This window comes from Comamonas aquatilis (assembly GCF_965139575.1).
In the GTDB taxonomy this organism is placed as follows: domain Bacteria; phylum Pseudomonadota; class Gammaproteobacteria; order Burkholderiales; family Burkholderiaceae_C; genus Comamonas; species Comamonas aquatilis.
Genome location: NZ_CBCSIW010000004.1, coordinates 169,660 through 226,828 on the forward strand (window position 1 = coordinate 169,660; position 57,169 = coordinate 226,828).

General features: G+C 61.3%; 48 protein-coding genes and 1 tRNA gene (2 of these 49 running past the window's edge). 28 read left to right on the forward strand and 21 right to left on the reverse strand.

What is annotated here, in order from left to right:
* Positions 1-391, forward strand: partial view of a recombination mediator RecR gene (recR, locus tag ACNAZA_RS07670; protein WP_415795907.1) — the 3' portion only. 200 nt of this gene lie to the left of the window's left edge; 391 of the gene's 591 nt are visible here — the last part of the coding sequence; its start codon lies beyond the left edge, outside the window; its stop codon occupies positions 389-391.
* A gap of 171 nt (positions 392-562) precedes the next feature.
* Here the strand turns inward: recR and ACNAZA_RS07675 are convergent, their stop codons facing one another.
* Both ACNAZA_RS07675 and gloB read right to left on the reverse strand, forming a co-directional pair.
* Complete coding sequence (locus ACNAZA_RS07675) at positions 563-2,059, reverse strand: transglycosylase SLT domain-containing protein (protein ID WP_415795908.1); 1,497 nt, start codon at positions 2,057-2,059, stop codon at positions 563-565.
* Positions 2,059-2,847, reverse strand: coding sequence for a hydroxyacylglutathione hydrolase (gene gloB, locus ACNAZA_RS07680; protein WP_415795910.1), 789 nt, complete (start codon positions 2,845-2,847; stop codon positions 2,059-2,061). The genes ACNAZA_RS07675 and gloB overlap by 1 nt, the downstream gene beginning before the upstream one ends.
* A 19-nt stretch (positions 2,848-2,866) precedes the next feature.
* Between gloB and ACNAZA_RS07685 the strand changes: the two genes are divergently transcribed.
* Positions 2,867-3,667 carry a class I SAM-dependent methyltransferase gene (locus tag ACNAZA_RS07685; protein WP_415795911.1) on the forward strand — a complete coding sequence of 267 codons (801 nt, stop codon included), beginning with the start codon at positions 2,867-2,869 and terminating at the stop codon, positions 3,665-3,667.
* 45 nt (positions 3,668-3,712) lie between these two features.
* Complete coding sequence (rnhA, locus tag ACNAZA_RS07690; RefSeq protein ID WP_120969193.1) at positions 3,713-4,162, forward strand: ribonuclease HI; 450 nt, start codon at positions 3,713-3,715, stop codon at positions 4,160-4,162.
* A gap of 46 nt (positions 4,163-4,208) precedes the next feature.
* On the opposite strand, the gene ACNAZA_RS07695 is transcribed toward rnhA, so the two are convergent.
* From ACNAZA_RS07695 to ACNAZA_RS07715, 5 genes are all read right to left on the reverse strand, one after another.
* Positions 4,209-4,535 (reverse strand): thioredoxin family protein, encoded by a 327-nt coding sequence (locus ACNAZA_RS07695; protein ID WP_415795912.1) that lies wholly within the window; start codon positions 4,533-4,535, stop codon positions 4,209-4,211.
* 90 nt (positions 4,536-4,625) lie between these two features.
* Entirely contained in the window at positions 4,626-6,017 is a 1,392-nt protein-coding gene (moeA, locus tag ACNAZA_RS07700; protein ID WP_415795913.1) for a molybdopterin molybdotransferase MoeA, read from the reverse strand.
* A gap of 172 nt (positions 6,018-6,189) precedes the next feature.
* Positions 6,190-7,335, reverse strand: coding sequence for a GTP 3',8-cyclase MoaA (moaA, locus tag ACNAZA_RS07705; RefSeq protein ID WP_415795914.1), 1,146 nt, complete (start codon positions 7,333-7,335; stop codon positions 6,190-6,192).
* A 144-nt stretch (positions 7,336-7,479) separates the two neighbouring features.
* Positions 7,480-8,055, reverse strand: coding sequence for a DUF2889 domain-containing protein (locus tag ACNAZA_RS07710; protein WP_415795915.1), 576 nt, complete (start codon positions 8,053-8,055; stop codon positions 7,480-7,482).
* Between the two features lie 229 nt (positions 8,056-8,284).
* A complete protein-coding gene (locus ACNAZA_RS07715; RefSeq protein WP_415795917.1) occupies positions 8,285-9,082 on the reverse strand; it encodes a Crp/Fnr family transcriptional regulator in 798 nt (265 codons plus the stop codon).
* A gap of 132 nt (positions 9,083-9,214) precedes the next feature.
* Here ACNAZA_RS07715 and ACNAZA_RS07720 point away from each other — a divergent pair, with 132 nt between their 5' ends.
* The 4 genes from ACNAZA_RS07720 to ACNAZA_RS07735 all read left to right on the forward strand — a co-directional run bounded on the left by ACNAZA_RS07720 (position 9,215) and on the right by ACNAZA_RS07735 (position 14,688).
* Positions 9,215-9,739: an Mpo1 family 2-hydroxy fatty acid dioxygenase gene (locus ACNAZA_RS07720; RefSeq protein ID WP_415795918.1), complete on the forward strand. Its 525-nt coding sequence runs from the start codon at positions 9,215-9,217 to the stop codon at positions 9,737-9,739.
* Between the two features lie 208 nt (positions 9,740-9,947).
* Positions 9,948-10,475 carry an inorganic diphosphatase gene (gene ppa, locus ACNAZA_RS07725; protein WP_120969173.1) on the forward strand — a complete coding sequence of 176 codons (528 nt, stop codon included), beginning with the start codon at positions 9,948-9,950 and terminating at the stop codon, positions 10,473-10,475.
* 202 nt (positions 10,476-10,677) lie between these two features.
* Positions 10,678-12,447, forward strand: coding sequence for a methyl-accepting chemotaxis protein (locus tag ACNAZA_RS07730; RefSeq protein ID WP_415795920.1), 1,770 nt, complete (start codon positions 10,678-10,680; stop codon positions 12,445-12,447).
* A 477-nt stretch (positions 12,448-12,924) separates the two neighbouring features.
* Positions 12,925-14,688 (forward strand): methyl-accepting chemotaxis protein, encoded by a 1,764-nt coding sequence (locus tag ACNAZA_RS07735; RefSeq protein ID WP_415795921.1) that lies wholly within the window; start codon positions 12,925-12,927, stop codon positions 14,686-14,688.
* Positions 14,689-14,714: 26 nt separating this feature from the next.
* Here the strand turns inward: ACNAZA_RS07735 and ACNAZA_RS07740 are convergent, their stop codons facing one another.
* A complete protein-coding gene (locus tag ACNAZA_RS07740) occupies positions 14,715-16,169 on the reverse strand; it encodes a GNAT family N-acetyltransferase (RefSeq protein WP_415795922.1) in 1,455 nt (484 codons plus the stop codon).
* Between the two features lie 85 nt (positions 16,170-16,254).
* Here ACNAZA_RS07740 and ACNAZA_RS07745 point away from each other — a divergent pair, with 85 nt between their 5' ends.
* A complete protein-coding gene (locus tag ACNAZA_RS07745; RefSeq protein WP_415795923.1) occupies positions 16,255-17,898 on the forward strand; it encodes an NAD+ synthase in 1,644 nt (547 codons plus the stop codon).
* 50 nt (positions 17,899-17,948) lie between these two features.
* The gene (locus tag ACNAZA_RS07750; protein WP_120969157.1) at positions 17,949-18,287 is read left to right on the forward strand and encodes a P-II family nitrogen regulator; all 339 of its coding nucleotides are present in this window, start codon (positions 17,949-17,951) and stop codon (positions 18,285-18,287) included.
* 121 nt (positions 18,288-18,408) lie between these two features.
* Here the strand turns inward: ACNAZA_RS07750 and ACNAZA_RS07755 are convergent, their stop codons facing one another.
* The 6 genes from ACNAZA_RS07755 to ACNAZA_RS07780 all read right to left on the reverse strand — a co-directional run bounded on the left by ACNAZA_RS07755 (position 18,409) and on the right by ACNAZA_RS07780 (position 21,972).
* Positions 18,409-19,002, reverse strand: a complete 594-nt coding sequence (locus ACNAZA_RS07755; protein ID WP_415795924.1) for an LOG family protein — start codon at positions 19,000-19,002, stop codon at positions 18,409-18,411.
* The gene (locus ACNAZA_RS07760; protein ID WP_415795925.1) at positions 18,999-19,391 is read right to left on the reverse strand and encodes a diacylglycerol kinase; all 393 of its coding nucleotides are present in this window, start codon (positions 19,389-19,391) and stop codon (positions 18,999-19,001) included. The genes ACNAZA_RS07755 and ACNAZA_RS07760 overlap by 4 nt, the downstream gene beginning before the upstream one ends.
* A gap of 25 nt (positions 19,392-19,416) precedes the next feature.
* On the reverse strand, positions 19,417-19,962 hold the full coding sequence (locus ACNAZA_RS07765) for an RDD family protein (RefSeq protein WP_415795926.1): 546 nt from the start codon (positions 19,960-19,962) through the stop codon (positions 19,417-19,419).
* A gap of 105 nt (positions 19,963-20,067) precedes the next feature.
* Complete coding sequence (locus ACNAZA_RS07770; protein ID WP_415795927.1) at positions 20,068-20,925, reverse strand: DUF3106 domain-containing protein; 858 nt, start codon at positions 20,923-20,925, stop codon at positions 20,068-20,070.
* 25 nt (positions 20,926-20,950) lie between these two features.
* Complete coding sequence (locus ACNAZA_RS07775) at positions 20,951-21,406, reverse strand: DUF3619 family protein (RefSeq protein ID WP_415795929.1); 456 nt, start codon at positions 21,404-21,406, stop codon at positions 20,951-20,953.
* Complete coding sequence (locus ACNAZA_RS07780) at positions 21,403-21,972, reverse strand: RNA polymerase sigma factor (protein ID WP_415795931.1); 570 nt, start codon at positions 21,970-21,972, stop codon at positions 21,403-21,405. The genes ACNAZA_RS07775 and ACNAZA_RS07780 overlap by 4 nt, the downstream gene beginning before the upstream one ends.
* A gap of 269 nt (positions 21,973-22,241) precedes the next feature.
* On the opposite strand from ACNAZA_RS07780, the gene ACNAZA_RS07785 reads away from it, so the two are divergent.
* From ACNAZA_RS07785 to pbpG, 7 genes are all read left to right on the forward strand, one after another.
* The gene (locus ACNAZA_RS07785) at positions 22,242-24,020 is read left to right on the forward strand and encodes an acetolactate synthase 3 catalytic subunit (protein WP_415795932.1); all 1,779 of its coding nucleotides are present in this window, start codon (positions 22,242-22,244) and stop codon (positions 24,018-24,020) included.
* A gap of 159 nt (positions 24,021-24,179) precedes the next feature.
* The gene (ilvN, locus tag ACNAZA_RS07790; protein WP_120969133.1) at positions 24,180-24,671 is read left to right on the forward strand and encodes an acetolactate synthase small subunit; all 492 of its coding nucleotides are present in this window, start codon (positions 24,180-24,182) and stop codon (positions 24,669-24,671) included.
* 61 nt (positions 24,672-24,732) lie between these two features.
* Positions 24,733-25,749 carry a ketol-acid reductoisomerase gene (ilvC, locus tag ACNAZA_RS07795; protein WP_415795933.1) on the forward strand — a complete coding sequence of 339 codons (1,017 nt, stop codon included), beginning with the start codon at positions 24,733-24,735 and terminating at the stop codon, positions 25,747-25,749.
* Positions 25,750-25,946: 197 nt separating this feature from the next.
* Positions 25,947-26,816, forward strand: a complete 870-nt coding sequence (gene pssA / locus ACNAZA_RS07800) for a CDP-diacylglycerol--serine O-phosphatidyltransferase (protein ID WP_120969127.1) — start codon at positions 25,947-25,949, stop codon at positions 26,814-26,816.
* A 226-nt stretch (positions 26,817-27,042) separates the two neighbouring features.
* Positions 27,043-28,713 (forward strand): 2-isopropylmalate synthase, encoded by a 1,671-nt coding sequence (leuA, locus tag ACNAZA_RS07805; protein WP_415795934.1) that lies wholly within the window; start codon positions 27,043-27,045, stop codon positions 28,711-28,713.
* A 106-nt stretch (positions 28,714-28,819) separates the two neighbouring features.
* Positions 28,820-30,358 (forward strand): 2-isopropylmalate synthase, encoded by a 1,539-nt coding sequence (locus ACNAZA_RS07810; RefSeq protein WP_415795936.1) that lies wholly within the window; start codon positions 28,820-28,822, stop codon positions 30,356-30,358.
* Between the two features lie 112 nt (positions 30,359-30,470).
* Positions 30,471-31,718 (forward strand): D-alanyl-D-alanine endopeptidase, encoded by a 1,248-nt coding sequence (gene pbpG, locus ACNAZA_RS07815; RefSeq protein WP_415795937.1) that lies wholly within the window; start codon positions 30,471-30,473, stop codon positions 31,716-31,718.
* Positions 31,719-31,913: 195 nt separating this feature from the next.
* On the opposite strand, the gene ACNAZA_RS07820 is transcribed toward pbpG, so the two are convergent.
* Entirely contained in the window at positions 31,914-32,609 is a 696-nt protein-coding gene (locus ACNAZA_RS07820; RefSeq protein WP_415795938.1) for an RNA polymerase sigma factor, read from the reverse strand.
* A 190-nt stretch (positions 32,610-32,799) separates the two neighbouring features.
* On the opposite strand from ACNAZA_RS07820, the gene ACNAZA_RS07825 reads away from it, so the two are divergent.
* The gene (locus ACNAZA_RS07825) at positions 32,800-33,369 is read left to right on the forward strand and encodes a ferritin-like domain-containing protein (RefSeq protein WP_415795939.1); all 570 of its coding nucleotides are present in this window, start codon (positions 32,800-32,802) and stop codon (positions 33,367-33,369) included.
* On the forward strand, positions 33,366-33,764 hold the full coding sequence (locus ACNAZA_RS07830) for a c-type cytochrome (protein WP_415795941.1): 399 nt from the start codon (positions 33,366-33,368) through the stop codon (positions 33,762-33,764). The genes ACNAZA_RS07825 and ACNAZA_RS07830 overlap by 4 nt, the downstream gene beginning before the upstream one ends.
* A 140-nt stretch (positions 33,765-33,904) precedes the next feature.
* Here ACNAZA_RS07830 and ACNAZA_RS07835 read toward each other — a convergent pair whose 3' ends face one another.
* The 3 genes from ACNAZA_RS07835 to aat all read right to left on the reverse strand — a co-directional run bounded on the left by ACNAZA_RS07835 (position 33,905) and on the right by aat (position 36,369).
* A complete protein-coding gene (locus ACNAZA_RS07835) occupies positions 33,905-34,726 on the reverse strand; it encodes an IclR family transcriptional regulator (RefSeq protein WP_415795942.1) in 822 nt (273 codons plus the stop codon).
* A gap of 125 nt (positions 34,727-34,851) precedes the next feature.
* Entirely contained in the window at positions 34,852-35,592 is a 741-nt protein-coding gene (locus ACNAZA_RS07840) for an arginyltransferase (RefSeq protein ID WP_415795943.1), read from the reverse strand.
* A 30-nt stretch (positions 35,593-35,622) separates the two neighbouring features.
* Positions 35,623-36,369: a leucyl/phenylalanyl-tRNA--protein transferase gene (gene aat, locus ACNAZA_RS07845; RefSeq protein WP_415795944.1), complete on the reverse strand. Its 747-nt coding sequence runs from the start codon at positions 36,367-36,369 to the stop codon at positions 35,623-35,625.
* 202 nt (positions 36,370-36,571) lie between these two features.
* On the opposite strand from aat, the gene ACNAZA_RS07850 reads away from it, so the two are divergent.
* The gene (locus ACNAZA_RS07850; RefSeq protein WP_415795945.1) at positions 36,572-36,892 is read left to right on the forward strand and encodes a hypothetical protein; all 321 of its coding nucleotides are present in this window, start codon (positions 36,572-36,574) and stop codon (positions 36,890-36,892) included.
* Between the two features lie 60 nt (positions 36,893-36,952).
* Here the strand turns inward: ACNAZA_RS07850 and ACNAZA_RS07855 are convergent.
* A tRNA-Asn gene (locus ACNAZA_RS07855) sits at positions 36,953-37,028 on the reverse strand.
* Between the two features lie 215 nt (positions 37,029-37,243).
* On the opposite strand from ACNAZA_RS07855, the gene def reads away from it, so the two are divergent.
* Together def and ACNAZA_RS07865 are read left to right on the forward strand one after the other, a co-directional pair.
* Positions 37,244-37,783, forward strand: a complete 540-nt coding sequence (def, locus tag ACNAZA_RS07860; protein WP_415795946.1) for a peptide deformylase — start codon at positions 37,244-37,246, stop codon at positions 37,781-37,783.
* A gap of 451 nt (positions 37,784-38,234) precedes the next feature.
* Positions 38,235-39,722, forward strand: coding sequence for a nucleobase:cation symporter-2 family protein (locus ACNAZA_RS07865; RefSeq protein WP_415795947.1), 1,488 nt, complete (start codon positions 38,235-38,237; stop codon positions 39,720-39,722).
* A 137-nt stretch (positions 39,723-39,859) separates the two neighbouring features.
* On the opposite strand, the gene ACNAZA_RS07870 is transcribed toward ACNAZA_RS07865, so the two are convergent.
* Positions 39,860-42,496 (reverse strand): [protein-PII] uridylyltransferase, encoded by a 2,637-nt coding sequence (locus ACNAZA_RS07870; RefSeq protein ID WP_415795948.1) that lies wholly within the window; start codon positions 42,494-42,496, stop codon positions 39,860-39,862.
* A 174-nt stretch (positions 42,497-42,670) separates the two neighbouring features.
* Entirely contained in the window at positions 42,671-43,483 is an 813-nt protein-coding gene (map, locus tag ACNAZA_RS07875) for a type I methionyl aminopeptidase (RefSeq protein WP_415795950.1), read from the reverse strand.
* A 174-nt stretch (positions 43,484-43,657) separates the two neighbouring features.
* Between map and purL the strand changes: the two genes are divergently transcribed.
* From purL to ACNAZA_RS07910, 7 genes are all read left to right on the forward strand, one after another.
* Positions 43,658-47,698: a phosphoribosylformylglycinamidine synthase gene (gene purL / locus ACNAZA_RS07880; RefSeq protein ID WP_415795951.1), complete on the forward strand. Its 4,041-nt coding sequence runs from the start codon at positions 43,658-43,660 to the stop codon at positions 47,696-47,698.
* Positions 47,699-48,060: 362 nt separating this feature from the next.
* The gene (locus ACNAZA_RS07885) at positions 48,061-49,461 is read left to right on the forward strand and encodes an SWIM zinc finger family protein (protein ID WP_462936552.1); all 1,401 of its coding nucleotides are present in this window, start codon (positions 48,061-48,063) and stop codon (positions 49,459-49,461) included.
* The gene (locus ACNAZA_RS07890; RefSeq protein WP_415795953.1) at positions 49,458-51,221 is read left to right on the forward strand and encodes a DUF5691 domain-containing protein; all 1,764 of its coding nucleotides are present in this window, start codon (positions 49,458-49,460) and stop codon (positions 51,219-51,221) included. The genes ACNAZA_RS07885 and ACNAZA_RS07890 overlap by 4 nt, the downstream gene beginning before the upstream one ends.
* Before the next feature lie 34 nt (positions 51,222-51,255).
* A complete protein-coding gene (locus ACNAZA_RS07895) occupies positions 51,256-52,338 on the forward strand; it encodes an ATP-binding protein (RefSeq protein WP_415795955.1) in 1,083 nt (360 codons plus the stop codon).
* Between the two features lie 181 nt (positions 52,339-52,519).
* On the forward strand, positions 52,520-55,093 hold the full coding sequence (locus ACNAZA_RS07900) for a DUF5682 family protein (RefSeq protein ID WP_415795956.1): 2,574 nt from the start codon (positions 52,520-52,522) through the stop codon (positions 55,091-55,093).
* A gap of 32 nt (positions 55,094-55,125) precedes the next feature.
* The gene (locus ACNAZA_RS07905; protein WP_415796096.1) at positions 55,126-56,316 is read left to right on the forward strand and encodes a VWA domain-containing protein; all 1,191 of its coding nucleotides are present in this window, start codon (positions 55,126-55,128) and stop codon (positions 56,314-56,316) included.
* Between the two features lie 135 nt (positions 56,317-56,451).
* Positions 56,452-57,169: the 5' portion of a DUF808 domain-containing protein gene (locus tag ACNAZA_RS07910; protein WP_415795958.1), read on the forward strand. It continues 296 nt past the right edge of the window; 718 of the gene's 1,014 nt are visible here — the first part of the coding sequence; its start codon is at positions 56,452-56,454; its stop codon lies off the right edge, out of view.

Below are 57,169 nucleotides of genomic sequence, written 5' to 3' on the forward strand. Positions count from 1 at the left end.
GATCTGCTCGATTTGCGACGACGCGGGCCGCGATTCTGCGCGGCTGTGCGTGGTGGAAGCGCCGGCCGATATGGCAGCCATGGAGCGCACCGGCGCCTACCAGGGCTATTACTACGTGCTGATGGGGCGCTTGTCGCCGCTCGATGGCGTGGGCCCCAAGGACATCGGCATGGGCCAGCTGCTGCAGCGCGCCTGCGACGGCCAGGTGCAGGAAGTGATTTTGGCCACCAGCTTCACGGCCGAGGGCGAGGCCACGGCACATGCCATCAGCGAGGCGCTCAAGTCGCGCGGCATCTTGGTGACGCGGCTGGCGCGGGGCGTGCCCATTGGCAGCGAGCTGGAATATGTGGATCTGGGAACCATTGCGCATGCCCTGGTGGACAGGCGCTAGTCGCTATTTTTTCAAGAGCTTGTAGCGCTGATTGAGGAAGGATCTCAGCATGAATTCGGCCTGAATTGATTCGAAAGCAAGCGCTTGTTGCTCTCTTTTTGCGTTCCGCCAAAACAAAAATCCCGTCTGGCGATAGCTGCCAGACGGGATTTTTCATTTTTTCAGATCGTGTTAACGGCGCTTTTTGGAAGGCGTGCCGCCACGGGCCTTGGGCTCGCTCTTGCCGCCGCGTGGCTGCGCCGCCACCGTTTTGCTGCTGGCACTGGAGCGGGTGGTGGTGCTGGCGCGAGCCGTGCGCGTCGCCCGCACGGGCAGATAGGCCACCAGCGACTGGCCGGCATGCAGCGAGGCAGTGGACTTGAGGTCGTTCCAGTCCGCAAGATTGGAGACGCTGACGCCGTAGCGGTTGGCCATGCTGATCAGCGTGTCGCGCTTGCGGGCCTTCACGGTGGAGCGCACGGTGACGATTTCAGGGGCGAAGGAAATCTGGCCGTTGTCGGCCACATGGCCGGCCACGTCGGCATGGACATGGGCGCCGCGGGGCACCATCAGGGCCGAGCCGGCCTTGATCAGCATGCGCGGTGGGATGTTGTTCATGGCGCGCAGATCGGATTCGCCCAGGCCCACGCGCTGGGCCGCTTCGGCCACGGTGATGGTGGAGGGCACGGTCCACACCGTCCAGCTGGCAAACTGGCCGTCGTTATAGGCTTGCAGATTGCGGCGGAAGATCTTGGCGTTGTCCCAGGGCAGCAAGACCTTGGGCGTGGCCGCCACAAAAATCACCGGCTTGTGAAAGCTGGGGTTCAGGGCCTTGAAGTCCTTGACGCTGACATTGGCCAGCTTGGCCACCAGTTCCACGTCGATGTCATGCGTGATGTCCACGGCCTGGAAGTAGGGGTGGTTTTCGATCACGGGCAGATCGGCGTTGTACTTTTCCGGGTTGGCCACAATGTTCTTGACCGCCTGCAGCTTGGGTACGTACATGCGGGTCTCGGCCGGCATCTGCAAATCGGTGTACTTGGTGGGCAGACCCAGCTTTTCGTTGCGCTTGATGGCGCGGCTCACGCTGCCTTCGCCCCAGTTGTAGGCGGCCAGGGCCAGATGCCAGTCGCCAAACATGTTGTAGAGCTTTTGCAGATAGTCCAGCGCGGCGCGGGTGGAGGCCAGCACGTCGCGGCGGTCATCGCGGAAGATGTTTTGCTTGAGATCGAAGTAACTGCCCGTGGCGGGCATGAATTGCCACATGCCGGCGGCCTTGGCGCTGGAGACGGCCTGGGGGTTGAACGCGCTCTCGATATAGGGCAGCAGCGCCAGCTCGGTAGGCATGCCGCGGCGCTCCAGCTCCTCGACGATGTGGAACAGGTATTTGCTCGAGCGCTCCGTCATGCGCTGGATGTAGTCGGGGCGGCTGGCATACCACTGCTCACGGTCGGCCACCAGCTCGTGCTCCAGATCGGGCATGGCAAAGCCTTGGCGTATGCGTACCCAGAGGTCGCCCGTGGCTTCCAGCGACGCCACGTCCGAGCTGGACACCTTGCCCCGGCTCAGCGGTGACAACGGGCCGTCAGGGTACTGGGAGGAAGTGCTTGAATTGTCGTAACTGGTGGTGGATGCGCAACCGGTGAGTACAAGCACTCCGGTCAGCAGCAAGGTATGTAGCAGCTTCATCAAAAAACGTTTTTCCATTGGCGCAAGGCGGCCAGCACGCTGGCGGGCTCTTGCGGATTGACTTGGGAGTCGAACTGCACGGCCGCCGCGATGACATCGGGCTGGCGGCTGCGCATGAAAGGGTTGATGGCCTGCTCGGTCTTCAAAGTGGAAGGCAGCGTGGGCTGGTGGGCGGCACGCAAATCCTGACAATGCTGCAGGTACTGAGCCAGATCGGCATTGTTTGGTTCCACGGCCTGCGCAAATCGCAGGTTGGAAATTGTGTACTCGTGTGCACAACACACCTGGGTGTTGCCGGGCAAGGTGGCCAGTGCATCCAGCGAGGTCTGCATTTGCGCTGGCGTGCCTTCAAACAGGCGGCCGCAGCCGCCGGAGAACAGAGTGTCGCCGCAAAACAGCACCGGTTGGTGGTTGGCGCCTTGCGCATGGGGGCTGAAAAACGCAATATGACCGCTGGTGTGGCCGGGCACGTCAATCACCTGCCAGGGTCCGCCCAGCGCATCGACCTGGTCGCCGCCTTGCACGCGGGTCACGAACTGTGGCTCGGGCAACTGCTCGTAGGCAGGCCCCCAGACTGGAGCGCCGGTGGCAGCGCGCAGTGCGGCGACGCCGCCCACATGGTCGGCATGGTGGTGGGTGACTAGAATGCCTTGCAGCTTCAATCCCAGTCTTTGCAGCACGGCCAGCGCCGGCTCGGCTTCACCGGGGTCTACCACGATGGCGTGTTTGCCATCGTGGAGCATCCAGATGTAGTTGTCGGAAAAGGCGGGGATGGGCAAAAGGTTCATGGGCTGCAAAATTATAGAGATGCATCACTGGACAGATACTGCCTTGGGGCACTACCTCCTGGATTGGGAGCAGCAGCGCTGTGACGAAGCGGTGGCCGACATCTTCGGCTATCACGCCGTTCAGCTGGGCATGCCTGCCTTGCAGGGCTTGCGGGCCAACCGCATGCCCCAGCGCTGGCTGGCGCTGGACAAGGTCGGGGAGTCTGCGGCGGCGCAAGCAGCCAATGTAGCGCAAGCGACCGACGAGTCTGCATCAAAACATGTCCCGCCGGCTTTGGTCGCGGATGCGACAGCGCTGCCGTTTTCCGAGGCCAGCCTGGATCTGGTGCTGATGCCGCACACGCTTGAGACTTCGCACGATCCGCATGCCGCCTTGCGCGAGGCCGCCCGTGTGCTGGTGCCCGAGGGGCGGCTGGTGGTATGCGGTCTCAATACCCTGAGCCTTCTGGGGTTGCAGCGGCGCGTGGAGCGCAGCGCGGCGCATTTGCCCGATTTGAGTCTGGGCCTGGGTTACTGGCGCTTGCGCGATTGGTTGCAATTACTGGGCTTCGAGATCGAAGCCGTGCAATTTGGCTGTTATTGTCCAGCCACACAAAACGCGCGCTGGCTGGCGCGCTGGCAATTCATGGAAAAACTGGGTCATCGCTGCTGGCCGGCCTTTGGCGGGGTGTATTGCATTGTGGCCGTCAAGCGGGTGCAGGGCATGCGCTTGATCAGCCCCTCATGGCGCAGCAAGAGTGCGCCCTCGGGCGTGCAGATGCCCGTGGCCAACAAACGGCCCGGCGATGCAGCCTGGTGCAGCGATGAGTTCCCTCCATAAAAAGACGCGAAGACCAGCCCGTGTTCGCGACTCCAAGGAAAGAAATTGAATCAAGTAGTGATCTATACCGACGGTGCCTGCAAAGGCAATCCCGGCCCTGGCGGCTGGGGCGTGGTATTGCAGGCCGGTACGGCCGTAAAAGAATTGTTCGGCGGAGAGCTCGATACCACCAACAACCGCATGGAGCTGCAGGCGGTGATCGAGGCGTTGAAAGCGTTGAAGCGCCCCTGCGATGTGGTGCTCTACCTGGACAGCCAGTACGTGCGCAAAGGCATTACCGAGTGGATTCATGGCTGGAAGGCCAAGGGCTGGCGCACGGCCAGCAAGGAGCCGGTGAAAAACGCCGAGCAGTGGCAGCAGCTGGATGCCCTGGTCAGCGGTGCCGGTCACCGTATTGACTGGCGCTGGGTCAAGGGGCATGCGGGCGACCCCGGCAATGAGCGCGCCGATGCGCTGGCCAACAAGGGCGTGGACAAGGCGCTGGGTCGTCTTTAAACGCTCCAAGCAAGCGCCAAGCCTTCAAGAGCCGGCGCTTGCTCCCTTAGCTGCCGATCTGCTTCAACGCGTCGGTGATGGCCTGCACATCGGCGGGGCGCACCAGGCGCGCCACTTCCTGACCGTCACGCAGAAAAACCAGGGTCGGCCAGAGCTTGACCTTGTAGCTGCGGCCCAGTGGGCGGCCCGGGCCGTCTTCCACCTTGATATGCGGCAGCTCGGGCAAGGGTGCCAACGCGGCTTCAATCAGGGCTTGGGCTCTTTGGCAGTGCCCGCACCACGGCGTACCAAACTCCAGCAGCGTTGCACCTTGCAGCGCGTCCATGGCTTGTCGGCTGGGTTCTGTGGCCTGGTGGGTGGCTTGGTACGGCATGTCAGCGGGTCCTGTCTCGATGGAAGATTGGTTCTTGGCAAATGCGATGACGCCTCACCGCGTTTTCGGTCACTGCGATGCAGCCGGGTTTCAGATCAGGCCGTCCAGCAGGAGTATGGACACGGCTTCGCCCGGCTGCACGTCTGAGCGTTCATGCTCGAGCACCATCAGGCAGTTGGCTGCCACCATGGAGCTGAGCACACCCGAGCCTTGGGCTCCGGTGCTGCGCACGGTGGCCTGGCCCTGGGCGTTGAGCGCCACCACGCCGCGCAGATATTCGGTGCGGCCCGGGCGCTTGCGAAGTTTCTCGGCGCTGAGCGCTTGCACCACGGGCACGTCGCCATCGCTGCAGCCCATGAGGCTGAGCAGGGCCGGACGCACAAACATCAGAAAGCTGACCATGGCCGCCACAGGATTGCCGGGCAGGCCCAGCAGCACGGCCGGGCGTTTGGCGGCAAAGCTGTTGCTCTTGTTTTGAGAGCTATCAGCGATTTCCTTGATTGGGCTGAAGGCCGATTTCTCTCCAAAAGACTCTGCCAGCGAGGCATGAGAAGTCGGGCGCAGCAGGCCTACGGCCAGCGGGCGACCGGGGCGCATGTCCACGCGCCAGAACTGCACCGGCCCCAGGCGCTGCAGCATGGCGCGGGTGTGGTCGGCCTCGCCTGCGCTGATGCCGCCGCTGGTCAGCACCACATCGGCCAGGGCCGCTGCTTCGCGCAGCTTTTCTTCCAGTGCCATGGGTTCGTCGGGCACCACGCCCAGGTCCAGCACCTGGACGCCCAGGCGGCGCAGCAGTCCTTGCAGGCTGAAGCGGTTGCTGTCGTAGATCGCGCCTTCGCGCGGTGCCGCGCCGGGGTTGAGGATTTCATCGCCGGTGGAAAAATAGGCCACGCGCAGGCGTCGGCGCACGCCGACCTGGGCCAGGCCCAGGCTGGCCAGCAGGCCCAGGGCCGCGGGCTTGAGGCGCTGGCCCGCTGCCAGCGCTACCGCGCCGCGCTGCAGGTCTTCGCCGCACAGGCGCAGATTGGCGCCGGCGCATACGCTGGCCGCATCAAAGCGGATGTGATCGTCATCGCGGGCATCCGCTGCGACGCTGGCCAGTTCATGGGCAATGACGGTATCCAGCCCGGCGGGCATGACGGCGCCGGTCATGATCTTCACGCATTCGCCGGGCTTTACCGGGTTGGTCCACGGTGCGCCTGCCAGCGCCGTGCCCACCACGCGCAGCTGCACAGTCTGTGCTTGCAGGGCCGAGCTGTGGAAGGCATAGCCGTCCATGGCGCTGTTGTTATGCGGCGGCACGTTGACCGGGCACAGCACATCGGCGGCCAGCACCCGGTCCAGGGCTTCGATCAGGGGCAGGGTTTCGACCTCGGCCACGGCGCCCAGGGGCTCGAGCAGGGAGGCCAGCTGTTGCAGCACCTGCTCCGTGGTGAGGCTTTGGGACAAAGAGGAGGCGGCAGGTTGAAAGATGGCAGTCATGGCTCAAAAAATCAAAGCGGCCTGCCGCGAAGTGGCGGCAGGGGCTGCAGTGCCGATCCTACGCTGCTTGAGCAGTGACCCAGGTCAATTCGGGAACAAGCAAGAGCAGGCAGCAAGTCCGGGCGGCGCCGGGATCCAGGGCGGTGGCATCTGTCGGCACCATCCCCAGCCATCAGCCGCCGATATAACTCATCTCGATGCGGCGGCCGCCGGCGGCGGGGGCCGGGGCGTCGGCGGGCATTTCGCTGCGCAGCTGGGAGTAGCGGTCGTCGCGCTGCTGCCAGATGGGGGCGATGGCCGCAGCCAGTTCCTCGTCGCTGGCGCTGCTGCGCAACAGAGTGCGCAAGTCCCAGCCTTGGCTGGCAAACAGGCACAGGTAGAGCTTGCCCTCGGTGGAGAGGCGGGCGCGGTTGCAGTCCCCACAAAACGCATGGGTCACGCTGCTGATGAAGCCGACCTCGCCCAGAGCCGGATCATTCAGGCCCTGGGCATTGGCATAGCCCCAGCGCTCGGCGGTTTCTCCGCGCACGCTGGGCGCCAGCGGCACCAGGGGCAGCTCGGCCTGCAGGCGCTCCAGCACCTGGGCCGAGGGCAGGACTTCATCCATGCACCAGCCGTTGGTGGCGCCCACGTCCATGTATTCGATAAAGCGCAGCGTCACGCCCGTGCCGCGAAAGTGGCGGGCCATGGGCAGAATCTGGTCGTCATTGCTGCCGCGCTTGACCACCATATTCACTTTGATGTTGGACAGGCCCACGGCCTGTGCCGTCTCTATACCGTGCAGCACGTCGGAGACGGGAAAGTCCACATCATTCATGCGGCGAAACACCTCGTCGTCCAGGCCGTCCAGGCTGACGGTGACGCGGTTCAGACCCGCATCCTTCAAGGCCTGGGCCTTGCGTGCCAGCAGCGTGGCATTGGTGGTCAGCGTCAGCTCCAGCGGCTGGCCGTCAAAGGTGCGCAGCTTGGCCAGCTGGGCAATCAGGGTTTCGAGGTTTTTGCGTAGCAGCGGCTCGCCGCCGGTCAGGCGAATCTTGCGCACCCCGTGCGCGGCAAACACGCGGGCCAGGCGGGTGATTTCCTCAAAGCTCAGCAGCGAGCTGTGAGGCAGGTAGGCATAGTCTTTGTCGAAAACTTCCTTGGGCATGCAGTATCTGCAGCGGAAGTTGCAGCGGTCGGTCACGCTGATGCGCAAGTCATGCAGCGGCCGCCCCCAATGGTCTTGCAGCAGGCCGGTGGGCGCTGTCAGGACGGAGGGGGCGAAGGCCGTGCGCGTTGCAGCACGTTCATCGACCAGAGGGATCACACGTTCAGCCATGTCAGCAATTGTGCCGCAAGCCCTATGTCCGGGCTGCCAATGGGTTGGAGGGGGAATTGAGGTCAATCATCCGCAGCTGCTTTATTTTTGATAGCTGCAAGCCATTCTTCGATATGGGCTGCGGCGCAATTTTGTTCAAAACACTCAGTTTCTGGCTTTTGCCTTGTCCAGTTTGACCAGCGGCTGCCAGCCGGCAAACTCTGGGTAATGCTCGGCTACGCCGGGGCCGTTGAAGTCCCAGCCATGGCACTGGCCCAGATGGCGTGGCGGCAGGCCGTCGTCGCCGGTGGAGAACTGGTTGAGCACGGAGTGAAATGCGGGCGTGGCCATGTTGAAGATCAGCTCGCGCATGTGAGTGCAGCCTTCGACGCCGCCCAGGTTCTCATTGATGGCTTTGCGCCAGCCGCGGGTCATGCTGCAGCCCACCATGCGCTGCATGGAGCGTGTGGCTTCGGGGCAGTGGGCCAGGGGGTGGTCGTCCATGGCCGCCTCCACGGCCTGCACCACTAGGCTGGAGTTCACCGTCAGCCGTATCCACATATGGTGAATCGGCGTGCCCGCAGGTACGTGGCGATTGCCGTGCAGGGTGATATCGTAGGTTTTCAGATCGATCAGCTCGGCTTCCACGTCCCACAGATCGTCTTCGCGTGCGTAGCAGCGAAAGCGCACGTCGCGCATATTGACAAGTTTGCGGTTGGCAGGGGGATGGATCAGGGGCATGGGGCGATGTGTGAGTGCGGCTCTTTGGGCTGGTGAGGGCGGCCGCTTGGTGTGGGGAAATCGGCAGGTCTTTGTCGTCAGCCGGGGCTGGCTTCAGGACCGGGCGAAGCTGATGGCATTGTCAAAGCGGCATGACCGCTGTCCAGCACCTGCATGACAGGTGCTGGACAGAGTCGGCACGCAGAAAATTCATTATCAATGACTGCGGTGCATGGGCCTTGGTTGAGATTCAGCTTGAGGCCTGGCCGTTTGCCGGCAGCCCGTAGCAGGCAGCTGTCCTGAGGCCGTTCAAATCCAGCACCTCCAGCTTGCCCCGGCGCAGCTGCAGGAGGCCGGCCTGCTGCAGCTCCTGCAGCACCTGGTTGGCCGTCTGGCGCGAGAGGCCGAGCATGCGCGCTAGCTGCTCTTGCGATACGGCCAGTTCGCGGCGGGTGCGCAGGCTGTCATTCCACTGGTCATAGCTTTGCGCCATTTGCACCAGGCGGTGGGCCAGGCGCTGCGGGGCGGGCAGCACGGTCTGTTCTTCCAGGGCGATCAGGCAGTTGCGCAGCTTGTCGGTCAGCAGCAAAGCCATGTCGCGCCAGTACTGCGGATTGGCCTCCAGCCACTGGCGCAAGGGCTGATGCGCTATGTGCAGCAGCGTGCAATGCGTGGCGGCATAGGCGTCGTGGGAGCGTGGGGCTTGGTCAAACAGCGCAATCTCGCCCAGCCACATGGGCGGCTCCACCAGGGTCAGCAAGGCGGTGCGGGTTTGCTCGCCCATGGCCGCCGTACCCGCGATGGTCAGCGCGCCGCGCGCCACGGCATACAGACCGCAGGGCGCATCCCCCCGGCGAAACAGCCATTCACCGGCGGCCAGCAGACGTGGCTTGGCCAGGGTGCGCAGCTGTTCGGCCAAAGCGGGCGGTAGTGCGCTGAACCAGCGCCCGGCCTGAAGAATGGCCCAGAGATCGCTTTGCACCACGGAGCTGGCGGCGCGTCGGCTGCCGGAGGCGGGAGGTGGATGGGTTGGCGTGGATTCAGGCATGTGGATTCTTGTGTCGATTGTTTGACAGACGCTGCCGATGCCGCTGCGCGACCATGGACAGGTCTGCAGAAACCTTGTCATCTGCGCTTCATTTTCTGCAGACGCCACCCCGGCCACAAGGAGGTGCAGAAAATGAAAACCCTAGTCGATCAGCTGTCCAAGTATGCCGATTACCACCGCGACCCGCGCAACATACTGACGCATTACGTCGGTGTGCCCATGATCATGTTGGCCGTGGTCATCCTGCTGGCGCGCCTGGGCTGGGGCCGTGTGGCGGGCTTTCCCATCACCCTGGCCTTGTTGGCGGCGGTGGCGGCAGCCGTTTATTACTGGCGGCTGGATAGGTGTTATGGCACGGCCATGGGTCTGGTGCTGGCCGCCATGCTGGCGCTGGCCGTGCCGATTGCCGGCCAAAGCACCGCGCTGTGGCTGATCTCGGGTCTGGGCCTGTTTGCCCTGGGTTGGGTGATCCAGTTCGTGGGCCATTTCTACGAAGGCCGCAAATCCGCCTTTATGGACGACATCATGGGGCTGATCATAGGTCCGCTGTTTGTGGCCGCAGAGCTGGGCTTTGCCATGGGCTTTCGCAAGGAGGTGCAGGCCGCCGTGGAGCAGCGCAGCGGCCCCGTGCGTCGTCGCAGCCTGGCCGGTGCCTGAATTTTGTAGTTTGTTTTGCTATTTAATTGGTAGCATTTGACGATTGTTGGAAAAAGGATCTAGGCATTTTTTACTCGTTTTTCAAACTGCCAGGCTCTGCAAGCCCCACCGCAATCGGGTGCATGTAATGCCGGCGTTAGGGTCCTGCGCCTAAAATCACCGGGTCGTCCCCTGAAGGGGGCTTTTTTTGTTTACTACTTCAACCATCATGTCTCTGAACAATGTGACCCCCGGCTCCAAGGCACCTGAAGTCTTCAACGTCGTGATCGAAATCTCGGCCAACTCCGCTCCCGTGAAGTACGAAGTGGACAAGGAAACCGGCTGCGTGTTCGTGGATCGTTTCCTGGGCACTGCCATGCACTACCCCGTGAACTACGGCTATGTGCCCCAGACCCTGTCTGGCGACGGCGACCCCGTGGATGTGCTGGTGATGACTCCCTTCCCCCTGCCCAGCGGCGTGGTGGTTCCCTGCCGTGCACTGGGCATTTTGCAGATGGAAGACGAATCCGGCGTGGACGGCAAGGTGCTGGCCGTGCCTACCCAGAAGCTGCTGCCTGCCTACGACAAGATCAACACCCTGGGCGACATCCACGATCTGGTGCTGCAACAGATCTCCCACTTCTTCGAGCACTACAAGGACCTGGAAAAGGGCAAGTGGGTCAAGGTGCTGGGCTGGAAGGGCCTGGACGTGGCGCACAAGGAAATCACCGACGGCATCGCCAACTACAAGGGCTGATCCACGGGTTTATCCCCTTCGTTCAACACTCTTGTAAGCGCTTTTTGTGCATTGCAGGGCAAACAAGAGAAATACAATTTGAAACGCACCGGGTGATCTGCCCGGTGCGTTTTTTTATGGCCAGCAGCTGCCATGGAGCGCAGCGGCGCTCTGACGGTTGCCCCCGGTGCAGATTCAAGTCCCGGGCTTGTGGAGGATAGCAATGAACTGGAAGATTTCGGATTGGCGGGTAGGCACCAAGCTGGGCGTCAGCTTTCTTGTCATGGTGGTGTTCTCGGCCATTCTGGGCTTGGTGGCCTGGACGCAGCTCAGCCGGATTCATGCCACGGGGACGGTGGTGTCCGAGGTGATGCTGCCCAGTGTCTACAACGCTGCCTCCATGCGGTCCGACTACAACCGGCTGCGCCGCCATGAGGCAGGTATCTCCACGGCCCGCACCTTGCAGGAAGTGGAAGGCTTCGAAGCGCAGATTCAGCAACGGCTGAAGACGATAGCCGAGCAGGAAAAAGTGCTGGACGGCCTGATCGACGGCCAGCAGTTGCGGGCCGCTTTCGACAACTACCTGGGCTACAAGGCCGAATACCTGAAGCTGCACCAGCGCATGCTGTCCATTGCTCGCGATGGTGACTTCAACACCGTGGAGTCGCAGGCCGCCATGGCCGATGAAATGGGACTGTTCTTTGCCGGAGAGTTTGAAAACGCTTTCAGCAAGCTGGCCGAGAGCACCGGCAAGTTCATGCAGTTGCAACTCGATGCTGCAGCTGCTGCCCAGGAGGATGAAAAAGCCAGCTATGCATTGGCGCGCTACTGGCTGCTGGGCACGCTGGTGCTGGTGATTGCTGTGGCCGGTGCCGTGGGCGTGGCCATGACGCGGGCGGTGACCGGGCCTGTGGCGCGCGCCGTGCAGGTCGCGCAGGAGGTGGCGGCAGGCCGTTTGCAGGCTCCGGTGCTCAACCAGCGCCGCGACGAGTTGGGCCTGTTGCTCAATGCGCTGGAGGATATGCGCCGCCAACTGGCCTCCGTGGTGCAGGAAGTCCGCAGCAATGCCCATGGCGTGGCCCTGGCCTCGCGCGAAATTGCCCAGGGCAATGCCGATTTGTCTTCACGTACCGAAAGTCAAGCCAGCGCGCTGGAAGAGACGGCCGCTTCCATGGAGCAGCTGGGATCCACCGTGCGGCTGAACGCCGACAACGCCCAGACCGCCAATCAGATGGCACAGGCCGCGTCGGGCGTGGCCGCCAGGGGCGGCTCTGTGGTGGCCCAGGTGGTGGACACCATGAAGGGAATCAATCAGAGCAGCCGCCAGATTGCCGACATCATCTCCGTCATCGACTCCATTGCCTTTCAAACCAATATCCTGGCGCTGAATGCCGCAGTGGAAGCCGCCCGTGCCGGTGAGCAAGGCCGTGGCTTCGCCGTGGTGGCTGGCGAGGTGCGCACGCTGGCCCAGCGCAGCGCGGAAGCAGCCAAGGAAATCAAGGGCTTGATCAGCGCCAGCGTGGATAAAGTGGACCAAGGTACGCAGCTGGTGGACAAGGCTGGAGAGACCATGGCCGAGATCGTGAGCGCTATTGGCCGCGTGGCCTCCATCATGGGCGAGATCAGCTTGGCCAGCCGCGAGCAAAGCCAGGGTGTGGCTCAGGTGGGTGAGGCCATCACGCAAATGGACCAGAACACCCAGCAAAATGCGGCCCTGGTGGAGCAAAGCGCGGCGGCAGCCGATTCGCTGCAACGTCAGGCACAGGCCATGGTGGCTTCGGTCGCTATCTTCGAAGTGGGGCAGGGAGCCGGCAAGGCCGTGCCGGCGATGGCCCCTGTCGCCGTCGCCGCGCCCCAAAGTGCATCGCGGCCGGCACAGGCGCTTGCACCAGCGAGCGCTTTGAGCTCCTTTGCCCCATCGGGCCGTGGGAAAGCGTCGCCCAAGACGGTGGCAGCCAGCGCCGCAGAAGATGAGCAATGGGAACAGTTTTAAGCCCGAGGGCAACCAGCCTGCAACTAGTTGGGCTGGACAAGCATTCAAACTAAGAACCCATAAAAAAAGCCGCTGAGATCAGCGGCTTTTTTTATGGGTTCGGGATGAATGAACCAGAAATCGTTGCCTATGTCAGATAAATCCTTCATATTGATTTGTGGGAATATGAGTTTTGAAGATTTATCACAATTGGGCGCAAATAAGGTTTTGGATGGTGGCACTTATCATGGTGATCGCATGAGGCCCAAGTGATTAATGCAATCTGCAGAAAAAGCAGCTCCATTGCATCGAGTGCAAGTCTGAAAAAATGCCTCAAATTGAGCCTGAAAGTGAGAAAGGCTTGCCCTTTATCCATGAGGCAGCTGTTAAGTCCATTGATTAAGTTGCAGTGATTGCGTCAGCTGGATTCGGATGGGTTTTTTATCTGCTTGGTCGTGGCGCGCAAGCAATTCAACAGCCATTGAGGGAGAGGGCAATATGAAAAGCATCAAGATATCGACCCGTATTCTGGGGGCTTTTGGCATATTGGTCGTGCTGCTGCTGGCCGTGGTGGCTACGGCTTTGCTGCAGTTCAAGACCATGCGTGACAATGCCGACGTCATTACGCGCACCGTGTTGCCCAGCGTGGAAATCATCAACGCCATGAATACCGAGCTGGAGCGGTCGCGGTTGGTGGAATTGCGTCATGTGATCGGCAGCGATCCGGCCTACTTGTCCGAAGTGGAGTCACAGTATTCCCAGTTGCAGCAGCGCATGGCGGACGACAAGAAAAACTACGAGCCGCTGATCATCTCGCAGCAAGAGCGCGATTATTACGAGCAGTTCATCCGCGAGCGCGAACTCTACGCGCAGGTGAACCGGCAGCTTTTTGCGCTCTCGCGAGCAGGGGAACAGGACAAAGCCAAAGAGCTTCTGGAAGGGCAGTCGCTCAAGCTCTTCAATGATTCCTCGGCCACGCTGCAAAAGCTGGTCAGATACAACAGCGATGTAGCCCGGCAGGAAAGCCAGGCCTCGGTCACTGTGTACAAGCGCGCCGTGATATTGCTGATCGCGGCGGCGCTGGTGGCTGTGCTGGTGGCGGTGGTTGCGGGACTGATGCTGGTGCGCTCCATCCGCGTGCCGCTGGATCAGGCCGTCAAGGCGGCCGACCGCGTGGCCAACGGCGATCTGAGCGGCATGATCCATGTAGAGCGTCACGATGAAACCGGGCAATTGCTCAATGCGCTGGAGCGCATGCAGACCAGCCTGGTGCAGACCGTGCGCAGTGTGCGCCAGAATGCCGAAGGCGTGGCCTCGGCCAGCGCGCAGATTGCCTCGGGCAATGCCAATTTGTCCAGCCGTACTGAAGAGCAAGCCTCGGCGCTGGAGCAGACCGCGGCCTCCATGGAACAACTGGGCACGACGGTCAACCAGAATGCCGACAATGCGCGGGCCGCCAATCAGCTGGCAGTCAACGCCTCCCAGGTTGCGGCTCAGGGCGGCGCCGTGGTGGCCCAGGTGGTGGACACCATGAAGGGCATCAACCACAGCAGCCACCAGATTGCCGACATCATTTCCGTCATCGACTCCATCGCTTTCCAGACCAATATCCTGGCTTTGAATGCCGCCGTGGAAGCTGCTCGCGCTGGCGAGCAAGGCCGTGGCTTTGCCGTGGTCGCCAGCGAGGTGCGCACACTGGCCCAGCGTAGTGCGGAAGCGGCCAAGGCCATCAAGGGCTTGATCTCCACCAGTGTGGAGCGGGTGGAGCAGGGCACGCAGCTGGTGGACAAGGCCGGCACCACCATGGCTGAAATCGTCTCGGCGATTCGCCGGGTGACGGACATCATGGGCGAGATCAGCGCTGCCAGCAGCGAGCAAAGCCAGGGCGTAGCCCAGGTGGGTGAAGCCGTGACGCAAATGGATCAAAGCACACAGCAAAACGCGGCCCTGGTGGAGCAAAGCGCCGCCGCTGCCGGTGCCTTGCGCAAGCAGGCGCAAGATCTGGTGCAGGCCGTGGCCGTGTTTCAGCTACCCGCCAGCGCCATGCAAGACAGCACGGCGGCTGCGGCTACGCGCCAGCATGGGCATGCCAGCACCTCTTCCGTGCGCGGCACGCGCTCCCTGCCCCAGGCCGCGCCGCGAGCCGGTGCCCGCAGACAGACCGCTGCGGCCGCACCTGCCTTGTCGGTTCGCTCCGGAGCGGATGCGGCGGCTCGCAAAGCTTTCAAGCCTGCAGACGATGGTGAGTGGGAAGCTTTTTGAGCGGGTCCTGGGGCGCTGTAAAGTGCCTATCTCTCAAAGGCCGCAGCAATGCGGCCTTTTTCATGCGGCTCCGATTGCCGCAAGGGGCTGTGGGCCTGAAGCTCCTGCACATAGCGGGCCATGCCTTCGCTCTCGCGTTCGAGAAATCGGCCAATGGCGTCGGCAAATGCCGGATGGGCAATCCAGTGGGCGCTGGGCGTGACGATGGGCAGCAGCGCTCTGGCCATCTTGTGCTCGCCCTGGGCGCCGCCTTCAAAGCGCGCAATGTCGTTGGCAATACACCATTCGATGGGTTGGTAGTAGCAAGCCTCGAAGTGCAGGCAGTCCACGCGCTCCAGTGCGCCCCAGTAGCGGCCATAGGCCACTCTTTCTTTGATAGCTGCTACCGTTTTATTTGTCTGCATTACAGGCGGTTTCTCATCTGAAATCGATGAACAGTCTCCGCTGACCGCTATCAAACTGCTTGCAATCGGTAGACCGTCACGCTCGGCGATGAAGAGCACCCAGTTCTCGCTCATATGCTCTTGCATGGCGTTGAAGAATTCGGGTGTCAGATAGGGCGGGTTGCCGTGCTCCAGATAGGTGCGCTCATAGCAGCGGTAAAAAAAGGCCCAGTCTGCAGGCGTGATTTGCGCCCCGCGCAGGCTTTTGAAGCGCACGCCCGCCTCGCGCACCTTGCGCCGTTCCTGGCGGATTTTCTTGCGCTTTTCCTGGTTGAGTGACGCCAGAAAATCATCAAAGTCTCGCCAGCTTCGCGCGGCTGATGTGGGGGCCATCACCGAGCTGTCGCAGGGCCGCCCCAAGGCCGAGAGTTCCCCTTCGGGGGGCGATACAGCACAGGCGGCGGCAAGCGTGGAGGCCACCTCCGAGCCGTCGCCGGGCCGCCCCAAGGCGGCGAGCGCCCCCTCGGGGGGCAGCGCAGCACACGCAGTGGCAAGCGTGGGGGCCACATTCCTCCAATGAAACTGCACCGTGCTGCGCAGCATCCAGCCGGCTTGCTCGCAAGCGGCCAGATCCTGCGCATCGCCAAACAGCAGGTGCAGGGATGACAGCCCCGCCTGCTGCGCCCAGTGCTGCACGGCCTGCACCAGGGGCAGCCGCCACTGCGGCGCTTTGACCAGCAGGCGGGTGCCGGGCACGGGCGTGAAGGGCACGGCCAGCGTGCCCTTGGGGTAGTAGGGCAGACCGTGCTGCTCGTAGGCGCGGGCCCAGGACCAGTCAAAAACATATTCGCCATAGGAATGTGTTTTGACGTAAATGGGGCAGGCGGCCAGCAGCTCTTCGCCTTGCCACAGCGTGATCACGCGGCAGATCCAGCCGGTTTGGGGCGTGGCGCTGCCGCTTTGCTCCATGGCGGCCAGGTATTCATGGCGCATGAAAGGCGTGTCCTGGGTCTGCGCAGAGAGCAGTGCGTTCCAGGTTTGCTCGGGCAGCTCCTGCACGCTTTGGAATGTGCGAGTGATAATCGTGTTTTCAGCCATGTCTCAAATGTTGTGGCGGCCAGCTGTCATACGGGTCGTGCACAGGCACACGCGGGGCATGGCCTCACTGCCTTGCTCGCTTTTCATGACGCTTTCCATCTGCTGTGCCCAACGCAATTTTGTCGTGGGTGACCTGTCCGGCAATGTTCAGAAAATCATTGCTGCCGCCTCTGAAGCTTATGCGAGCGGCGCTCGTCTGTTGCTGACGCCTGAATTGTCCCTTTGCGGCTATGCGGCAGAAGACCTGTATCTGCGCCCCGCTTTTCTTGAAGCCTGCGAACAATCCCTGCAGCAGCTGCAAACCGCCACCGCCCAGTGGCCGGGCCTGGCCATTGTGGTGGGGCACCCTCAGTCTGGCGAAGGTGGCGCACTGTTCAACATGGCCAGCGTGTTGCGCAATGGCCAACTGATGGCGCAATACGCCAAGCAGTTGCTGCCCAATTTTGGCGTGTTCGATGAGCAGCGCTACTTCACCGCCGGAACCCAGCCTTGCGTGGTGGAGATTGATGGCATCCGCATTGGTCTGCTGATCTGTGAAGACGCCTGGCATGCCCAGCCCGCCAATGCCGCTGTGGCCGCCGGTGCGCAGCTGCTGGCGGTGATCAATGCTTCGCCATTTCATAGTGGAAAACAGGCGGAGCGCGAGACAGTCATTGCGCTGCGTGCTACGGAAAACAAGGTGCCGTTGGTCTACGCCCATTTGGTGGGTGGGCAAGATGAGATTGTGTTTGACGGCAATTCCTTTGCGGTAGAAGCTAGCGGCCAGATTGCGGCCCGGGCTGCAGCTTTCGAGGAAGATTTGCCCGTGGTTGCTGCGCATCTGGTGGACGGCCGCGTCGAGCTCAGGGGTGAGGTCAAGCCTGCGCTGAGCCACCATCACGCTTTGTGGTCGGCCCTGGTGCTGGCCGTGCGTGACTATGTGGGCAAGAACCGCTTTCCCGGCGCGCTGATTGGGTTGTCGGGCGGCATGGATTCGGCCCTGGTGCTCTCGATTGCGGTAGATGCGCTGGGCGCCGACAAGGTGCGCACGGTGATGATGCCCTCGCCTTATACCGCCGATATCAGCTGGCTGGATGCGCGCGAGATGTCCGAGCGCGTGGGCGTGCAGCACGAAGAAATTGCCATCGCGCCCCAGTTCGAAGCCTTCAAGGCGGCATTGGCCGCCACGTTCGAAGGCCGGGCCGAGGATACGACCGAAGAGAATCTGCAGGCCCGCATTCGCGGCACGCTGCTGATGGCCATGAGCAACAAGTTCGGCCACATCGTGCTGACCACGGGCAACAAGAGCGAAATGTCGACTGGCTACTGCACGCTGTATGGCGACATGGCTGGTGGTTTTGCCGTCATCAAGGATGTGCTCAAGACCGAAGTCTTTGCCCTGGCCCGCTGGCGCAATGCCCATGATCCGTTCGGCACCGGTCTCGATCCCATCCCCGAGCGCATCATCACCCGCCCGCCCAGCGCCGAGCTGCGCCCGGATCAGAAAGACCAGGACAGCTTGCCCGCCTATGAGGTGCTGGACGCCATTGTTTCCAAATACATGGAAAATAACGAGAGCATTGCATCCATCGTCTCTCAGGGCTTTGCCGCTGCCGATGTGGAGCGCGTCACGCGTCTGATACAAATCAATGAGTACAAGCGTCGCCAGGCTCCCGTGGGACCTCGGTTGACCGTGCGCAGTTTTGGCAAGGACTGGCGCTACCCCATGACCAATAAATTCCGTGCCTGAGACCCTGTCTCAGCCATGTTGCCCATTTCAATCCCTTAGGAGTTAGCCCCATGAAACTGATTACCGCCGTCATCAAGCCGTTCAAGCTGGAAGAGGTGCGCGAGGCGCTGGCCGAATGTGGGGTGAACGGTTTGACCGTGACCGAGGTCAAGGGTTTCGGTCGCCAGAAAGGCCATACCGAGCTGTACCGCGGTGCCGAATACGTGGTGGATTTTCTGCCCAAGGTGAAGATCGAAGTCGTGGTCAAGACCGAAGATGTGGACCGCTGTGTGGACGCCATCGTCAACGTGGCCCGCACCGGCAAGATTGGTGATGGCAAAATTTTTGTCAGCCCGGTCGAGCGTGTGGTGCGTATCCGCACCGGCGAACTCGATGACGGAGCGATCTGAACGCGTCTTTTGAAGTCAGGGCGACTTCTCGTGGCAGGTTGATGCGGCAGCCCGGGCTTTGGCCTGGTGCGCGGCAAAGCCCTCAAATAAAAAAGCCAGACTGCGGTCTGGCTTTTTGTTTTTAGATCACGGAGCGCAGCGAGGGCGTTTCCATGCGGGTGCCTGAGGCTTGCACCAGGCTTTGCAGCAAGGCGCTGGCGTCGCTGCTGCTTTCGATCAGGCCCATTTGCCACTCGCCCATGAAGCCATGGCCCACGCAGGACTGCAGAAACTGCAGCATATGGTCGTAGTAGCCATCGACATTGATCAGGCCTATGGGTTTGTCGTGGTAGCCGAGCTGGCGCCAGGTCCAGACCTCGAACAGCTCTTCAAACGTGCCAATGCCGCCGGGCAAGGCCACAAAGGTGTCGCTGCGCTCGGCCATCATGGCTTTGCGTTCATGCATATTGGCCACGATATGCAACTCATCGCAGGCGTGGTTGGCCAATTCCTTGTCGACCAGGGCCTGGGGAATGACGCCTACCACCCGGCCGCCCGCCAGGCGCGTGGCTTCGGCCACGGTGCCCATCAGGCCGCTGCGCCCGCCGCCATAGACCAGTTGGCCATCGCGCTCGCCAATCCATTGGCCCACGGCCTTGGCGATTTCGGTGAATACAGGGTTGTTGCCAGGGCGCGAGCCGCAATAGACGCAAACAGAAAAAGCAGGTGTTGTCATGCAATGAACCGGTAGTAGATGGCGGCAGCCCAGACGGCGCCGCAGAGCCAAAGCGACAGAAACACGGCAGCGCTGCCCATGTCCTTGGCTTTCTTGGATAAATCGTGCCATTCCGGTCCGATGCGGTCTATGGCCGCTTCGATGCCGGAGTTGAGCAACTCCACAATCAGCACCAGCACGATGGTGCCCGCCAACAAGGCGACCTGTTCCCAGCTTTGGCCCAGCCAGAAGGCCGTTGGCACCATGACCATGGCGCAAATGGATTCCTGCTGAAAGGCTTTTTCGTTCCAGCCGGCATGCAGGCCGTTCAACGAATATTTGCCTGCATGCAGCACGCGCGACAGGCCGGTGCGGCTTTTTTGCGGATTGACGGGATCGGGTGTGCTCATGAGGCGAACAAGGTAACGAACCTGCTTAGCGAATTTTTTTCGGTGTTGGGGCCTGATGCACCAGGCGTGTACCGGCCCAGGCATCGTGCCAGAACTGCCGGGCAGGATGAAAACGGCTGACCAGCGCCCATACGAGTACCCAGCCTGTCATTAGAACCACGACTTCCAGCACGGGGAGATTCATGGGCGCCAGCAACGCCAGCGGCGGTAGAAACCACATCCAGCTCAAGGCATAGCGCAGCAGGGCGCGGGTCTGGGTCAGCGGCCGGCCCTGGGCGTCCACCACACGGATATGCCAGGTCTTCATGGCCAGGGTCTGGCCTTTGCTCCAGAACCAGACAAAGTAAATGCCCAGTACGACCAGCATGAAGGCTTGCAGCACATGGCGATTGTCCAACGCGTTACGGGTTTGAGACAGCGTGCTGAACAAATAGCCAGCAATAAATACCACCCCGAACAGCAACATACCCTCATAAAGCCAGCAAGCCATGCGGCGACGCAGGCTGGGTGCTATCAAAAGCGAGGATGTTGGGGAGTCGTGTTGCGCGCCAAGCAGCGTGTCTTTGCTCATGAAGCCATTCTAGAGGGCTGGGGTGCCGAAGTCATGCAGGCAGCTTCCTTGCTTTTGGACTCGGATTGCTTCTTGATTCAGATCACCGAGCCTGCAGGCTGCACCTTACTGTGCAGCACCTTCGCTGCTGTTCTCGTGGCTGCTGCCTGCCGCTCCGGAGCTGCCGGGGGCGGCATCGAGTGGCGGCAGGGTAATAGGCGTGGCGCGCGGGATATCCACCGGCGCGGTTTCCACAATCGTGCCTATGGGACGCACGGGATGGGTTTCTACCATGGCCGGTGTGGATGGCACGGGCGGCGGCGGGTGGTGAATGGTTGCCGGCGGAATCTTGGGCAGATTGGGCAGGGTATTGGGTGTGCCTGTGGCTGCCGGAATGCGGGCCAGCTTTTTCTGCGGCACCGGCTTGACGGCGGGTGCGACAGTGATGACCTTGGGGGCTGCACGGGCAGCGAGCAGGCGCTTTTCTTCGTCGCTCAGTGCCTGATAGGCCTCCCATTGGGCCTGTTTGTCGGTGGCCAGCTTGTTGGTGATGGCAAAGTTCAAGCGGGCCTGGCTGCGCTGCACGGCACTCAGGCTGGCCCAGGATTCCATGCGGCTGCGCAGCTTTTCCTGTTCTTTTTCGCTGAGCTTGTCAAAGCCATCAGCCAGAGCCATCCAGCGGCGCTTTTGCAGAGCGCCCACCATGGGCCAGCGTTCTTCCAGCGGTTCCAGCACGCGCCGTTGCGTTGGGGTCAGCTCGGCCCAGCGTGGCCCGGCAGCCATGGAGGTGACGCGCTGGCGCGCTGCGGCATCGCCATGCGGAGCCATGGTGGCGGCTACGGTGGCTGGCGGCACGGTGCTGGGGGCCAGTCTGACTTGTTGGACTACATTCCAGCCCGTCCAACCCAGCGCCATCAACAGCACCGCCGCTGTGACGGCGGCGGTGTTGGTGGGAGTCAATCGGGAGCGCTTTTCAGTCGGCATTCAGGCGGTTGGCGTCTAGGGCGTCTTAGTTTTCTGCCGCAGCGGCGGAGGTCTTGAGATATTGAATGAAGCCGGGGTCGGAATAAGCGGCAGGAGGCAGATCGTCGGTGAGCAAGGCCGTATCGACTTCGGTCACTTCGTTGAGACCGTTTTGATCCATCTGCGAGTTATATACCACCAGGCCTGCGACCAGGGCCAAGACCGGAATGGCCGAGATGATCGCGCGCCACCAGCCACCGCCTTCGGAGCCGGCTCCATTCAAGACCACGGTATGGCCTTGCACCGAGGCAGAGGAGGCCGCCTGGGTGTGCAGAACGCTCACCTCACGGCGGCGTTCGGAGACCGCGCGCTCGCGCGAGGCGCGCAGACGTTCCGTGATCTCGTAGGGGAGAAAGCCCTCGCCCTCGCTCAGCCTAGTGGTGATGCTGCGGGCGATGCGATCGGCGGCCATTTCTTGGCGGAGTGTGGGCACGGATTTCATAACTCGATTCCTTTGGCCTTGAGTGCCTTGCTCAATGCTTGGATGGCGCGGAAGCAATGCGTTTTAACACTGCCTTCCGAGCAGCCCATCGCTGCAGCCGTCTCGGCAACATCCATCTCTTCCCAGTAACGCATGAGGAAGGCTTCGCGTTGACGTGTGGGCAGCTCTTGTATTTCTTTTTCTATGCTCAGCAGCGTCTGCTTGCGTTGCGTCAGCTCTTCGGCGCTGCTAGCCGTCTCCTTGCCGCTGTCGCTGGCATAGGTTTCCAGCCAGTCGAAATCCGCATCATCGCCTGCCGATGCCTCGATCTCGCTGAAATGAACGAAAACTGCTCTCTGGGTTTTCTGGCGTCTGAACCAATCCAGCGTGCTGTTGGAGAGGATGCGCTGAAACAGCATGGGCAGCTCGTTGATGGGCTTGTCGCCATAGTGCTGGGCCAGCTTGAGCATGCTGTCCTGAACAATGTCCAATGCCGCGTCCTCGTCGCGGACGTGAAAAAAGCTGCGCTTGAACGCGCGCTTTTCTACGCCTTTGAGGAAATCGGAGAGTTCTTGTTCGGTAGCCAAAAGAGATGGGCCCGTGTCAGAAGCGGGCAGGAAGGGAGAGCAAGTAAAGTGGGCAATTATGGCATTGCCTGACGTTTTTTAGCGTACTGCGGTGCAAGGTCTTGTTGCAGTGCGATAATGGTTTTGAACTCAAAAAAGCAAACGGGTCACGGTCCGGCGTACACACAATCGCCCATGTCTTGTGGCCCTAAGTCTCAAACCGGCCCCACAAGGGCTCAAGGCCAGAGGCACCCAAGGTTTTTCGTTAGAGAAATTCGCAAAGGTTGATCATGGAAATTTCCAAAGCTGAAATGGCTTGCGCAGCCACAGCAACGTCCTCATCGGGCGCCCAGGAATTGATGGGCTCCGAAATCCTTATCAAGTCGCTTCAGGCTGAAGGCGTCAAGCACCTCTGGGGTTACCCAGGCGGGGCGGTTCTCTACATTTACGACGCTCTCTACAAGCAAGACAGTATCCAGCACGTTCTGGTGCGCCATGAGCAAGCTGCCGTGCACGCTGCTGACGGTTTTGCGCGTGCCACGGGCGAAGTAGGCGTCGCTCTGGTGACTTCCGGCCCCGGTCTGACCAATGCGGTCACCGGCATCGCCACGGCCTATACCGACTCCATCCCCTTGGTGGTGATCGCGGGCCAGACCTCGACCAATTACATCGGTACCGACGCGTTCCAGGAATGCGACACTGTCGGTATCACTCGTCCCATCGTCAAGCACAACTTTCTGGTCAAGGATGTGCGTGATGTGGCCGAGACCATGAAAAAAGCGTTTCACATTGCTCGCACCGGCCGTCCCGGCCCTGTGGTGGTGGATATTCCCAAGGACGTGTCCTTCAAGAAGGCGCTTTACACCGGCTATCCCGAAAAAGTGGAAATGCGCTCGTACAACCCCGTCAAAAAGGGTCACGCGGGTCAGATTCGCAAGGCGCTGCAGCTGCTGCTGGCCGCCAAGCGTCCTTATATCTATACCGGCGGTGGCGTATTGCTGGGCAATGCCTGCAACGAGCTGCGCACGCTGGTGGACATGCTGGGTTACCCCGTCACCCACACGCTGATGGGCTTGGGTGCCTATCCCGCCAGCGACAAGAAATTCCTGGGCATGCTGGGCATGCACGGCACCATCGAAGCCAACAACGCCATGCAGAACTGCGATGTGCTGCTGGCCGTGGGTGCGCGTTTTGACGACCGCGTGATCGGCAATCCCAAGCACTTCATGTCGGTGGAGCGCAAGATCATCCACGTGGACGTGGATCCTTCTTCCATCTCCAAGCGCGTGAAGGTGGACGTGCCTATTGTGGGCGACGTCAAGGATGTGCTGACCGAATTGATCGCCATGCTGCGCGAGACTACGCAACGCCCTGATGGCGGTGCCCTGGCCCAGTGGTGGGAGTCCATCGAAGGCTGGCGCAGCCGCGACTGCCTGAGCTACAGCCGTGGCGATGGCTCGGTGATCAAGCCACAGTACGTTGTGGAGACGCTGTGGAACATGACCAAGGATGCCGACGCCTATGTCACATCCGACGTGGGTCAGCACCAGATGTGGGCCGCCCAGTACTACCGCTTTGACGAGCCCCGTCGCTGGATCAACTCCGGCGGTCTGGGCACCATGGGTGTGGGCCTGCCTTACGCCATGGGCATCAAGCTGGCCAAGCCCGAATCCGAAGTGTTCTGCGTGACGGGTGAAGGCTCGATCCAGATGAACATCCAGGAACTGGCAACCTGCTTGCAGTACAACACGCCGGTCAAGATCTGCGCCCTCAACAACCGCTATCTGGGCATGGTGCGCCAGTGGCAGGAAATTGAATACTCCGGCCGCTATTCCAGCAGCTACATGGATTCCCTGCCCAACTTCGTGAAGCTGGCTGAGGCTTACGGCCATGTGGGCATGCTGATCGAGCGCCCCGAGGATGTGGAGCCTGCGCTGCGCGAGGCGCGCAAGCTCAAGGACCGTACGGTGTTCATGGACTTCCGTACCGACCCCACCGAGAACGTGTTCCCCATGGTCCAGGCGGGCCGTGGCATCACGGAAATGCTGCTCGGCGCTGACGATTTGTGACGGTAGAGATGCTGATTTTGAATGAAATTGGCATCAAGCCCATATATATCAAGCGCAGACAGCTCTATTTTCTATAGCGTTTTCTGACGAATCTATTGTCTGCCGAGCCCGACGTTTACCGACGCTGGGGGAGGGCAGCGAAAAGAGGAATCTCATCTCATGAAACACATCATCGCCGTGCTGCTCGAAAACGAGCCCGGAGCACTGTCACGCGTCGTGGGCCTGTTCTCGGCCCGTGGCTACAACATCGAGTCCCTGACTGTGGCGCCGACGGAAGATCCGTCGCTGTCGCGCATGACCATCCAGACCACGGGTTCTGACGATGTCATCGAGCAGATCACCAAGCACCTGAACCGCCTGATTGAAGTGGTGAAGGTGGTGGATCTGACCGAAGGCTCGTACACCGAACGCGAGCTGATGATGGTCAAGGTGCGTGCCGTGGGCAAGGAGCGCGAGGAAATGAAGCGCATGGCTGATATCTTCCGTGGCCGCATCATCGATGTGACGGAAAAAAGCTATACCGTGGAGCTCACGGGCGATCAGTCCAAGAACGATGCCTTTTTGCAAGCCATTGACCGCACGGCCATTTTGGAGACCGTGCGCACGGGCGCCTCGGGTATTGGCCGCGGCGAACGCATTCTGCGTGTTTAATCCCATCTTCTGACCTGTTTTTACTTTTTAACCCCCTAGAGACAAGAGACCTGGAGCCATCATGAAAGTTTTCTACGACAAAGACTGTGACCTGAGCCTGATCAAGGGCAAGACCGTGGCCATCATCGGCTACGGCAGCCAAGGCCATGCACACGCTCAAAACCTGAACGAATCCGGCGTGAAGGTCGTGGTCGGTCTGCGCAAGGGTGGCGCTTCCTGGGACAAGGTTGGCAAGGCCGGCCTGACCGTGATGGAAGTGGACGATGCAGTCAAGGCTGCCGACGTGGTCATGATCTTGTTGCCCGACGAGAACATCCCCGAGGTCTACTACAACAACATCGCCCCCCACATCAAGCAAGGCGCAACGCTGGCTTTCGCTCACGGCTTCAACGTGCATTACAACCAGGTCGTGCCCCGCGCTGACCTGGACGTGATCATGGTTGCCCCCAAGGGCCCTGGCCACACCGTGCGCTCCGAGTACCTGAAGGGCGGCGGCGTTCCTTCCCTGATCGCCATCTACCAAGACAAGTCCGGCAAGGCCCGTGATGTGGCTCTGTCCTATGCCATGGCCAATGGCGGCGGCAAGGGCGGCATCATCGAAACCAACTTCAAGGAAGAAACCGAGACCGACCTGTTTGGCGAGCAAGCCGTTCTGTGCGGCGGCGCGGTGGAACTGGTGAAGATGGGCTTCGAAACCCTGACCGAAGCCGGTTACGCTCCCGAAATGGCGTACTTTGAGTGCCTGCATGAGCTCAAGCTCATCGTTGACCTGATGTACGAAGGCGGCATTGCCAACATGAACTACTCCATCTCGAACAACGCCGAGTATGGTGAGTACGTGACCGGCCCCGAAGTCATCAACGAAGAATCGCGCAAGGCCATGCGCAACGCTTTGAAGCGCATTCAAAGCGGCGAATACGCCAAGATGTTCATCAGCGAAGGTCGTTTGAACTATCCTTCGATGACTGCCCGTCGTCGTCAAAACGCCGAACACGCCATCGAGCAAGTGGGCGGCCAGCTGCGCGCCATGATGCCCTGGATCTCCAAGAACAAGCTGGTTGACCAGAGCCGCAACTAAGACAGGTTTTCATCCGGTGCAAGCCGGATGGGATCATGTCGGCAAGAGGCCACCCCTTGGGGTGGCCTTTTTCATGCCGAACGCAGCAAGCAGCCGGGTACACTGGCGCCATGGGCTTTGCCTTGTGGGCAAAGCTTGACATACTATGGTTTTAATAGCTGCATGCGATTGACATGCAAGCACTGGAGGTCTGTTTAATGCAAAACAGCAATGAGTCTGGCGAGATCAGCGGCGTGCCGCGCAAGCTGCGCAAGGGCATTTATGTACTGCCCAATCTGTTCACCCTGGCTGCACTTTTTGGTGGTTTCTACTCCATCGTCATGGCCATGAACAACAAGTTCGAGCTGGCCGCCGTCGGCGTGTTCTGCGCCATGGTGCTCGACAGCCTGGACGGTCGCGTGGCCCGCATGACGCACACCCAAAGTGCATTTGGCGAGCAGATGGATTCGCTGTCCGACATGGTGTCCTTTGGCGCTGCTCCGGCACTGATTGCCTATGAATGGGCGCTGCGCCCGCTGGGGCGCTGGGGCTGGATTGCCGCCTTTGTGTATTGCGCCTGTGCCGCGCTGCGCCTGGCGCGCTTCAATGTGAACACTGGCGTGGTGGACAAGCGCTATTTCCAGGGCATGCCTTCGCCAGCCGCAGCCGCCTTGGTGGCAGGTTTTATCTGGCTGACCAGCGCGCTCATGGTCTCGCACCGCGATGTGCCCATCTTTGGTGACGTGATTTCCTGGTTTGGCGGCTATCCCACGGACAGAGCCGATCTGTCGTGGATCATGTTCGCCATCACGCTGTTTGCCGGGCTGACCATGGTCACCAACATTCCCTACTACAGCTTCAAGGATATTGGCGGCGCCAAGAGCATGCCTTTTGTGAGCCTGGTGGTAGTGGCATTGCTGATGGCCATTGTGAGCGTGGAGCCGGCCACTATGCTGTTCCTGATCTTTGTGGGTTACTCGGTCTCGGGCTATGTCATCTATGCCTGGCGCCGTTCCAAGGGCGAGCATGTCAGCATCGTGGCAACTTCCAAGGACGAACCCGATGAGCGCGGCCTGCACGACGATTGAGCGGCTCGGAAAAAATCGGACCGTATCAATCTTCTTGTGTTAAAGTGATCCGCATGCAAAACCTGTCGCTAGCTCTACTACTAATGTCCAACGGGCAGATCAAGTAGCGCGCGCGTACAAACACACCCTACTTCACGGCCCGTAGCACCAGCGACGGGCCGTTTTGTTTTTGGGTGTCGCTGGAAATGGGCTCAATTTCCTGCAATTTCGACTACAGAGACTCACCATGTTGCAAAACCCTTCGACCAAATACCGTCCTTTCGCTCCTGTGCGCTTGACCGATCGCACCTGGCCCGATGCGGTGATTTCCAAGCCTCCGGTCTGGTGCAGCGTGGATCTGCGTGACGGCAATCAGGCCTTGATCGAGCCCATGGACATCGAGCGCAAGGTTCGCATGTTCGAGCAGTTGGTCAAGATTGGTTTCAAGGAAATCGAAGTCGGTTTTCCCTCGGCTTCGCAAATCGAATTTGACTTCATGCGCAAGCTCATCGAGGAAAACCGCATTCCCGATGATGTGACCGTGCAGGTGCTGACCCAGGCGCGCGAGCATCTGGTGCGCCGCACTTTCGAAGCGCTGGAAGGTGTGCCCCGCGCCATTGTTCACCTCTACAACGCCACCGCACCGGTGATGCGCCGCGTGGTACTGAACATGAGCGAAGACGAAATCGTCGAGCTCGCCACCACCAATGCCCAGATGTTCTCCGACATCGCGGCCACCTATCCCCAGACCCAATGGACTTTTCAGTACTCGCCCGAAATGTATTCGGACACCGAGCTGGAGTTTTCCAAGCGCGTGATCGATGCCGTGACCGCCGTGTGGCAGCCCACACCCGAGAACAAGTGCATCATCAACCTGCCCACCACGGTGGAGCATTCCACGCCCAATGTATTTGCCGATATGGTGGAGTGGACGCACCGCAACATCGAGCGCCGCGACAGCATTGTGCTGTGCGTACATCCCCACAATGACCGCGGCACGGGTACGGCCACGGCCGAACTGGCCTTGATGGCCGGGGCCGATCGCCTGGAAGGCTGCTTGTTCGGCAATGGCGAGCGCACTGGCAACCTGGATGTGGTCAACGTGGCGTTGAATATGTACATCCAGGGTGTGAATCCCGGCCTGGATTTCTCCGATATCGACGGCATTCGCGCCACGGTGGAGTATTGCAACCAGTTGCCTGTGCACCCACGCCATCCCTATGTGGGCGAGTTGGTCTATACCTCGTTTTCGGGCTCGCACCAGGACGCCATCAAAAAGGCATTCTCGGCCCACAAGGAAGGCGATATCTGGGATATGCCATATCTGCCCATTGACCCCAAGGACCTGGGTCGCAGCTACGAAGCCGTGATTCGCGTGAACAGCCAGTCGGGCAAGGGCGGTATCTCGTATCTGCTCGAGAGCGAATATGGCTTGCAGCTTCCACGTCGCCTGCAGATCGAGTTCAGCCAGGTGGTGCAGCGCGAGATGGATGCCAGCGGCAAGGAATTGGCCGCCGCTGACTTGTGGGAGCTGTTCCAGCGTGAATATGGCGTGAACACGGTCAAGGCCCCACATTACCGCTTGAGCGAAGCCGATGGCGTGGTCAGCATGACGGCCGAAATCGAAGTGGAAGGCGAGAAGTATTTTTTGGACGGCGAAGGTACGGGCCCCATTGATGCCTTTGTCCAGGCCTTGTCGCAAGAGATTGGCCGCAACGTGCGCGTGCTCAACTATGCCGAGCACGCGATTGGTGAGGGCGCGAATGCCAAGGCCATCGCCTATGTGGAGCTGCGTGTGGACGAGTCCCAGGTTTGCTACGGTGTCGGGGTGGATGCCAATATCGTCTCGGCCTCGCTCCGGGCCATCATCTCGGGATTGCAGCGTGTCCCGGCCGCTCAAGAGGCGGTAGCTGCCTAAGTTTTCCATGCAAGCCGGTGTCGTCAAAAGCGCACCGGCTTTTTTATCGGCGATTCTTTATTACAACCGGCGCTGACCCGCGCCATCAATCCAAAGAGACCCCACCATGTCCGATCAACTCATCATTTTTGACACCACTTTGCGCGATGGCGAGCAATCGCCCGGCGCCTCCATGACGCGTGATGAAAAGCTGCGCATTGCGCGCCAGCTGGAGCGTTTGAGGGTGGATGTGATCGAGGCGGGTTTCGCTGCGGCGTCCAACGGGGACTTTGAGTCGATTCAGGCCATTGCGCGGGCGATCAAGGATTCGACCATTTGCTCGCTTTCGCGTGCCAATGATCGCGACATCGCGCGCTCGGCCGAGGCGCTCAAGGAGGCTAATCGCGCCCGTATTCACACTTTTATCGCCACCAGCCCGCTGCATATGGAGAAAAAGCTGCGCATGACGCCCGAGCAGGTGCTGGAGCAGGCCAAGCAGGCGGTGCGCTTTGGGCGCAATCTGATTGATGACATCGAATTCAGCGCCGAAGACGGCTACCGCAGCGAGCCCGATTTTCTTGCCCGCGTGATCGAAGCCGTGATTGCCGAAGGCGCCACGACCATCAACGTGCCCGATACCGTGGGCTATGCCATTCCAGAGCTGTATGGCAACTTCATCAAGAATCTGCGTGAGCGCGTGCCCAATAGCGACAAGGCCGTGTGGTCGGTGCACTGCCACAACGATCTGGGCATGGCGGTGGCCAACTCGCTGGCCGGCGTGAAGATCGGTGGTGCGCGCCAGATCGAGTGCACCATCAACGGCCTTGGCGAGCGCGCAGGCAACTGCTCGCTGGAAGAGGTGGTGATGGCCATCAAGACCCGCAAGGATTATTTCGGCCTGGATGTCAACATTGACACGCAGCACATCGTGGCTGCCAGCCGTTTGGTCAGCCAGACCACCGGCTTTGTGGTGCAGCCCAACAAGGCGGTAGTAGGTGCCAATGCCTTCGCTCACGCCTCCGGCATTCACCAGGATGGCGTATTGAAGGCTCGCGACACTTACGAAATCATGCGCGCCGAAGATGTGGGCTGGACCGCCAACAAGATCGTCCTGGGCAAGCTCAGCGGCCGCAATGCCTTCAAGCAGCGCTTGCAGGAGCTGGGAGTGGAGCTCGATAGCGAGGCTGCCGTCAACCAGGCGTTCACCAGCTTCAAGGAGCTGGCAGACCGTAAGAGCGAAATCTTTGACGAGGACATTCTGGCGCTGGTGAGTGTGCAGGGAAGCTCGCACCAGGAAGATCCGTTCCAGTTTGTCTCTCTGGCGCAGCAAAGTGAAACCGGTGAGCGCCCACATGCGGTCGTGGTGTTCAGCAAGGAAGGCAAGGAAGTCAAGGCGGAGTCGGATGGCAACGGCCCGGTGGATGCTTCTTTCAAAGCCATCGAAACCCAGGTGCAAAGCGGTGCGGAAATGGTGCTGTATTCCGTCAATGCCATCAGCGGCTCAACCGAGAGCCAGGGCGAGGTGACGGTGCGCCTGCAGCGCAACGGCCGGGTGGTCAACGGAGTGGGTGCAGACCCCGATATCGTGGTGGCTTCAGCGAAGGCTTACCTCAGCGCTTTGAACAAATTGCATAGCAATAAAGAGGTTGTAGCAGCACAAGGTTGAACACTGGATTTATAATTTCACTCAGATTATCGGAAAAGTTGTGTAAGTGCTTGTCGCTGCACAACTTTTTTGATTGAAATAAATCCTAACATCTTGTTGTCTGGAGTATCGCATGCCGCTGCTTCGCCCTTTCCGCCTTGCAAGACTCACCCAGGTGATGTCGCTGGCCTTGCTCAGCTGCGCGTTGGCGGCACCGATTTCGCACGCGGCAAGCTCCAAAAAAGAGGTCAAAAAGCCTGTTGCCGAGGCGCCCGCCAAAAAAGGCGCCAAAGCGTCCTCGGGCAAAACCCGCGTAGCGGCCGAAATCAAGTCCGGCAAAAACGCCAAGGCGGAAAAATCGGACAAGGCGGCCCGGGGCAAGAGCGACAAGGCAGATACCAAAACGGCCAAGGCAGGCAAGAATCTCAGCAAGGCCGAGCGGCGTGAGCTGGCCAAGGCTGAAAAATCCTCCGGCAAGACCCGTGTCGCCAGAGGCATTGCGGCGCCCGCACGCGCTGCTGTAGTGGCTGCTGCGGCCGCTGCAGCTTACGAGCCGGCTCGACTCTCTTATGGCCAGATGGCCGGTCTGCATTCCGTCAACGACCCGCTGGATCTGCAAAGCAGCGTGGCTTATGTGGTGGATCAGGATACCCATGAAGTCTTGCTCAGCAAGAACGATCAGGCAGTGCTGCCCATTGCTTCGCTGACCAAGCTGATGACGGGTCTGCTGATCTCTCAGGCGCGTTTGCCCATGGATGAGATGATCACCATCACCCAAGATGATGTGGACACCGAGAAAAACAGCAGCTCGCGCCTGCGTGTGGGTACCACGCTGACGCGCGGCGAGATGCTGCATCTGGCCTTGATGTCCAGTGAAAACCGTGCCGCCCATGCCCTGGGTCGTACCTATCCTGGCGGCCTGTCGCAGTTTGTGCAGCTGATGAACAGCAAAGCCCGCCAACTGGGCATGAAGGACACCCGCTATGTGGAGCCCACAGGTCTGTCCAGCAGCAATCAGTCCAGTGCGCGCGATCTGGCAATGCTGGTAGGCGTTGCCCACGGCGATCCTCTGGTGCGCGAATACAGCACCTCGCCCGGCTATGAAGTGGCCGTGGGCCGCCGCACATTGCAGTTCAACAACACCAACCGTCTGGTCAAGAGCGATCACTGGGATATCGGTCTGCAAAAAACGGGTTATATCTCGGAGGCCGGCCGTTGCCTGGTCATGCAAGCGCATGTGGCGGGCCGAAAGCTCATCATGGTGTTCCTGGATTCGGCCGGCAAATTCAGCCGTCTGGCCGATGCCGAGCGGGTGCGCCATTGGGTCGAGAGCAATGGCGGCAGCACCAGCACCGCCATGCTGGGACGTGTCAAAGGTTGATTGAGACATCTTCCAAATGCCAAAACGCCACCTTCAGGTGGCGTTTTTTTAACTTAAATGCTATTGTTTTTGTAGCTTTTAGTGCTTTTGTAATATGGACTACAGGCAAAAATCAATCCGAAAATAGGCTGGTGATGGGTGCCAGTGCAGACTGTCCTGATTGCCTTTTGCGAAGACATCGCAAGCAGGGCGTGCTTAGCGAGGCGATAGCCGTGCCCGAACCAGTGACACGATGCGATTGCAGCGCTCTCCATCGAGGGTGAATGCATCGCTGAGGGCCATGTCCAGGTCTTGTGAGAGCCCTTCACGGAGCATGCTGCGAGCGCGGAAGAAGCGCGTGCGTACTGTGGCTTCCGGGATTTCCAGTATCTGCGATACCTCTTCCACACTCATCTCTTCCACGCCGCGCAACATGAAAACCCGGCGGAAGTCGGTGGGCAGCATGTCAATGCGCGCCTCCATGATCTGACGCAACTCCGAGCGCATGGCTGTGCGGTCGGGGCTGCGGTCCATATCGTCTTGTTGCCAGTTGGAGTCCAGGGCTTCCGTCGATGCCAGTGCGGACTCCAGCGGCACGATCTTCAGCTGACGGCGTCTCAGCTGTCCCAACGCTTCGTTGGCCACAATGCGCACCAGCCAGGTCGACAACTTGGCATCTGCCCTGAAATCACCTAACGCCTGCCAAGCCTGCAAATAGGCCTGCTGCACAGCATCCTCGGCATCCATATCACTTTTCAAAATGGCTCGCGCAGTGCGAAACAGCAGGCGATTGTGGCGCCGCATGATGGCCTCGAAGGCCACCTCATCACCACTGATCGCTCGAAAAGTGAGCTCCAGATCCGGCGCATCGGCAGTCGCTGGGCTGCGGCTCGAAGATGGGGTGTGTGGCATGTATGCCTCCTATGACCATTGGATGGTGTGCCCGCGCCAAGCGTTCCGGTGATGCCCTGGTCGTCGCCCCTGTTGCCTGCAGGGGCGGAACACGGAGATGCGACCATCCATCCAATGGATGAGTGCTTGCCTTGGGCGTCGGATTCCTGGGCGACCAACGCAAGCCTCATCACCCACGAAGGAGTGTCTCATGGCGTTCTTGCATATCACTCATCCACAAGAGGCGCGTCGCCTCTTTCTTGGCCAGTCTGGGCTGCTACTTTCCGGGGCGGCGGTTGCGCTATTGGCCGATCGTGAGGCTCTGGCGGCCAAGTCCGGTGATGGAAAAACACAGGATACGCAAATCCTGAACACGGCTCTGGGTGCTGAGCTGGAGGCCATCGCTGCTTATCAACTGGGAGCGGAAAGCAAGCTGCTGCAAGCACCGGTGCTGGATCTGGCTGTGACTTTTCAAGGTCATCACAAAGCGCATGCGGAGTTGTTGGCGAAGACGATTGAAAAATTGGGTGGAAAGCCGGTCGTCCCGAAAACTGCTTACAACTTCCCGGTGAATCAGCTGAAATCGCAGGAGGATGTGCTGCGCTTTGCCGCGCGACTGGAGCAGGGGGCTGTCAGTGCTTATCTGGGAGCTATCCCTTTATTCGGTAATCGAGAGCTGTCCAAGGCTGCCGCCAGTATTCTGGGTGATGAGGCCATGCACTGGGCTGTGCTGCGCCATGCGGTAGGCGAAGTGCCGGTTCCAGCGGCGTTCGTATCATGAGCATCACGCCGTGGTGTCTGTTGGGTGCGCTGTCCTTTGCCGCGATAGCGCATGCAGCGCCAGATAAGCTGCCGGGCGAGCTGGTCTATGCCCGTTGCGCTGCCTGCCATGCGCTGGCTTACGACCGGGTGGGGCCCCACCATTGCGGTCTGTTGGGCAGGCGCGCGGGTGCTGTGCCCGGCTTTGCTTACTCAGCTGCCATGAAAAACTCCGGCCTTACCTGGGATGAAAAAACACTGGACAGCTTTCTGGCCCAGCCCATGAAGGTGCTTCCAGGCACAACCATGACCTACGACGGAATTCCAGATCCCAAGGAGCGCAGCGACCTGATTGCCTATCTCAAGCACGTCAACGATTCACCGGAATGCCGCACGTCTGGAGTGCCTCCGCATTGAATGCATTGAAGTCATGCCGGTCAGCTGTCTAGCCTGTCTTGATCGCCGTAGGTGTCTGGCTCAATCGGGTAGGGCAGGTAAACCGGCCAAAAAAAGAGCAGCCATCGGGCTGCTCTCTTGTGTTGCTGTGAGTGGTTTCATCAGGGGTGGCGTACGTAAGCGCCGCTGGTCTGTGCGGCTGGGTGGGTGCCGCTAAAGCCCAGTGACAGGGAAATTTCCTGTACGGTGGCTTGCAGTCTGGGAGCCCAGGCTTCATCCAAGCGGTCTGCTGGCGCGGAGATGGACAGGCCGGCAATCAGCTTGCTCTGGTCGTCATAAATGCCTGCAGCCATACAGCGCACGCCCAGCTCCAGCTCTTCGTTATCGCGGGCTATACCGTATTGGCGCACTTTTTCCAGTTCATGCTCGAGGCTGTTGAGCTGGGTGATGCTGAAATGGGTTTTGCCGGGCAGGCCGGTGCGTGTGGCGTAAGCGCGCACTTGCTGTGAATCATCGGCAGCCAGGAACAGCTTGCCGTTGGAGGTCAGGTGCAGCGGCGCATGGCCGCCAATGGCTCGCACCACCTGCATGCCGGAGCGTTCGCTGTAGGCGCGCTCCACATATACAATCTCATCGCCCTGGCGCACCGAGAGGCTGATGGGCTGCTGGATCTGCTTGTACAGCTGACGCATGGGTGTCAGGGCTACTTCGCGCACATTCAGGCGGGCCTTGACCAGATTGCCCAGCTCCAGAAAACGCATACCCAGGCGGTAACTGCCCGACTCGGGGCGGTCCACAAACCGGCCCATGGCCAGATCATTGAGAATGCGGTGCGTGGTGGAGGGGTGCAGGCCCGTGCGTTCGCTGATCTCCTTCAGAGATACCGCTTCCTCACGCGAGGCCAACACGTCGATCAACGTGAACATGCGTTCCAGAACCTGAACGCTGGGCTTGGCGGAAGTCGACAGATCTTCTTTTTTCATACCGTGGAGATGCATTTCGGAATGAGGCATTCTAGCGGTCCAAACCGCGCGCGACCATGCTATCTCCGTATAGATGCGAGCTCAAAGCAGCGTTGTTTTGCCTTTGTGTGCGGTGAGCGGCAAGTTCAGCGATCCACTCGTTCCCATTTCTCGTGAATGCGCACTTCGTGCGGCAGAAACTTGGCCTTGTAGTTCATCTTGGGGCTTTCGCGAATCCAGTAGCCCAGATACACATAGGGTAGATTCATGGCGCGGGCCTGATCGATCTGCCACAGCACATTGAAGGTGCCGTAGCTGGCATGATCGTCCGGATCGTAAAAGGTATAGACGGCAGACAGGCCGTCTTCCAGCACATCCAGAATCGAGATCATCTTCAGTGCGCCAGTGCTGCCATCTGTGGTCGGTTCGCGAAATTCCAGCAGTCGCGAGTTGACGCGGCTTTGCAGCAGAAACTGGGTGTATTGATCCACGCTGTCATGGTCCATGCCGCCACCGCTATGGCGGTGCTGCTGATAGCGCAGATAAAGCTGGTAATGCTCGTCCGAGTAATGCAGGCGCTGAATGGAGGTGATCAGGTTTCCATGCAGCTTTGTTGCCCGTCGCTGGCTGCGGCTGGGCACAAACTCCTGAACGCGTATGCGCAGGGGCACACAGGCCTGGCAGCCATCGCAATAGGGCCTGTAGGTGAACATGCCGCTACGCCTGAAGCCCAGGCTCACCAGCTCGGAATAAGCAGTGTTCTGAATCAGATGGCTGGGCGTTGCCACTTGGGAGCGGGCCAGTCGCCCCGGCAGATAGCTGCAAGGGTAGGCTGCAGTGGCGTAGAACTGCAGAGCGTGCAGGGGCAGATCATTTGGATGCGTCATGGTCAGGCGGCGGCCAGAGGCTATCCCTGGTCAGGGGCTGTCCGAAAGTAGTTGATCCCAGTATACGGGGGCGAATTTCCACTGCATATCGGGTTGCTCGCGCTGCTCGCTTACCGTCTTCAGAAATTGGGCGCGGGGAATTTCTCTGGCGCCCATGAATGACAGGTGGGCGGTGGCCTGCTGGCAATCGATTTGCGGTGCGCCCTGGGCTCGGCACAGCGCAACCAGTGCCGACAAGGCGATTTTTGAAGCATCCGAGGCCAGGGCAAACATGGATTCGCCAAAGACGGCCCGACCCAGGGCCACGCAATACAGGCCGCCGACCAGTTCTCCGTCGACCCAGGTTTCCACGCTGTGGGCGGCACCTTGCTGGTGCAGCTCCGTGTAGGCATCCACAATGCTTTGCACAATCCAGGTGCCGTTTTGTCCCGCGCGCGGTGTTTGGGCGCAGTGCTGCATCACCGTGGCAAAAGCGCTGTCTATGCGGATTTCGCAGTGTGCGGAGTGGCGGAAGCTCTGCAAGGTTTTGCGCAGGCTGCGGTGTAGGCGAAATTGCTGGGTCGCCAGAACCATGCGCGGATTGGGCGACCACCACAGCACGGGCTGTCCATCGCTGAACCAGGGAAATATGCCTTGACCATAGGCTGCGCGCAGCCTTGAGGCATCCAGTGTGCCGCCCGCAGCCAGCAGGCCGGGAATGGGGTCTTGCTCGCCCCAGGTGCTTTCGACTGGGGGGAAATCTTGTTCCGGCTGCAGCCAGGGAAGTGAGTGAGACATGTACGAAAATGTGCCAATCGATCAATGCGAAGTCAATTTGAACTTTGAGTCATTGTGCGGCTGATCTGAGTAGGTCGGACTCCTACGTGTTGAACTCTTTTCATGGGACAGAGCTTCATGGTCTGCTCGTTTAATCTCAAACCGTGACGGACGGGACGAAGGCAATCCGTGCGCTTCGCCCTCTGGCTAAGGAGGATGAACGATGTTTTTCAGCAGGATCTTTGGTCGAAGCCTTGCCGAGCCGCGTTACATCCGTCGCATGCGAGCCTATCTGCAGGAAGCGCGCATGGCCATGCTCGAGCATTCGATTGCCGCAGAGTACTACCAGTCGTCGGCAGAAATGTATGCCGAGCGTGCTGCTCGTCTGGAAGATGAGCTGATGGCCTGGGAGCGAGGGGAGCAGCATGTCCCTGAATTCATGCACCGCCGTGCGGTGCATGGAGCCGTGACACCCAAGCCGGTGGCTATGGAGCCGGCGCCCAGTCCTTCGGGTGGCTCGGTTGGCATGGTGCGGGCGGCCTGATCTTTGGATGAGATGCCCAAAAGAAAAAAGCCTGTATGCATGCATACAGGCTTTTTAGTTTGGCTCCTCAACCTGGGCTCGAACCAGGGACCTACGGATTAACAGTCCGGCGCTCTACCAACTGAGCTATTGAGGAATGAAGACCTCGATTATAGGCTGGAAAATGAGGCCCTAAAGAAGTTCGTGAGAATTTCCTGCGGAAATGATGAATTTTTTGTGACTCAGGCTGAGGTGATGCTTTTTTGGGCAGCCCGCCTGCAGCATGCGTAGCGCGCTATGCTTTATATATGAGACCTGCTTGCCTGGGGGCGATCAGCGTCAAGCAATTCGCTTCCTGAAGAAATAAAGAACATGACTGTTAGAGCCATCTTGAAAATGGGTGATGCACGTTTGCTGCGCATCGCTGAGCCGGTTACCGAATTTGATAGCGATGCCCTGCATCTGCTGCTCACGGATTTGCTGGACACCATGCATGCCGCGAACGGAGCAGGGCTGGCGGCGCCCCAGATTGGCGTGGATCTGCAAATGGTGGTGTTCGGCTCGGGGCAGGCCAACCCCCGCTATCCCGATGCCCCGGTCGTGCCTCGCACGGTGCTGATCAATCCCGTCATTACGCCGCTGGGCGACGAGGAGCAGCTCGATTGGGAAGGCTGCTTGTCGGTGCCCGGCATGCGTGGCAAGGTGCCGCGCTGGAACCGGATCCGCTATACCGGCTTTGATGTTTATGGCGACCCCATTGATCGGACGGTAGACGGCTTTCATGCGCGTGTGGTGCAGCATGAGTGCGATCACCTTTGGGGCAAGCTGTATCCCATGCGGATGAGGGACTTCAGCCAGTTCGGATTTACCGAGGTGCTTTTTCCCGGGGTCAATGCCGCCGAGGAAGATTGAAATCTCTCGCCGGTCCGGACTCTCTAGAGAGCAGCCAGCGCAGGCTGCTCTATATATAGAGACCGTTTCCTGGAGCCGTGCAACGCGGCTCCTGCGCTTGGCTGGTTCTATGGGAGGACTGCCGTCTTGCGCGCTTCACGGCTGTCCGCGCACCTAACACCATCCACATGGCCTCAATAGCCTGAGCGCGTAGCGAAATCCTTGATTTAGCTAGGTATTTTCCCTTGATTCTCCGTTCCTGTCAGCTCTTTGTATACAAAACTGTAGACAATTTTGACGCGCAATGCACGTACATTGCTAGGCAGCATTGAGGTCATCGGTATGGCGATGGCATCCGCGCGATTTCTTGAAATCGTTCCAGGTGGCCGTGATGCGCGCAGTGTGCACAGCGGGAAGTGGAATAGAGGGCCTTAAGAGCCCTTCAGAGCGTTAGAAGGACAAGGAGACAACGATGAGCGATCACACCGGATCGTCGCAAGGCCAAAGCGTGCCAAGGCCAGAGGACGAAAACCTGGGTGTTGCAGCCAACCTGATGTATGGCTTGCAGCATGTTCTGACCATGTACGGCGGCATCGTCGCCGTGCCGCTGATCGTGGCCGAGGCTGCGGGCATGTCGGCCGCCGATGCCGGTTTGCTGGTCACGGCCTGTCTGTTCATGGGCGGCGTGGCCACCTTGCTGCAGACTCTGGGCCTGCCGTTTTTTGGCTGCCGCCTGCCCCTGGTGCAAGGCGTGTCGTTTGCCGGCGTTGCCACCATGGTGAGCATTTTGCATACCGGTGGCGGTATCAGCGGCGTCCTGGGCGCGGTGATGTATGCCTCGGTGCTGGGGTTGGTCATAGCCCCCGTGTTTTCGCGCATCACCAAATACTTTCCGCCCCTGGTCAACGGCTGCGTGATCACCGTGATCGGCATGTCTTTGATGCCTGTAGCGGCGCATTGGGCCATGGGAGGCAATGCCTCTGCGCCCGATTACGGCAGCATGGGCAACGTAGGCTTGGCAGGACTGTCGCTGTTCATGGTGCTGCTGTTCAGCAAACTCGGCAGCGCCACGCTGTCGCGTCTCTCGATTCTGGTGGCGATTTTGGTGGGCACGGCTGCGGCGGTCATCATGGGCAAGGCCGACTTTTCCCAGGTGTTCAACGGCCCGGTCATGGCCATGCCAGCGCCCCTGCATTTTGGTTGGCCCACTTTCAACATGGCGGCCACCATTTCCATGTTCATCGTGATTTTGGTCATCCTGGTCGAAACCTCTGCTGATGTGCTCGCGGTGGGCGAGATTGTGGGCAGCCCTGTGGACGGTCGCCGCCTCGGTGACGGCCTGCGTGCCGATATGCTCTCCAGCATCGTGGCCCCCATCTTTGGTGGTTTCACCCAGAGCGCTTTTGCCCAGAACGTGGGGCTGGTGGCGGTGACGGGCATCAAGAGCCGCTATGTCGTGGCATTCAGCGGCCTGATCCTGATCGTGTTTGGCGTGCTGCCCATCATGGGCCGCATCGTGGCCTGTGTTCCGCCCTCGGTGCTCGGCGGTGCCGGTCTGGTGTTGTTCGGCACCGTGGCTGCCAGCGGCATCCGTACCCTGGCCAAGGTGGAATACACCAACAACATGAACCTGATCATTGTGGCTACCTCGGTAGGCGCAGGCCTGCTGCCGGTGGTTGCACCCAAGTTCTATGACCAGTTCCCCGAATGGTTTGCCACGATTTTCCACTCCGGTATCAGTGCCACAGCGCTGGTGGCCGTTACCTTGAATCTGGTCTTCAACCACTTCAAGCGGGGCAATTCCGATCAGCCCTCCGTGTTTGAAGCCGGCTATGGCCGTGCCTTGAGCAAGACTGTGCTGGATGCGCTGGCCGACGGCGACCGCGTGGAAGGCGGCAAGGTCTATGACAAGGATGGCAAGGAAGTGCCGATTCTTCCCGTGGCTGCACACGGACACTGAGTTGACGAGAAAGTGCGCGCGGCAGGGTGCAGGCCCTGCCGTGTATTGGGCCGCTATCCTTGATGGGGTAGCGGCTTTTTTTGGATCAAATCAAGGTGCAGCGCTTATTAGTAAAGCGCTTGCTGCTATGAAAATTCTCAGGCGTTGAGGGACAGCGCTTTGAGTAGCTCGGTTTCTATGCGCAGCTGCTGCTGGTTGTCCTGCAGCTCGGCACCTTCGATCAGGAAGGTATCTTCCACGCGCTCGCCCAGGGTGCTGATCTTGGCCAGCTGCACACTCAGCCCGTGCTGGGCCAGGATGCGGGCGATGATGTAGAGCAGACCCGCGCGGTCCGATGCCGAGATGGCCAGCAGCCAGTGCTGGGCTTTTTCGTCGGGGCGCAGCAGCACGCGTGGCGCGAAAGGAAAGCTCTTGACCCGGCGTGAAATGCGCCGGCGCGAAGGCTCGGGCAGCGGCCCGCCGCGTACCAGCGTCTGCGCCAGGTCGCTCTCTATCATGTGCATCAGCTCGCGGTACTGCTCCTGCATGGCCGGGGCAATCACCTGGAAGGTGTCGAGGGCGTAGCCGTTGTGGGCCGTGTGCACGCGGGCATCGAGAATGGAAAAGCCCGCGCGGTCGAAATAGCCGCAGATGCGGGCAAACAGATCGGCCTGGTCTGGCGCATAGACCAGTACCTGCAGGCCTTCGCCGGCCAGCGAGCGGCGGGCACGCACCACGGGCTTGTCCGAGCCCACATGGCGCGAGATATGGCGGGTGTGCCAGGCAATATCGGCTGCCTCGTGGCGCATGAAGTAGCTCACGTCCAGCGTTTCCCAGAGTTTTTTATGCGACTCGAAAGGCTGGGCCGACAGCGCCAGCTGCACCAGGGCCTCGCGCTTGCGGGCTTCAATTTCGGCGGCGGCATCGGGTGCGCGGCCGCCCAGCACGCGCAGCGTCAGGCGGTAGGTGTCCTCCAGCAGCTTGCCCTTCCAGGCGCTCCAGACCTTGGGGCTGGTGCCGCGGATATCGGCCACGGTCAGCAGGTACAGCGCCGTGAGATGGCGTTCATTGCCCACGCGTTCGGCAAAGGCCTTGATGACTTCGGGATCGGACAAGTCCTGTTTTTGTGCCACCTGGCTCATGGTCAGATGCTCGCGCACCAGAAATTCGATCAGCTCGGCATCGGCCTTGGCAATGCCATGGGCGCGGCAAAAACGCTTGACTTCGACGGCGCCGATGACGGAATGGTCGCCACCCCGGCCCTTGCCGATATCGTGAAACAGGGCGGCTACATACAGAATCCAGGGCTTGTCCCAGCCGCCGGCCAGCTGGGAGCAAAACGGATACTCGTGCGCATGTTCGGCCATGAAAAAGCGCCTCACATTGCGCAGCACCATGAGAATGTGCTGATCCACCGTGTAGACGTGAAACAGGTCGTGTTGCATCTGGCCCACGATGCGGCGAAACGGCCAGAGATAGCGGCCCAGCACCGAAGTCTGGTTCATCAGCCGCATGGCATGGGTGATGCCGCGCGGCTGCTGCAAGATCTTCATGAAGGTGGCGCGGTTGACCGGATCGCGCCTGAAGGCCGCATCCATCAGGTCGCGCGTGCCATACAGCGCCCGCAGCGTGCGCGAGGACAGTCCGGTGAAGCCCTCGTTGTGCTCATACATGAGAAAAGTCTCAAGAATGGCATGCGGCTCGCGTTCATACAGATCGTCGCTGGCGACTTCGATGGTGCCGGCCTTCTCGTAAAAGCGCTCGTTCAGGGCAATCGGCTCGTAGGAGCTGGGGTTGAGTCGCTCCTCTATGCTCATGCGCACAATTTGGCACAGCTGGGTCACGGCCTTGGCCGCCCAGTAGTAGTGGCGCATCAGCGTCTCGCTGGCGCGCATGGCCAGCTTTTTGCCTTCGGGCGTGGTGGAGCTATAGCCAAAAGCCTCGGCCACGGTGGTCTGCAAGTCGAACACCAGCCGGTCCTCGTGGCGGCCCGCTACGGCGTGCAGGCGGGCACGGATCAGGCTGAGCAGGGCTTCATTGGCATCGAGCTGCTGCTCTTCGAACGGCGTGATCAGGCCTTTTTCCGCCAGTTCGCGCCAGCTGTTGCCAAAGCCCGCGCCCTTGGCCAGCCACAGCATGGTGTGCAGATCGCGCAGACCGCCGGGCGATTCCTTGCAGTTGGGCTCCAGCGCATAGGGCGTGAAATCATGCTTGGCATGGCGCTGGCGCATCTCCAGCAGCTTGCTCTCCACAAAGGCCTGAGGGTCCAGCTGGGCCCGGTACCGGCTCTGGTAGTCGTCAAAAAGCGCTGCATTGCCGCAGATGCGGCGCGATTCCAGCATGGCGGTCTGCAGCGTCAAATCCTCGGCGGCGTCCTGCAAGCACTCTTCTATGCTGCGCACGCTGGAGCCGATCTCCAGTCCCGCATCCCAGCAACTGCTGATGAATTGCTCCATGCGCTGCGTCAGCGCTTCGTTTCCGCTCTGCTGCAGCTCGGTGGGCAACAGCACCAGCACATCGATATCCGAATAGGGAAACAGCTGGGCACGGCCAAAACCACCGACCGCCACCAGCGCGGCCTGCGCCGGAATATCGGCCCGTTGCCAAAGTTTGCGCAGCAGGCCGTCGGCCAATTCACTGAAATGGTGCAAGACCCCGCGCACGCTGCGCCGGCCCAGCGCGGAGTTCTTGAGCAGTGCAATCTGTCTGGCCTTGTCTTCGCGATAGCGCTCGCGCAGCTGCTCCAGCGAAGGCTCGTCAGGGGAAAGAGTCGGGTGGGAAGCAGGGGAGGTCATGCGCAGCAGGGGATTCGGTTCAACAAGGCATAGGCAGGCAGCGTCTATTGTGCAGGCCAGCGATGCAGTGCTCGCCCATTAGAAACCGTGCCGATGAATTCACCAAAGCCATGCAAAAAACATGCCGCACTCCCTTGGGGAGGTGCGGCATGTGTTCTTGCTTGCAAGCAGGCTTCAGGTGCGGATGGCGGTGATGAAGTCCGGCGGCGTGGGCGAGCCGTCCGACCAGGTCAGCACGTCATAGCCAGTCTTGGTGACGGCCAGCATCAGCTCCCATTGGGCGGTCAGGCTGCGGTCCTTGGTGACCACGGTCCAGCCGTCGGGCATGGCCTTGATGTCGCGCTTGCCCAGATTGAGCATGGGTTCGATGGTGAAGACCATGCCTTCTTCCAGTCGCACGCCTTCGCCGGGGCGGCCGTAGTGCAGCACCTGGGGCTCATCGTGAAACACCTTGCCGATGCCGTGGCCGCAGTACTCGCGCACCACGGACAGGTTGTGGCCTTCGGCATACGTCTGGATGGCATGGCCGACATCGCCCAGGGTGGCGCCGGCCTTGACCTGCTGCACGCCCTTCCACATGGCTTCAAACGTCAGCTGGCACAGGCGCTTGGCGGCAATCGAGGCCTCGCCGATGATGAACATGCGGCTGTTGTCGCCAAACCAGCCGTCGTCGGTGATGATGGTCACGTCCACATTGACGATATCGCCCTTCTTCAAAGGCTTGTCGTTGGGAATGCCGTGGCAGACCACATGGTTGACCGAGGTGCAGACATAGGCCGGGAAAGGCGTCATGCCCGGCGGCTGGTAACCCAGGCAGGCGGTCTTGGTGCCTTGCTGGGCCATGCGTTCGGCGCACAGGTCGTCGATCTGCTGCGTGGTGATGCCGGGCTTGATGTGAGGGGTGATGTAGTCCAGCACATCCGAAGCAAAGCGGCCTGCCACGCGCATGCGCTCGATGTCTTCGGGGGTCTTCAAGGTGATGCTCATGGCCGGAATTATCCCATTGCAGCCTGCAACATGCAGGGCTTGTGGATGTGAGAGCCTGGGGTTAGCCCGAGGGACGGTAAAATGTGAGGCTCACCGATACAGTGCCTTGGCTTTGTCCTCTTCATGAGCAAAGCGGGGGCGCTTTCACCAGCCTTCACATAAACAGGCCGCCAAGTGACCTTGCATCTGACACAGTTTGAGGGTGGAAACGCCCTGAGCTCGTTCCGCGCCCAACAGCTTTTGACCGACCTGGTCGCCATCCACCCCAAAATCACAGGCGTTTGCGCGCGCTTTGTGCATCTGGTGGCTACAGAATCAGCCGACGCTCCTGCGCCCGAGCTGCAAGAGCGCCTCGCGGCGCTCTTGACTTATGGCGACCCCTTTGTCGGCTCGGCGGAAGGTGCGGCTTTCATCGTCACCCCCCGCCTGGGCACGATCTCGCCTTGGGCGTCCAAGGCCACCGACATCGCTCGCAACTGCGGCCTGAACGTGTTCCGCGTGGAGCGCATCACCGAGTACCGCGTCAGCCTCAAGAGCGGCCTGCTGGACAATGTTCTGGGCAACGCCCCCGAGCTGTCGGCCGAGCAAACCGCCCAGATCGCCGCCTTGCTGCATGACCGCATGACGGAATCGGTCTTCGCCACCCGCGCCGAAGCGGAAAAGCTGTTCTCCGCCCTGCAAGCCGCTCCCATGGAGTTTGTGGACGTGCTGGGCGGCGGCGCCGCAGCGCTGGAAAAAGCCAACAAGCAATGGGGTCTGGCGCTGGCGCAAGACGAAATCGAGTACCTGGAAAACGCTTTCAAGGGCTTGAAGCGCAACCCCACCGATGTGGAGCTGATGATGTTCGCCCAGGCGAACTCTGAGCATTGCCGCCACAAGATTTTCAACGCCAACTTCACCATCGATGGCGTGGCCCAGGAAAAATCGCTGTTCGGCATGATCCGCAACACCGAAGCGGTCTCGCCCCAGCACACGGTGGTGGCGTATTCGGACAACGCTTCCATCATGGAAGGCCATCAGGTCGAGCGCTTCATCGCCCGATTTGAAGGCAAATCGACCGCTGGCGAAGAGGGTACAAGCGCTCCTAGCTATCAAAAGCAAAGCGCCATCAACCATGTGCTGATGAAGGTGGAAACGCATAACCACCCCACGGCCATTTCGCCCTTCCCCGGTGCATCGACCGGCAACGGCGGCGAAATCCGTGACGAAGGAGCCACCGGCCGCGGCTCCAAGCCCAAGGCCGGCCTGACCGGCTTTACGGTCTCCAAGCTCTGGGGCAGCGAAGTGGGCAAGCCCGAGCACATTGCCAGCCCGCTGCAGATCATGATCGAAGGCCCGCTGGGTGGCGCGGCCTTCAACAACGAATTCGGCCGTCCCAGCCTGACCGGCTATTTCCGCGAATACGAGCAGCAAGTGGGCGATATCACCCGCGGCTACCACAAGCCCATCATGATCGCCGGCGGTCTGGGCGTGATCGATTCCGAACAGACCCAAAAGATTCTGTTCCCTGCCGGCACGCTGCTGATCCAGCTGGGCGGCCCCGGCATGCGCATCGGCATGGGCGGCGGTGCAGCCAGCTCCATGGCTTCGGGCACCAATGCAGCGGAACTGGACTTCGATTCGGTGCAGCGCGGCAACCCCGAAATTGAACGCCGTGCGCAGGAAGTCATCAACCACTGCTGGCAGCAAGGCGCGGCCAACCCGATTCTGGCGATTCACGATGTGGGTGCCGGCGGTCTGTCCAATGCCTTCCCCGAGCTGACCAACGATGCCGGCCGCGGCGCGCGCTTTGATCTGCGCAAGGTCAACCTCGAAGAGTCGGGCCTGGCACCCAAGGAAATCTGGTCCAACGAATCGCAAGAGCGTTACGTGATGGCCATTGCCCCTGAGTCGCTGGCCCAGTTCACCGCTTTCTGCGAGCGTGAGCGCTGCCCGTTTGCCGTGATCGGTGTCGCCACCGAAGAGCGTCAACTGGTGCTGGAAGATACGGCTGTCGAGTCCGGTGACCAGAAGTTCCCCGTGGACATGCCCATGGAAGTGCTGCTGGGTAAGCCGCCCAAGATGACCAAGGACGTGAGCACCGTGGTGCGCGAGCTGCCCGCCATCGACCTGACCGGCGTGCCGCTGGAAAAGGCCGTGATCGAGGTGCTGGCCCATCCCACCGTGGCTTCCAAGCGTTTCCTGATCACCATCGGCGACCGCGCCGTGGGCGGTCTGACCCACCGCGACCAGATGGTCGGCCCATGGCAAGTGCCTGTGGCCGACGTGGCCGTGACGCTGGCCGACTACCAGGGCTTCAAGGGCGAAGCCATGGCCATGGGCGAGCGCACGCCGCTGGCGGCCATCAACGCGCCGGCTTCCGGCCGCATGGCCGTGGCCGAAGCCATCACCAATATGCTGGCCGCGCCTATCGAGCTGTCCAAGGTCAAGATGTCGGCCAACTGGATGGCCGCTTGCGGCGAAGCCGGTGAAGACGCCGATCTGTACGCCACCGTCAAGGCCGTGGGCATGGAGCTGTGCCCGGCGCTGAACATCTCGATTCCCGTGGGCAAGGACAGCCTGTCCATGCGCACGCAGTGGGCCGAGAACGGCGTGACCAAGAAGGTGACTTCTCCCGTCAGTCTGATCATCACCGGCTTTGCGTCGATTGACGATGTGCGCACCACGCTGACGCCTCAGCTCGACGCCACGGAAGAAGACACCACTCTGGTGCTGATCGACCTGTCGCACGGCAAGATGCGCATGGGCGGCTCCATCATTGGTCAGGTGCTCAATCAGTCCGGCAACGAAACGCCGGATCTGGATCAGCCCAAGGACCTGATCGCCATGGTGGACGCAGTGAATGCACTGCGCGCCAAGGGCCAGATCCTGGCCTACCACGACAAGGGTGACGGCGGTCTGCTGGCCACCGTGGCCGAAATGGCTTTTGCTGGGCATGTGGGCGTGAACTTGAATGTGGACATGCTGATCACCGAAGGCGACGGCATCTCCGACAGCCGCATGGACAGCGGAGAAGGTAAGAACTGGGGCAACCAGGTCTCCGGTCGCCGCGAGGATCTGACGCTGCGCGCACTGTTCAACGAAGAGTTGGGCGCCGTGCTGCAGATCAAGACGGCCGACCGCGCCGAAGTGCTGCAGACCCTGCGTGAGCACGGCCTGGCCACTTGCAGCCATATCGTGGGCAAGACACGCCCCGCATCCTCGCCCGTGGAAATGGGCAAGGGCGAGCTGCAGGTCTGGCGCGATGCCAAGAAGGTGTTTGGCGCCACATTGAGCGATCTGCACCAGGTCTGGGATGCCGTGAGCTGGAAGATTGCCCAGCAGCGCGACAACCCGGTCTGTGCCGACAGCGAGCACGCCGCCGCTGGCGTGGCGAACGACCCCGGCATGCACGTGCAGCTGACCTTCGATCCGCAAGAGAATGTGGCCGCGCCCTTCATCAACGTGGCTGCCAAGCCCCGCGTGGCCGTGCTGCGCGAGCAGGGCGTGAACTCCCATGTGGAAATGGCCTACGCCTTCACCGAAGCCGGCTTTGATGCAGTGGACGTGCACATGACCGATCTGCAGTCGGGCCGTGCACAGCTCAAGAACTTTGCCGGCGTGGTGGCCTGCGGTGGCTTCAGCTACGGCGACACCCTGGGTGCCGGCATTGGCTGGGCGCGCTCCATCACCTTCAACGATCGCCTGTCCGAGCAGTTCCAGGCCTTCTTCGGCCGCGAGGATACCTTCGGTCTGGGCGTGTGCAACGGCTGCCAGATGTTTGCCGAACTGGCCGATATCATTCCCGGTGCCCAGGACTGGCCGCGCTTCACGCAAAACCAGAGCAACCGCTTTGAAGCGCGTCTGTCCATGGTGGAAGTGCTGGAATCGCCCAGCCTGTTCCTGCAAGGCATGGCAGGTTCGCGTCTGCCCATCGCCGTGGCTCACGGTGAGGGCTATGCCAACTTCAAGTTCCGTGGCAACCCGGATCAGGTGATTGGCGCCATGCGCTATGTGGACAACTTCGGTCAGCCTACCGAGCAGTACCCGTTCAACCCCAACGGCTCTGCCGGCGGCTTGACGGCTGTGACCACGGCCGACGGCCGCTTCACGGCCATGATGCCCCACCCCGAGCGCGTATTCCGCAACGTGCAGATGAGCTGGACTTCGGGTGACAAATCCGAATTCAGCCCATGGCTGCGCGTGTGGCGCAACGCGCGCAAGTGGTTGGGTTAAGGGCTGTGCCAAGGGCCGACCTGATGTTTCAGCGGCCTTGAAAAGTTAAAAACTTTCAATAGCAGCCAAAAGCCGGTTGACGTAAGTCAACCGGCTTTTTTCATGCCCGGGATTCTGGTATTTTTTCGTCTGCGCGCCGCATCCAGATGATAGGCTGGTGCAGGTCGCAAAGCAGCCCGTCATTGGCCATCCATGGCGGGGTTCGCCAGCGAGCTGGAAACACAAGCGCAGTCATGGATTTTTGAGAGGAAATTGCCTCAAGCCCATGGTATATAAGCGCATCCAGCTATCAAAATAAATGCAGCAACGGTTTCGGACGGGAGGCATGGGTGTCGCGTGTATTAGCAACGGAAGCAGAGGTTCTGGCCATGTCGCCCGATGCTGCTTCGTCCAAGGCAGCCAAGGGGCTGCAATCCATCAGCAAATGGCCTAGCGTCGGCAGCGATGAAGTCGCGGTCTGGGGCGAATGCCAGGGCAGCGGCAGCAAGCCGTATCAAACCCAGGTCGATCTGAGTGGGCCGGCCTTCAAATGCTCCTGCCCCAGCCGCAAATTTCCCTGCAAGCATGGACTGGCGCTGATGCTGCTGCGTGCTGCCGGTCAAGTGCCAGAGGGCGGCGCAGCGCAGCCCGAGTGGGTCAGCAACTGGCTGGGCGGACGCCAGGACAAGGCCGAGAAAAAAGAAGCAAAGGCAGCGGCCATTGCTGCCGCGCCGCCGCCGGACCCCGAAGTCGCGGCTAGGCAGCAGGCCAAGCGGGAAGACAAGCGCTGGGACAAGATGGCGGCAGGCATGCAGGAGCTGTCGCTGTGGATGCAGGACATGGTCAGCAGCGGTCTGGCCAATCTGGCAGGCGACGCTCAAGCCAGGGTCCAGTGGAGCAATATGGCCGCCCGCATGGTGGATGCCCAGGTGCCGGCCATGTCGGCCCGCATCAAGGAGGCCTGGCAACTGGTGGACAGTCACCCCGGCTGGCCTAGGGATGTGCTGGTGCAGCTGGCGCATTGGCAGTTGCTGGTCGATGCCGTGCAGCGCCGCGAATCCCTGACGGCCGAGGTGAAAGCCGATGTCATGGCCGCTTTGGGCTGGCCCGTGGACAAGGCCGAGGTGCTGGCGCAAGGCCAGGCGGTGGCCGATGAATGGCTGGTGGTGGGCTTGCGCCTGATGGAGCGCGAAGGCCGCCTGATGGAGCGGCGCGTGTGGCTACAGGGTCTGCAAACCGGTCGCATGGCGCTGGTGCTGGACTATGCGCAAGGCGGGCGCGGCTTCGAGACGGCCTGGCTGGCCGGGCGCAGCTACCGCTGCGGCCTGCATTTCTATCCGGGCCAGGCGGCGCAGCGTGCGCTGCTGGCCGGCAGCAATGCGGCGGACTTGGTGGAGCAGGACGGCTTGCCTTTGAGCGCCGCAGTGGCGGCCCAGCCTTTGATGCGGCTGGCTCAGCGGGTGGCCGCCAATCCTTTGCAGCCAGTGCAGCCGCTGTGGTGCGCCAACTCACGTTTGCTGCCGGTGGACGGCCAGTGGCAGCTGGCCTGGCCGCGCGAGAGCAGCACGCAAGAAGAGGGAAATCAGGCCTGGGCACCGGTGCCCGTGGCGATTGCCGACGATGAAGCCTGGCGCCTGCTGGCGCTGACAGGCGGTGAGCCGCTGCAGTTTTTTGGCGAATGGGAAGAAGGGCGCTGGCGCTTGCTCAGTGCCTGGCAAGCGGCCCCTGCCGCGAACGCGGCCGATCTGCAATGCGTCTGGCAAAACCAGGGAGAGGCCGCATGAGCAATGCACAAATCTGGGCTGCGTTGCAGCAATCGGCCATGGTGGGCGCACAGCGCCTGGCCGTACCGGCGGTCTTCACTTCGGCGGTCGATGCCTCGGCACCTGTTTCGCAGCAGTTGCTGCAGTCGGCCCTGGTGGCTCCCGCGAATTCCACGGCCGAGCAAGTCTTGCGCGCCAGTGCCGTGGCTGCGGTCATGGAGCGCGCGGGCTGGGTGCCCGGGGCCGCTGCGGTCTTGCCCGTGCTGAGCGCCGCTCCCGCGGAATCGCGCGCCGCGCCCACTAGTCCACGCTTGCAACAGTTGATGGGCGAGGTGCTTCACGATGGCCCGCAGGATTTGCTGGCTCCCATGTTCCATGCCCTGGATCAGGCTGGCCAGCGTTTGCCGCATGGCTTGCTGGTGGCCGCTTTGGAGCAGGGCCGCCAATCCATAGACATGCGCCAGTGGCTCACGCCGGTGCTGGGTGAGCGCGGCCGCTGGCTGGCCGGCATCAATGCGCAATGGGGTTTTGCCAGCGGGGTACAGGAAACCGCCGATCCGGAGCTGATCTGGCAGGAAGGCTCCATCAACCAGCGTGTGGATTTGCTGACTGCCGAGCGCGAGAGCGATCCGGCCAAGGCACGCCAGCGGCTGGAAGCCAGTTTGAAGGAACTCAATGCCAAGGAGCGTCTGCCCATGGTGCAGGCGCTGGAGACCGGCTTGACCATGGCGGATGAGCCGCTGCTGGAAAAACTGCTGGCCGACCGCAGCAAGGAAGTGCGCGAGACGGCGGCACGGCTGCTGTCCAGCTTGCCGCAAAGCGCACACAGCCAGCGCATCAGCGCTTGGTTGCAGTCCATGCTCAGCCAGGATGCCAAGGGGCAGTGGCAGATCGAGCCGCCCGAGGAAGGCCTCAAGGAATGGGAGCGCGACGGCATTGCGCTGCAGCCGCCGGCCTATATCAAAGGTGTAAAAGCCTGGTGGCTGCAGCAGATGGTGGAGCTGGCGCCGCTGGACTTCTGGCAGCAGCAACTGGGCATGACGCCCGAGCAGCTATGGGAATGGAGCCGCCGCAGCGACTGGAAGACGGCGCTGCGCCAGGGCTGGCTTGCGGCCTTGCGCAGCCAGCATGATGTGCGCTGGATCGATCTGTTGCAGACCATGGACCGCGATGCCAGAGCCGAGTCTTTGTTGCCCGCCTTGCTGGATCAGCTTGACCCGCAGCAGCGCGAGGCGCATTGGCTGCGGCAGCTGCAACAGGCCAAGGGCACGCTGGTTGAGCGCATCAACACCGTTGAAAACGGCATGCCGGAGGTGGGCGAGTTTTCACTGTCCATGTCCGAGCGCTTGATGGACGAGCTGGACAAGGCGCTGGGCGGCAAGCAGGTCACGGGCAGCTGGCATAGCTGGCAGGCCGATCAGGCGGTGCTGGCTTGCGCCCGCAGACTGCATGCCGTCGTGTTGCCGCGTTTTGTGCGCCTGTGGCGTCTGCCTGAACCCGCTGCTGAGCCGCCGGTAGAGGCGCAATCCGAAGCCGCTCAGGCCTCTGAAGCCGCTGTCATACCAAGGCTGACCCAGCTTTGGCGCAAGCTGGTCTCCAAGACCGATGTCGTGGAGCCAGAGGCTGCAGCCATTGATACAGCCGGCAGCACCCTGACGCCAGAGCAGCAAGCCAAGCTCGATCGCGCCCGTCTGCGCCCCTGGGATGACGAGCAGGTGCTGGCGCGGCTGAACCGCATTGTCGATCTGCGCCTGGCCTTGCATGCCGAGCTGCGCAGCTGATCCCTTATTTCTGAATTCAAACCGGAAGCACACCATGAGCCAAGTACTACGTCAGCACGCCGAACAGCAATTTGCCGAGGAACTGGATGCCTTGCAGAAAGTGGATGATCGTCCGCGCCCGCCCAACTGGAAGCTCTCTCCCTGGGCCGTGCTGCAGTATCTGATGGGCGGTAAGCTCAGCAACGGTTTTGAGGTCAGCGCCAAATACATCGGCAGCCCGCGCTTGATGGAGATTGCCGTCTCCACCCTGGCCACCGACCGGGCCTTGCTGCTGTACGGCGTGCCGGGCACGGCCAAATCCTGGGTGTCCGAGCATTTGTCGGCCGCCGTGAGCGGCGACTCGACCATGCTGATCCAGGGCACGGCCGGTACCAGCGAAGAACAGCTGCGCTATGGCTGGAACTACGCCCAGCTGCTGGCCCACGGCCCGTCCGAGAAGGCACTGATTCCCAGCCCTCTGGTCCATGCCATGAAGCTGGGCAAGATCGCCCGCATCGAAGAGCTAACCCGTATTCCTGCCGATGTGCAGGACACACTGATCACCGTGCTGTCTGAAAAAACGCTGCCCGTGCCCGAGCTGTCCAGCGAATTCCAGGCCGTGCAAGGTTTCTCGGTGATTGCCACGGCCAATAACCGCGACAAGGGCGTCAACGAGTTGTCCAGTGCCTTGAAGCGCCGCTTCAACACCGTCATCCTGCCCGTGCCCGCCTCGCAGGAAGAAGAGGTGCAGATCGTCACCAAGCGCGTGGCCGAACAAGGCCGGGCGCTGGCCCTGCCGGCCGAGCCGCCCGCGCTGCAGGAGGTGCGCCGCGTGGTGCAGATATTCCGCGAGCTGCGCAACGGCCAGACCGAAGACGGCAAGACGGTGCGCGTGAAGTCGCCCAGTTCCACCTTGTCGACGGCCGAAGCGATTTCGGTGATCAACAGCGGCATGGCGCTGGCCGGCCACTTTGGCGACGGCGTGCTGCGCGCCGGCGATGTGGCCTCGGGCCTGCTGGGTGCGGTGATCAAGGACCCGGTGCAGGACACGGTGGTCTGGAAGGAGTATCTGGAGACCGTGGTCAAGGAACGTAGCGACTGGAAGGATCTCTACCGCGCCTGCCGCGAGCAACTATGAGGCAGGTGAGCGACTAATACAGCTCTTGATACTTCGTTGCGCAAGCTCGCCGTAGCGCTGCTACTGTCTTCCGGTTCGCCGGCCGCGCTTGCGACGCCTCGTCTCAAACGCCCATCTTCGATGGGCTGAGCTGTCTTAGCCGCTTGAAGCCGGTTTTTTCTCTTCGCAGCTAGACAAGTCCATGGCCACTTCCGCTGATTCCATCCATTTTTTTGGCATACGCCACCACGGGCCGGGCTGCGCGCGCAGCTTGCTGCAGGCGCTGGGCGCTTTGCAGCCCGACTGCATTCTGGTCGAGGGCCCGCCCGAGGGTGAAGCCCTGCTGCCCATGCTGCAAAGCCCCGATCTGCGGCCGCCCGTGGCTATGCTGGTCTATATGCAGGACGAGCCAAGCCATGCGGCTTTCTATCCGTTTGCCGAGTTTTCGCCCGAGTGGCAGGCGCTGCAGTGGGCGGGGCGCAACCAGGTGCCGGTGCGATTTTTTGACCTGCCTCAGACCCATGCTATGGCCTTGGAGGCGGCGCGGCGCGCGGCTTTGAAGCAGGCCCTGGCAGAGCAGGAGGATGACGCAGCTGAAGCTTTGGAAGACCCGGACGCCGCAGAAGAGACGGGAGCTGCGGCCGACAATGCACTTGCCGTGGTCGATGATGCGCCTGAGCTTGAACCGGTGGCCGAGGCGGAGCCGGTCAACCCCATGCCCGGCGATCCGCTGGACTGGCTGGCGCTGGCCGCTGGCTTTGAAGATGGCGAAACCTGGTGGAACCGCATGGTGGAGGAGCGCGGCGACAGCGAAGCGCTGTTCGAAGGCATCAACGAAGCCATGACGGCCGTGCGCGCAGAAGTCGACAAGGACGAGCAGCATTGGCGCGGCGAGGACTACGCCCGGCGGGAAGCACTGCGCGAAGCCTGGATGCGCCAGTGCATGCGCGAGGCGCTCAAGGCCGGCTACCAGCGCATTGCCGTGGTCTGCGGCGCCTGGCATGTGCCGGCGCTGCAGAAAAACGTCACGGCCAAGGCCGATGCGGTCCTGCTCAAGGGCTTTCCCAAGGCCAAGGTGCAAGCCACCTGGGCACCGTGGACTTATCGCAATCTGGCCAGCAGCAGCGGCTATGGTGCGGGCGTCACCTCGCCGGGCTGGTATGAGCATCTGTGGCAGTGCTTTGAGAAAAATCAGGCACCAGCTCAGGATGGTATTGCGCAGCAAGCTACTAAAACCATAGTGCCTGCGGCCACGCTGCGCACAGCAGGCTGGCTCACGCGCGTGGCACATCTGCTGCGCGCCAAGGATCTCGATTGCTCCAGCGCCCACATCATTGAGGCCACGCGCCTGGCCGAGGGTCTGGCCGCCTTGCGTGGTCAGCCCACGCCCGGGCTGGTGGAACTCAACGAAGCCATTGCCACCGTGATCTGCATGGGCGAGAGCGCGCCGCTCAAACTGATTGAGCGGGAGCTGATCGTGGGCGACGTGCTGGGCAGCGTGCCCGCCGATGTGCCCCAGGTGCCGCTGCAGCGCGATATCGAGCAGCAGCAAAAATCCTTGCGCATGAAGCCCGAGGCGGCCAGCAAATTGCTGGCCCTGGATTTGCGAAAGGATAACGATCTGGCGCGTAGCCACTTTCTGCACCGGCTGCGCCTGCTGGGCATTGACTGGGGCGTGCCCAGTCAGGATGCACAGCGCAATCGCGGCACGTTCCGCGAAAGCTGGCAGCTGCAGTGGGAGCCCGAGCTGGCGGTGCGCATCATCGAAGCCAGCGTGCACGGCGCCACCGTGGCCCAGGCGGCCACGACCAAGCTGCGCGCCAGCCTCACGCCCGAGACGGCGTTGCCCGAAATTGCCCAGGCGATTGACGATGCGCTGCTGGCCAATTTACCGGCCCTGGTTCAGGCCCTGATTCACACCCTGGCCGAGCGTGCGGCCACCACCGGCGATGTGGCCCAGCTGCTGCAGGCCTTGCCGCCGCTGGCCAATGTGTACCGCTACGGCAGCGTGCGCCAGACCGATACCGCGCTGCTGGCCACAGTAATCGATTCGCTGGTGCTGCGCGCGGCCATCGGCCTGCCTGTGGCCTGCATGGCCATGGACGAGGACGCTGCTGCGGCCATGAAGACCAAGGTGCTTGCCGCCCACGATGCGCTGCGCCTGCGCGGTGGCGAAGGCGGGGCTGATGCCGACGAGACGCGCCAGGCCTGGCGTGCTGCCCTCAAAAGCCTGGCCATGGGCGATGCGGCCGCCGCCTTGCTGCGCGGCATGGCCTGCCGCTTGCTGCTGGACGAGCATTTGCTGGAAAGCGCCGAAGTGGTGCAGCAGTTCAACCGCAATCTTTCGCTGGGTGCGGCTCCCATGGATGTGGCGGCCTGGCTCGATGGCTTTCTCAATCAGCAAGCCCTGGTGCTGCTGCACGACGAAGCCATCTGGGGTGCTATCGATGCCTGGCTCAGCGATCTGGGCGAGCTGCAGTTTGCGCAGATCCTGCCTTTGGTGCGCCGCAGCTTTGCCAACTTCAGCAAGCACGATCGCCAAAGCCTGGGCGACAAGGCCAAGCGCACGCCCGTAGGTGGCTTGGGTGGCGGTGGCGCGGCCGTGGTGACGCTGCGGCCTGCAGGCGCGGCCGGCGAGCCCCAGCCTTGGGATGAGCAGCGCGCCTTGCTGGCCTTGCCCGTGTTGGGCCAGTTGCTGGGGTTGAATCTGCCACCAGCGCTTGTGGATGCTGCGCAAGATGCTCCTGATTTTAATGTTTCTGCTGCCAGGGCCTGACCATGAATCAAAAGACCAATGCTTTGGCTGCCATGCCGCAAGAAGACGAAGAGCCGGCGCAGGAATCGCTGGAACCTACCACCCGCTTGCAACGCTGGCGCATGGTGCTGGGCAGCCCGGCCGATGCCAGCTGCGGTGGCGTTGGCGGCCGCCTGCAGGAAATGGATCAGGCGCTGGCCGCACTGTATGAGGAAGACAGCAAGCTCTCGTCGCGCAAGGGCGGGCGTGGCAATTCCTCGCCCTCGGTGTCGCGCTGGTTGGGTGATATCCGTAAATACTTTCCCAGCCAGGTGGTGCAGGTCATGCAGCGCGACGCGATGGAACGATTGAATTTGCGCGAGCTGCTGCTGCAGCCCGAGATGCTGGAGAACGTGCAGCCCGATGTGCATCTGGTGGCCGATCTGATCTCGCTGGGCTCGGTGATTCCGCAAAACACCAAGGCCACGGCCCGTCTGGTGGTGCGCAAGGTGGTCGACGAGCTGATGAAAAAGCTGGAAGAACCCATGCGCAGTGCCGTGGCCGGGGCGCTGGACCGCAGCCAGCGCAACCGCCGCCCGCGCCATGCCGAGATTGACTGGAACCGCACCATACGCGCCAATCTGCGCCACTGGCAGCCCGATTACCAGACCATTGTTCCCGAGACGCTGATAGGCTACGGCCGCAAGGCACGCCGCCCGCAGCGCGAAGTGATTTTGTGCATAGACCAAAGCGGCTCCATGGCCAATTCGGTGGTGTATTCCAGCATCTTCGGCGCGGTGATGGCCAGCCTGCCGGCCGTGGCTACCAAGCTGGTGGTGTTCGACACTGCGGTGGTGGATCTGACCGACAAGCTCGACGATCCGGTCGATGTGCTGTTTGGCGTGCAGCTGGGTGGCGGCACCGATATCAACGGCGCCGTCGGCTATTGCCAGAGCCTGATCAGCGAGCCGCGCAACAGCATTCTGGTGCTGATCTCGGACCTGTACGAGGGCGGCGTCGAATCCGGCCTGCTGCGCCGTGCCAACGAGCTGGTCGAGTCCGGCGTGCAGTTCATCACCTTGCTGGCGCTGAGCGACGAGGGTGCTCCGGCCTATGACGCCGAACTGGCCGCCAAGCTGGCCGCCCTGGGCGTGCCTTCGTTTGCCTGCACGCCAGATGCTTTTCCCCAGCTGATGGCGGCCGCCATTCGCCGCGACGATGTGGCGGCCTGGGCGGCAACCCAGGGCTTCAAGACCAGCAAGTAGTCGCCGTCCAAGTCGCAGTCGAGGTCGCTCCGGGCCCAAAGCGCGTGGCCCGTGCAAGGCCTTCCCCAAAATCCAACAGCTGCGCGCCGGGCTTGGCTTCATGATGGCGGCTGATTCAACTTCGGAGATATGTGCATGGCAGTTGCTGGCCTTTTAATGTTGCTCGACGACATTGCAGCCTTGCTTGACGATGTGGCCTTGATGACCAAGACGGCCGCTGGCAAGAGCACGGCCATCCTGGATGATGTGGCGGCCCAGACTAAGGTTGCCATGCAAAAAACCGCCGGCGTGCTGGGCGACGATCTGGCGCTCAACGCCGAGAAGGTCACGGGCGTGAGCGCCAATCGGGAGTTGCCCGTGGTCTGGGCGGTGGCCAAGGGCTCGCTCAAGAACAAAGCCTATCTGGTGCCGGCCGCCATGCTGATCAGCGCTTTTGCGCCCTGGTTGATCATTCCGCTGCTGATGGTCGGCGGTGCTTTTCTGTGCTTTGAAGGCGTGGAAAAAATTCTGGAGCTGTTCCGCAAACGGCAACAGCATGGTGCCAAGCAGGTGGTGGCTGAATCTGTCGAGGCAGCGCAGATCGGCGTGGCACCGTCTTCGGTGCGGGCTGCGCATGAAAAGCAGCTGGACCCGGCGCAGTATGAAAAGGAAAAAATTGCGGGCGCGGTGCGCACCGACTTCATTTTGTCGGCCGAAATCATGGCCATCGCCCTGGGCACGGTGGCCAGCAAGCCGCTGTGGGAGCAGTTCACCGTGCTGGTGGCCGTGGCGCTGGCCATCACCGTGTTTGTCTATGGCCTGGTGGCCGGCATTGTGCGCATGGACGATGTGGGCGGCTGGCTTATGGCCAAGA

Excerpts from the sequence above, each read along its gene's own strand:
- ACNAZA_RS07710 (WP_415795915.1), bottom strand. The coding sequence starts at position 8,055 with ATGCCCCTGATCCATCCCCCTGCCAACCGCAAACTTGTCAATATGCGC.
- gloB (WP_415795910.1), bottom strand. The coding sequence starts at position 2,847 with ATGAACCTTTTGCCCATCCCCGCCTTTTCCGACAACTACATCTGGATG.
- ACNAZA_RS07905 (WP_415796096.1), top strand. The coding sequence starts at position 55,126 with ATGCCGCAAGAAGACGAAGAGCCGGCGCAGGAATCGCTGGAACCTACC.
- ACNAZA_RS07720 (WP_415795918.1), top strand. The coding sequence starts at position 9,215 with ATGAAAACCCTAGTCGATCAGCTGTCCAAGTATGCCGATTACCACCGC.
- ACNAZA_RS07895 (WP_415795955.1), top strand. The coding sequence starts at position 51,256 with ATGAGCCAAGTACTACGTCAGCACGCCGAACAGCAATTTGCCGAGGAA.
- ppa (WP_120969173.1), top strand. The coding sequence starts at position 9,948 with ATGTCTCTGAACAATGTGACCCCCGGCTCCAAGGCACCTGAAGTCTTC.
- ACNAZA_RS07760 (WP_415795925.1), bottom strand. The coding sequence starts at position 19,391 with ATGAGCACACCCGATCCCGTCAATCCGCAAAAAAGCCGCACCGGCCTG.
- moaA (WP_415795914.1), bottom strand. The coding sequence starts at position 7,335 with ATGGCTGAACGTGTGATCCCTCTGGTCGATGAACGTGCTGCAACGCGC.
- ACNAZA_RS07835 (WP_415795942.1), bottom strand. The coding sequence starts at position 34,726 with ATGAAAAAAGAAGATCTGTCGACTTCCGCCAAGCCCAGCGTTCAGGTT.
- ACNAZA_RS07890 (WP_415795953.1), top strand. The coding sequence starts at position 49,458 with ATGAGCAATGCACAAATCTGGGCTGCGTTGCAGCAATCGGCCATGGTG.
- ACNAZA_RS07695 (WP_415795912.1), bottom strand. The coding sequence starts at position 4,535 with ATGCCGTACCAAGCCACCCACCAGGCCACAGAACCCAGCCGACAAGCC.
- ACNAZA_RS07820 (WP_415795938.1), bottom strand. The coding sequence starts at position 32,609 with ATGCCACACACCCCATCTTCGAGCCGCAGCCCAGCGACTGCCGATGCG.
- ACNAZA_RS07685 (WP_415795911.1), top strand. The coding sequence starts at position 2,867 with ATGCATCACTGGACAGATACTGCCTTGGGGCACTACCTCCTGGATTGG.
- ACNAZA_RS07770 (WP_415795927.1), bottom strand. The coding sequence starts at position 20,925 with ATGCCGACTGAAAAGCGCTCCCGATTGACTCCCACCAACACCGCCGCC.
- leuA (WP_415795934.1), top strand. The coding sequence starts at position 27,043 with ATGTTGCAAAACCCTTCGACCAAATACCGTCCTTTCGCTCCTGTGCGC.
- ACNAZA_RS07785 (WP_415795932.1), top strand. The coding sequence starts at position 22,242 with ATGGAAATTTCCAAAGCTGAAATGGCTTGCGCAGCCACAGCAACGTCC.
- pbpG (WP_415795937.1), top strand. The coding sequence starts at position 30,471 with ATGCCGCTGCTTCGCCCTTTCCGCCTTGCAAGACTCACCCAGGTGATG.
- ACNAZA_RS07750 (WP_120969157.1), top strand. The coding sequence starts at position 17,949 with ATGAAACTGATTACCGCCGTCATCAAGCCGTTCAAGCTGGAAGAGGTG.
- ACNAZA_RS07775 (WP_415795929.1), bottom strand. The coding sequence starts at position 21,406 with ATGAAATCCGTGCCCACACTCCGCCAAGAAATGGCCGCCGATCGCATC.
- ACNAZA_RS07735 (WP_415795921.1), top strand. The coding sequence starts at position 12,925 with ATGAAAAGCATCAAGATATCGACCCGTATTCTGGGGGCTTTTGGCATA.
- ACNAZA_RS07755 (WP_415795924.1), bottom strand. The coding sequence starts at position 19,002 with ATGACAACACCTGCTTTTTCTGTTTGCGTCTATTGCGGCTCGCGCCCT.
- ACNAZA_RS07840 (WP_415795943.1), bottom strand. The coding sequence starts at position 35,592 with ATGACGCATCCAAATGATCTGCCCCTGCACGCTCTGCAGTTCTACGCC.
- ilvN (WP_120969133.1), top strand. The coding sequence starts at position 24,180 with ATGAAACACATCATCGCCGTGCTGCTCGAAAACGAGCCCGGAGCACTG.
- ACNAZA_RS07825 (WP_415795939.1), top strand. The coding sequence starts at position 32,800 with ATGGCGTTCTTGCATATCACTCATCCACAAGAGGCGCGTCGCCTCTTT.
- ACNAZA_RS07675 (WP_415795908.1), bottom strand. The coding sequence starts at position 2,059 with ATGAAGCTGCTACATACCTTGCTGCTGACCGGAGTGCTTGTACTCACC.
- def (WP_415795946.1), top strand. The coding sequence starts at position 37,244 with ATGACTGTTAGAGCCATCTTGAAAATGGGTGATGCACGTTTGCTGCGC.
- ACNAZA_RS07830 (WP_415795941.1), top strand. The coding sequence starts at position 33,366 with ATGAGCATCACGCCGTGGTGTCTGTTGGGTGCGCTGTCCTTTGCCGCG.
- map (WP_415795950.1), bottom strand. The coding sequence starts at position 43,483 with ATGAGCATCACCTTGAAGACCCCCGAAGACATCGAGCGCATGCGCGTG.
- ACNAZA_RS07900 (WP_415795956.1), top strand. The coding sequence starts at position 52,520 with ATGGCCACTTCCGCTGATTCCATCCATTTTTTTGGCATACGCCACCAC.
- ilvC (WP_415795933.1), top strand. The coding sequence starts at position 24,733 with ATGAAAGTTTTCTACGACAAAGACTGTGACCTGAGCCTGATCAAGGGC.
- moeA (WP_415795913.1), bottom strand. The coding sequence starts at position 6,017 with ATGACTGCCATCTTTCAACCTGCCGCCTCCTCTTTGTCCCAAAGCCTC.
- ACNAZA_RS07870 (WP_415795948.1), bottom strand. The coding sequence starts at position 42,496 with ATGACCTCCCCTGCTTCCCACCCGACTCTTTCCCCTGACGAGCCTTCG.
- aat (WP_415795944.1), bottom strand. The coding sequence starts at position 36,369 with ATGTCTCACTCACTTCCCTGGCTGCAGCCGGAACAAGATTTCCCCCCA.
- ACNAZA_RS07740 (WP_415795922.1), bottom strand. The coding sequence starts at position 16,169 with ATGGCTGAAAACACGATTATCACTCGCACATTCCAAAGCGTGCAGGAG.
- ACNAZA_RS07850 (WP_415795945.1), top strand. The coding sequence starts at position 36,572 with ATGTTTTTCAGCAGGATCTTTGGTCGAAGCCTTGCCGAGCCGCGTTAC.
- ACNAZA_RS07810 (WP_415795936.1), top strand. The coding sequence starts at position 28,820 with ATGTCCGATCAACTCATCATTTTTGACACCACTTTGCGCGATGGCGAG.
- ACNAZA_RS07730 (WP_415795920.1), top strand. The coding sequence starts at position 10,678 with ATGAACTGGAAGATTTCGGATTGGCGGGTAGGCACCAAGCTGGGCGTC.
- ACNAZA_RS07745 (WP_415795923.1), top strand. The coding sequence starts at position 16,255 with ATGACGCTTTCCATCTGCTGTGCCCAACGCAATTTTGTCGTGGGTGAC.
- ACNAZA_RS07715 (WP_415795917.1), bottom strand. The coding sequence starts at position 9,082 with ATGCCTGAATCCACGCCAACCCATCCACCTCCCGCCTCCGGCAGCCGA.
- pssA (WP_120969127.1), top strand. The coding sequence starts at position 25,947 with ATGCAAAACAGCAATGAGTCTGGCGAGATCAGCGGCGTGCCGCGCAAG.
- ACNAZA_RS07865 (WP_415795947.1), top strand. The coding sequence starts at position 38,235 with ATGAGCGATCACACCGGATCGTCGCAAGGCCAAAGCGTGCCAAGGCCA.
- ACNAZA_RS07765 (WP_415795926.1), bottom strand. The coding sequence starts at position 19,962 with ATGAGCAAAGACACGCTGCTTGGCGCGCAACACGACTCCCCAACATCC.